Source organism: Streptomyces sp. ISL-100, from assembly GCF_018614615.1.
Taxonomy (GTDB): domain Bacteria; phylum Actinomycetota; class Actinomycetes; order Streptomycetales; family Streptomycetaceae; genus Streptomyces.
This window is the reverse complement of the sequence record NZ_JAGGOK010000036.1, coordinates 112,569-170,049: the sequence shown is the minus strand read 5'-3', so window position 1 is coordinate 170,049 and position 57,481 is coordinate 112,569. Positions and strand designations below refer to the sequence as shown.

48 protein-coding genes, 1 pseudogene and 1 riboswitch are annotated in these 57,481 nt (G+C 69.8%); of the genes and pseudogenes, 23 read left to right on the top strand and 26 right to left on the bottom strand.

Features of this window, described 5'->3' with window-relative positions; genetic code table 11:
• Positions 1-189: 189 nt before the first annotated feature.
• On the bottom strand, positions 190-1,338 hold the full coding sequence (locus J7E89_RS16570) for a cystathionine gamma-lyase (protein ID WP_214974241.1): 1,149 nt from the start codon (positions 1,336-1,338) through the stop codon (positions 190-192).
• Positions 1,339-1,341: 3 nt separating this feature from the next.
• On the bottom strand, positions 1,342-1,719 hold the full coding sequence (locus J7E89_RS16565) for a phage holin family protein (RefSeq protein WP_214974240.1): 378 nt from the start codon (positions 1,717-1,719) through the stop codon (positions 1,342-1,344).
• A gap of 69 nt (positions 1,720-1,788) precedes the next feature.
• Between J7E89_RS16565 and J7E89_RS16560 the strand changes: the two genes are divergently transcribed.
• The 4 genes and pseudogenes from J7E89_RS16560 to J7E89_RS16545 all read left to right on the top strand — a co-directional run bounded on the left by J7E89_RS16560 (position 1,789) and on the right by J7E89_RS16545 (position 3,647).
• Positions 1,789-2,106 carry a cupin domain-containing protein gene (locus J7E89_RS16560; protein WP_214974238.1) on the top strand — a complete coding sequence of 106 codons (318 nt, stop codon included), beginning with the start codon at positions 1,789-1,791 and terminating at the stop codon, positions 2,104-2,106.
• Between the two features lie 164 nt (positions 2,107-2,270).
• A complete protein-coding gene (locus J7E89_RS16555) occupies positions 2,271-2,492 on the top strand; it encodes a DUF5326 family protein (RefSeq protein WP_214974310.1) in 222 nt (73 codons plus the stop codon).
• A gap of 132 nt (positions 2,493-2,624) precedes the next feature.
• Positions 2,625-3,156, top strand: a pseudogene (locus J7E89_RS16550) (helix-turn-helix domain-containing protein).
• Between the two features lie 47 nt (positions 3,157-3,203).
• Positions 3,204-3,647, top strand: coding sequence for an SsgA family sporulation/cell division regulator (locus tag J7E89_RS16545; protein ID WP_214974236.1), 444 nt, complete (start codon positions 3,204-3,206; stop codon positions 3,645-3,647).
• A gap of 17 nt (positions 3,648-3,664) precedes the next feature.
• Here the strand turns inward: J7E89_RS16545 and J7E89_RS16540 are convergent, their stop codons facing one another.
• The gene (locus J7E89_RS16540) at positions 3,665-4,993 is read right to left on the bottom strand and encodes a YibE/F family protein (protein ID WP_214974234.1); all 1,329 of its coding nucleotides are present in this window, start codon (positions 4,991-4,993) and stop codon (positions 3,665-3,667) included.
• A gap of 71 nt (positions 4,994-5,064) precedes the next feature.
• Positions 5,065-5,202: riboswitch (TPP riboswitch) on the top strand.
• On the opposite strand from J7E89_RS16540, the gene thiC reads away from it, so the two are divergent.
• Together thiC and J7E89_RS16530 are read left to right on the top strand one after the other, a co-directional pair.
• Entirely contained in the window at positions 5,195-6,970 is a 1,776-nt protein-coding gene (thiC, locus tag J7E89_RS16535; protein ID WP_214974233.1) for a phosphomethylpyrimidine synthase ThiC, read from the top strand. It overlaps the preceding riboswitch by 8 nt.
• 109 nt (positions 6,971-7,079) lie before the next feature.
• Complete coding sequence (locus tag J7E89_RS16530; RefSeq protein WP_214974232.1) at positions 7,080-8,183, top strand: hypothetical protein; 1,104 nt, start codon at positions 7,080-7,082, stop codon at positions 8,181-8,183.
• Positions 8,184-8,186: 3 nt separating this feature from the next.
• Here J7E89_RS16530 and J7E89_RS16525 read toward each other — a convergent pair whose 3' ends face one another.
• The 3 genes from J7E89_RS16525 to J7E89_RS16515 all read right to left on the bottom strand — a co-directional run bounded on the left by J7E89_RS16525 (position 8,187) and on the right by J7E89_RS16515 (position 11,596).
• A complete protein-coding gene (locus J7E89_RS16525) occupies positions 8,187-9,017 on the bottom strand; it encodes a hypothetical protein (protein WP_214974231.1) in 831 nt (276 codons plus the stop codon).
• A gap of 183 nt (positions 9,018-9,200) precedes the next feature.
• Complete coding sequence (locus J7E89_RS16520; RefSeq protein ID WP_374196829.1) at positions 9,201-10,322, bottom strand: metallophosphoesterase; 1,122 nt, start codon at positions 10,320-10,322, stop codon at positions 9,201-9,203.
• A gap of 161 nt (positions 10,323-10,483) precedes the next feature.
• Complete coding sequence (locus tag J7E89_RS16515) at positions 10,484-11,596, bottom strand: LacI family DNA-binding transcriptional regulator (RefSeq protein WP_214974229.1); 1,113 nt, start codon at positions 11,594-11,596, stop codon at positions 10,484-10,486.
• A gap of 349 nt (positions 11,597-11,945) precedes the next feature.
• Between J7E89_RS16515 and hisC the strand changes: the two genes are divergently transcribed.
• From hisC to J7E89_RS16485, 6 genes are all read left to right on the top strand, one after another.
• Positions 11,946-13,025 carry a histidinol-phosphate transaminase gene (hisC, locus tag J7E89_RS16510; protein WP_214974228.1) on the top strand — a complete coding sequence of 360 codons (1,080 nt, stop codon included), beginning with the start codon at positions 11,946-11,948 and terminating at the stop codon, positions 13,023-13,025.
• 219 nt (positions 13,026-13,244) lie between these two features.
• Positions 13,245-14,753, top strand: coding sequence for a cytochrome ubiquinol oxidase subunit I (locus J7E89_RS16505; RefSeq protein WP_214974226.1), 1,509 nt, complete (start codon positions 13,245-13,247; stop codon positions 14,751-14,753).
• Between the two features lie 18 nt (positions 14,754-14,771).
• A complete protein-coding gene (gene cydB / locus J7E89_RS16500; RefSeq protein WP_214974224.1) occupies positions 14,772-15,773 on the top strand; it encodes a cytochrome d ubiquinol oxidase subunit II in 1,002 nt (333 codons plus the stop codon).
• A gap of 35 nt (positions 15,774-15,808) precedes the next feature.
• A complete protein-coding gene (gene cydD, locus J7E89_RS16495; protein ID WP_214974222.1) occupies positions 15,809-19,441 on the top strand; it encodes a thiol reductant ABC exporter subunit CydD in 3,633 nt (1,210 codons plus the stop codon).
• Between the two features lie 25 nt (positions 19,442-19,466).
• Entirely contained in the window at positions 19,467-21,098 is a 1,632-nt protein-coding gene (locus J7E89_RS16490) for a GAF domain-containing sensor histidine kinase (protein ID WP_214974220.1), read from the top strand.
• A 139-nt stretch (positions 21,099-21,237) separates the two neighbouring features.
• A complete protein-coding gene (locus J7E89_RS16485; protein WP_214974218.1) occupies positions 21,238-22,329 on the top strand; it encodes a M23 family metallopeptidase in 1,092 nt (363 codons plus the stop codon).
• Between the two features lie 55 nt (positions 22,330-22,384).
• Here J7E89_RS16485 and J7E89_RS16480 read toward each other — a convergent pair whose 3' ends face one another.
• Positions 22,385-23,260, bottom strand: coding sequence for a Cof-type HAD-IIB family hydrolase (locus J7E89_RS16480; RefSeq protein ID WP_374196826.1), 876 nt, complete (start codon positions 23,258-23,260; stop codon positions 22,385-22,387).
• A gap of 334 nt (positions 23,261-23,594) precedes the next feature.
• Between J7E89_RS16480 and J7E89_RS16475 the strand changes: the two genes are divergently transcribed.
• The 4 genes from J7E89_RS16475 (at position 23,595) to J7E89_RS16460 (ending at position 30,255) form a co-directional block, all read left to right on the top strand.
• The gene (locus tag J7E89_RS16475) at positions 23,595-25,511 is read left to right on the top strand and encodes an HSP90 family protein (RefSeq protein WP_214974214.1); all 1,917 of its coding nucleotides are present in this window, start codon (positions 23,595-23,597) and stop codon (positions 25,509-25,511) included.
• Positions 25,508-28,510, top strand: a complete 3,003-nt coding sequence (locus tag J7E89_RS16470) for a tetratricopeptide repeat protein (protein WP_214974213.1) — start codon at positions 25,508-25,510, stop codon at positions 28,508-28,510. The genes J7E89_RS16475 and J7E89_RS16470 overlap by 4 nt, the downstream gene beginning before the upstream one ends.
• Before the next feature lie 79 nt (positions 28,511-28,589).
• The gene (locus J7E89_RS16465; RefSeq protein ID WP_214974212.1) at positions 28,590-29,489 is read left to right on the top strand and encodes an LLM class flavin-dependent oxidoreductase; all 900 of its coding nucleotides are present in this window, start codon (positions 28,590-28,592) and stop codon (positions 29,487-29,489) included.
• A gap of 67 nt (positions 29,490-29,556) precedes the next feature.
• Entirely contained in the window at positions 29,557-30,255 is a 699-nt protein-coding gene (locus J7E89_RS16460) for a maleylpyruvate isomerase N-terminal domain-containing protein (protein WP_214974211.1), read from the top strand.
• An 18-nt stretch (positions 30,256-30,273) separates the two neighbouring features.
• On the opposite strand, the gene J7E89_RS16455 is transcribed toward J7E89_RS16460, so the two are convergent.
• The 5 genes from J7E89_RS16455 to J7E89_RS16435 form a co-directional block, all read right to left on the bottom strand.
• A complete protein-coding gene (locus J7E89_RS16455; RefSeq protein ID WP_214974210.1) occupies positions 30,274-30,816 on the bottom strand; it encodes an RNA 2'-phosphotransferase in 543 nt (180 codons plus the stop codon).
• Between the two features lie 111 nt (positions 30,817-30,927).
• Complete coding sequence (locus J7E89_RS16450) at positions 30,928-31,887, bottom strand: MerR family transcriptional regulator (RefSeq protein ID WP_214974209.1); 960 nt, start codon at positions 31,885-31,887, stop codon at positions 30,928-30,930.
• Between the two features lie 25 nt (positions 31,888-31,912).
• Complete coding sequence (locus J7E89_RS16445; RefSeq protein WP_214974208.1) at positions 31,913-32,821, bottom strand: metal-dependent hydrolase; 909 nt, start codon at positions 32,819-32,821, stop codon at positions 31,913-31,915.
• Positions 32,818-34,587, bottom strand: coding sequence for an SDR family oxidoreductase (locus tag J7E89_RS16440; protein WP_214974206.1), 1,770 nt, complete (start codon positions 34,585-34,587; stop codon positions 32,818-32,820). Before J7E89_RS16440 ends, J7E89_RS16445 begins: the two co-directional genes overlap by 4 nt.
• Complete coding sequence (locus J7E89_RS16435) at positions 34,584-35,453, bottom strand: M24 family metallopeptidase (RefSeq protein WP_214974204.1); 870 nt, start codon at positions 35,451-35,453, stop codon at positions 34,584-34,586. Before J7E89_RS16435 ends, J7E89_RS16440 begins: the two co-directional genes overlap by 4 nt.
• A 212-nt stretch (positions 35,454-35,665) precedes the next feature.
• Here J7E89_RS16435 and J7E89_RS16430 point away from each other — a divergent pair, with 212 nt between their 5' ends.
• From J7E89_RS16430 to J7E89_RS16410, 5 genes are all read left to right on the top strand, one after another.
• On the top strand, positions 35,666-36,697 hold the full coding sequence (locus tag J7E89_RS16430) for an ABC transporter ATP-binding protein (protein WP_308315503.1): 1,032 nt from the start codon (positions 35,666-35,668) through the stop codon (positions 36,695-36,697).
• Complete coding sequence (locus J7E89_RS16425) at positions 36,687-37,604, top strand: ABC transporter permease (RefSeq protein ID WP_214974202.1); 918 nt, start codon at positions 36,687-36,689, stop codon at positions 37,602-37,604. Before J7E89_RS16430 ends, J7E89_RS16425 begins: the two co-directional genes overlap by 11 nt.
• Positions 37,601-38,512, top strand: a complete 912-nt coding sequence (locus J7E89_RS16420) for an ABC transporter ATP-binding protein (protein WP_214974200.1) — start codon at positions 37,601-37,603, stop codon at positions 38,510-38,512. The genes J7E89_RS16425 and J7E89_RS16420 overlap by 4 nt, the downstream gene beginning before the upstream one ends.
• Before the next feature lie 18 nt (positions 38,513-38,530).
• Positions 38,531-39,250: an ABC transporter permease gene (locus tag J7E89_RS16415; RefSeq protein WP_214974199.1), complete on the top strand. Its 720-nt coding sequence runs from the start codon at positions 38,531-38,533 to the stop codon at positions 39,248-39,250.
• 268 nt (positions 39,251-39,518) lie between these two features.
• Positions 39,519-40,238 carry a hypothetical protein gene (locus tag J7E89_RS16410; protein WP_214974198.1) on the top strand — a complete coding sequence of 240 codons (720 nt, stop codon included), beginning with the start codon at positions 39,519-39,521 and terminating at the stop codon, positions 40,236-40,238.
• 38 nt (positions 40,239-40,276) lie between these two features.
• Here the strand turns inward: J7E89_RS16410 and J7E89_RS16405 are convergent, their stop codons facing one another.
• From J7E89_RS16405 to J7E89_RS16350, 12 genes are all read right to left on the bottom strand, one after another.
• A complete protein-coding gene (locus J7E89_RS16405) occupies positions 40,277-40,636 on the bottom strand; it encodes a DUF488 family protein (protein ID WP_308315502.1) in 360 nt (119 codons plus the stop codon).
• A gap of 13 nt (positions 40,637-40,649) precedes the next feature.
• The gene (locus J7E89_RS16400; RefSeq protein ID WP_214974197.1) at positions 40,650-41,942 is read right to left on the bottom strand and encodes an MFS transporter; all 1,293 of its coding nucleotides are present in this window, start codon (positions 41,940-41,942) and stop codon (positions 40,650-40,652) included.
• Positions 41,943-41,977: 35 nt separating this feature from the next.
• On the bottom strand, positions 41,978-42,658 hold the full coding sequence (locus J7E89_RS16395) for a FadR/GntR family transcriptional regulator (RefSeq protein WP_214974196.1): 681 nt from the start codon (positions 42,656-42,658) through the stop codon (positions 41,978-41,980).
• Between the two features lie 195 nt (positions 42,659-42,853).
• Positions 42,854-43,687, bottom strand: a complete 834-nt coding sequence (locus J7E89_RS16390) for an HAD family hydrolase (RefSeq protein WP_214974195.1) — start codon at positions 43,685-43,687, stop codon at positions 42,854-42,856.
• On the bottom strand, positions 43,684-44,961 hold the full coding sequence (serS, locus tag J7E89_RS16385) for a serine--tRNA ligase (RefSeq protein ID WP_214974194.1): 1,278 nt from the start codon (positions 44,959-44,961) through the stop codon (positions 43,684-43,686). The genes J7E89_RS16390 and serS overlap by 4 nt, the downstream gene beginning before the upstream one ends.
• Positions 44,962-45,491: 530 nt before the next feature.
• Positions 45,492-46,427: a prephenate dehydratase gene (gene pheA / locus J7E89_RS16380; RefSeq protein ID WP_214974192.1), complete on the bottom strand. Its 936-nt coding sequence runs from the start codon at positions 46,425-46,427 to the stop codon at positions 45,492-45,494.
• Between the two features lie 75 nt (positions 46,428-46,502).
• Entirely contained in the window at positions 46,503-47,771 is a 1,269-nt protein-coding gene (efeB, locus tag J7E89_RS16375) for an iron uptake transporter deferrochelatase/peroxidase subunit (RefSeq protein ID WP_214974190.1), read from the bottom strand.
• 3 nt (positions 47,772-47,774) lie between these two features.
• A complete protein-coding gene (locus J7E89_RS16370) occupies positions 47,775-49,688 on the bottom strand; it encodes a copper resistance protein CopC (RefSeq protein ID WP_214974188.1) in 1,914 nt (637 codons plus the stop codon).
• A gap of 14 nt (positions 49,689-49,702) precedes the next feature.
• The gene (locus J7E89_RS16365; protein ID WP_308315501.1) at positions 49,703-50,164 is read right to left on the bottom strand and encodes a copper chaperone PCu(A)C; all 462 of its coding nucleotides are present in this window, start codon (positions 50,162-50,164) and stop codon (positions 49,703-49,705) included.
• A complete protein-coding gene (locus J7E89_RS16360; RefSeq protein ID WP_214974186.1) occupies positions 50,161-50,820 on the bottom strand; it encodes an SCO family protein in 660 nt (219 codons plus the stop codon). The genes J7E89_RS16365 and J7E89_RS16360 overlap by 4 nt, the downstream gene beginning before the upstream one ends.
• 38 nt (positions 50,821-50,858) lie before the next feature.
• Entirely contained in the window at positions 50,859-51,590 is a 732-nt protein-coding gene (locus J7E89_RS16355; protein WP_214974184.1) for a YcnI family protein, read from the bottom strand.
• Between the two features lie 115 nt (positions 51,591-51,705).
• The gene (locus tag J7E89_RS16350; RefSeq protein ID WP_214974182.1) at positions 51,706-52,509 is read right to left on the bottom strand and encodes a hypothetical protein; all 804 of its coding nucleotides are present in this window, start codon (positions 52,507-52,509) and stop codon (positions 51,706-51,708) included.
• Between the two features lie 180 nt (positions 52,510-52,689).
• Here J7E89_RS16350 and J7E89_RS16345 point away from each other — a divergent pair, with 180 nt between their 5' ends.
• Positions 52,690-53,148: an ATP-binding protein gene (locus tag J7E89_RS16345; protein ID WP_214974180.1), complete on the top strand. Its 459-nt coding sequence runs from the start codon at positions 52,690-52,692 to the stop codon at positions 53,146-53,148.
• A 42-nt stretch (positions 53,149-53,190) separates the two neighbouring features.
• Here J7E89_RS16345 and J7E89_RS16340 read toward each other — a convergent pair whose 3' ends face one another.
• A complete protein-coding gene (locus J7E89_RS16340; protein WP_214974307.1) occupies positions 53,191-54,645 on the bottom strand; it encodes an aminopeptidase P family protein in 1,455 nt (484 codons plus the stop codon).
• Between the two features lie 103 nt (positions 54,646-54,748).
• Positions 54,749-56,251, bottom strand: a complete 1,503-nt coding sequence (locus J7E89_RS16335; RefSeq protein WP_214974305.1) for a PP2C family protein-serine/threonine phosphatase — start codon at positions 56,249-56,251, stop codon at positions 54,749-54,751.
• Positions 56,252-56,718: 467 nt separating this feature from the next.
• Here J7E89_RS16335 and J7E89_RS16330 point away from each other — a divergent pair, with 467 nt between their 5' ends.
• A complete protein-coding gene (locus tag J7E89_RS16330; protein WP_214974179.1) occupies positions 56,719-57,429 on the top strand; it encodes a bifunctional DNA primase/polymerase in 711 nt (236 codons plus the stop codon).
• Positions 57,430-57,481 lie beyond the last annotated feature (52 nt).

Sequence of the window (57,481 nt, the reverse complement as noted above, 5' to 3'; positions counted from 1 at the left end):
CCCGGCGGGGTCGCCGACGGTCACAACTATAAATATGTCGATAGGTCTCTGTCGCTACTGTGATTGGACACTGACGCAGAGTCAACTAGCCTTTGTTTCGCGGTTCTTCGCGCGTGGAACCGGGACGGTCCGAGCCATGAGGGGGGAGGCTCGGACCGTCCGTTGTACTTGCGGGACGTAGCGGCCGCGCTACGGAGCCGCCTCGTCGAGCGCGCGCAGTACGTCTGCCACCAGGTCCTCGGGGTCCTCGGCCCCGACGGAGAAGCGGACGAAGCCTTCCGGTACGGCGTCGCCGCCCCATCGCCCGCGCCGCTCGGCCGTCGAGCGTACGCCGCCGAAACTGGTCGCGTCGTCGGCCAGCCGCAGCCCGTCGAGGAACCGCTCGGCGTAAGCGCGGTCGGGCAGCGTGAAGGAGACGACGCAGCCGAAGCGGCGCATCTGGCGCGAGGCGACGGCGTACGACGGGTCGCCGGGCAGTCCGGGATGTCGCAAGCCGCTGACAGCCGTGTGCTCGCGCAGGGCTTCGGCGAGGGCCAGCGCGTTCGCGCCCTGCTTGTCGGCGCGCAGCTGGAGGGTGGCCAGGGAGCGGTGCGCCAGCCAGGCCTCCATGGGGCCGGGGATGGCCCCGACGACCTTGCGCCAGCGCCGTACGCGCGCCGCGAGGCGGGCGTCGCGGCAGGTCACGTAGCCGAGCAGGACGTCGCCGTGGCCGGTGAGGCCCTTGGTGCCGCTCGCGACGGAGAAGTCCGCCCCCAGCTCCAGGGGCCGCTGCCCGAGTGGTGTGGCGAGGGTGTTGTCGACGGCGACCAGCGCTCCGGCGTCGTGCGCGGCGTCCGCGAGCCTGCGGATGTCGCAGACGTCGAGCCCCGGGTTGGAGGGCGTCTCGATCCACAGCAGCCGCGCTCCGTCGAGTATGCCGAGCTGGGCGTCGCCGCCGGTGGGTGCGGTGCGCACGGTCACGTCGTACGCCGCCAGCTGTTCGCGTACGAGCGCGAGCGCCTGGTAGCCGTCGTCGGGCAGTACGACCGTGTCGCCGGCCCGCGTCTGGGAGAGGAGGACGGCGGAGACGGCGGCCATGCCGGAGGCGAAGACGACCGTCTCGACGCCGGTCTCCGCCGGCGCCTCCAGTTCGCCGATGGCCCGCTCAAGGTGCGTCCAGGTGGGGTTCTCGTCGCGCCCGTAGGTGTACGGACCGGTCGGCTCGCCGGGCAGGTGGTAGTGCGCGGCGAAGACCGGTCCCGGGAGCGTCGGTTCGTACGCGACAGGCTCGGGAAGGCCTGCGCGTACGGCCCGGGTGCCGTCTCCCACGGCGTTGTCGGGCTTGGTCCGGGGGCTCATGCGTCAGTCCTTGTCGGGCAGGATGACGTTCAGCGCCCACGAGACGATGCTGATGATCAGGCCGCCGAGCACGGCCGTCCAGAAGCCCTCGACGTGGAAGCTGAGGTCGACCTTGTCGGCCAGCCAGGAGGTCAGCAGCAGCATCAGCGCGTTGATCACCAGGGTGATCAGGCCGAGAGTGAGGATGAAGAGAGGCAGCGTCAGCAGCTTCACGACCGGCTTGACGACGAAGTTCACCAAGCCGAACAGGAGCGCGACGATGATCAGCGTCAGCGCCTTATTGCCGGTGCTCTCGCCGGTCAGGGTGATGTCGTGCACGAGCCAGATGGCTACCAGCAGGGCCCCGGCGTTGGCGATCGTCTTGACTAGAAAATTCATCATGTGTCTGATCGTGGCAGACATGATCTGCGCCGGACAGCGGTGCACGGCAGGGCGAGGGGCGGACGGACGATGAAGGCATTCCGACTGGACGAACTGGAGGCGGAGCGCGCCGCCAATGACGGTGCGTATCTGCAGTTCCTGCGGGAGAGGAACATGTCGGTCGGTCTGTACGCGCTGAACGCGGGCGAGAGCGACCCGCAGCAGCCGCACCGCGAGGACGAGGTGTACTTCGTTGTCAGCGGGCGCGCGTCGATCACTGTTGGCATGGAGACGACGCAGGTGGGGCGGGGCAGCGTGGTGTACGTACCGGCCGGTGTGCCGCACAAGTTCCATCACATCAGCGAGGATCTGCGGGTGATAGTCGTCTTCTCGCCGCCGGAAAGCTGACTCCGGAGGGCTGACGCCCGAGGGGCTGACGCGGAACTCGGGGTTCCCTAGGGGGCCGATCAGGGGTCTTCAAGGGCTCCGGGTGCCCCGCGAGCCACCCCTTCGCCCCTAGCATCGAGGTCAACGAAGCAGAACTCCGAGGGAGAAGAGGCAGGGCGATGGCTGTGCGGGAGATATTCGCGGGGATGCCGTGGTGGGTGAAGTGGGTCGCGGTGCCCGTCATCGCTCTGGTCGTGTTCGGCGGCGCCATCCTGAGCGCGATCGGCCTGCTGATCGGCCTGCTGTTCAAGGTGCTGCTCTTCGTGGCCCTGGTCGGCGGACTGATCTACGTCGTACGGAAGTTCATGGCGTCGTCCTCGTCCTCGTCGTCGGGCGGCGACTGGTAGCCGGCCTCGGTTAGCCCACCCGGGGGACAGGGGCGCGACAACCACTCTGCGCGCATGGGTTGGGCGGTTAGAGTGACGGCCGTGGCTACGTCACACACCGCCGCTGCTCCGACTCCCACTCCGACTCCGACCCTGATCGGTTCGGTTCAGCGAGCTCTGCGGCTTCTGGAGGCGGTGGCCGCCCATGCCGACGGTGCCCCGGCCAAGCAGCTCGCGCGGGAGGCCGGCCTTCCGCTCCCCACCGCCTATCACCTGCTGCGCACGCTGGCGTACGAGGGCTATCTGCGGCGTGAGGGCGGCGTGTTCGTGCTCGGCGAGGCGGCCGTGCGGCTGGCGGCCACGGGGGCGCGGCACCAATGTCGCGGCCTGATCACGTCTGGCCCGTCATCCGGTCGAGCCGCTCACGCCGTATTCGGTACGGGACCGAGGGGCGCTGCTGGAGCGGCTGCGGTCGATGGAGCGGATGCGGCCGGTCGTGGAACGCCAGGAGTACGCGGTCGGCTCGGTCTGTGCGGCCATTCCGATCACGGTCGGATCGACGGCCGGGGCGATGGCCATTTCTCTGCCTGCCGAACAGGAGCGGCGGCTGCTGCCCGCGGTTGACCAACTGCGCGGTGCGGTGGGCGGGCTGATCAGCTCGTTCGCATTCTCTATCAGTATCTGAAATATCACTCCTTGTGCCTCGGTCGGCGGTTCAAGCACGATGGGCGAATGCGCGAGTCGGTTCAGGCACAGGTCATGATGAACTTCCTTGTCTCGGAAGAGCTTTCCTTCCGGATCCCGGTGGAGCTTCAGTACGCGATCAGGGATCCGTACGCGGTCCGGATGACGTTCCACCTGCCCGGGGACGACCCCGTGACGTGGGCGTTCGGCCGGGAGCTGCTGCTCGACGGTCTCGGCAGGCCGTGCGGCGAGGGTGATGTGCACATCGAGCCGGCCGGCACCGGTTCCGATGACCCCCTGGAGGTTCACATCCGGCTTCAGGTCGCCGGGGAGCGCGCGTCGTTCAGTGCGAGCGCCGCCCCGCTGGCGGCCTTCCTCGACCGTACGGACAGGCTCGTGCCGCTGGGGCAGGAGGGCGCTCTCGCGGGCTTCGGCGGGGACGTTGAGGAAGCCCTCGACCGGATCCTCGCCGAGGAACAGAACGCCGGCTGAACGCCCTTGGGGGAAGGTCAGCGCTTGCGCCGCCGCCCCCCACCGCCGCTGCCACGTGCGGGGGACGCGTCCGCGCCGGACGCCGGACGGTCGGCCGAAACGACCAGCGCCGCGAGCGCGGTCGTCACCGGCACCGAGGCGACCAGGCCGATCGAGCCGACCAGTGTCCGTACGATCTCCTCCGCGACCAGCTCGCTGTTGGCGACCGTACCGACACTGCTCTGCGCGATCGAGAAGAGAAGCAGCAGCGGCAGCGCTGCGCCCGCGTACGCCAGCACGAGTGTGTTGACGACGGACGCGATGTGGTCGCGGCCGATGCGGATACCGGCCCGGTAGAGGGCGCGGGGGCCCATGGACGGGTCGGCCTGGTGGAGTTCCCAGACCGCCGACGTCTGGGTGACGGTCACGTCGTCGAGCACGCCGAGGGAGCCGATGATCACGCCCGCGAGCAGCAGGCCGCTCATGTCGATGTCCGGGTAGAGACCGTGGATGAGCCCGGTGTTGTCGTCCGTGTTGCCGCTGAGGTACGCCCAGCCGATGAAGAGCGAGCCGAGCAGCCCGATCAGCAGCAGCGAGATGAGCGTGCCGACGACGGCGACGGACGTACGGGCGGTCAGGCCGTGGCAGGCGTACAGCGCGATGAGCATGATGGCGCTGGCTCCGACGACCGCGACGATCAGCGGGTTCGAGCCCTGGAGGATGGCGGGGAGGATGAACAGCGTCAGGATCGCGAAGGACACGGCGAGCGCGATCAGCGCCATCAGGCCCTTCATGCGCCCGACGACGATCACCGCGAGGGCGAAGATCCCGGCGAGCAGCGACATGGGGATCGCGCGGTCGACATCGGTCACCGAGTACTGGAGGTCGCGGGGCGCGTCGGGGGCGTAGGCCACCACCACGCCCTGGCCCTCGTTCAGCTGCCTGGGCGCGTCGGGCTGGACGATCTCGGTGAAGGTACGGCCCTTGTCCTTGCCGGACGTGACCTCGATCGTCGCCCTCTCGCAGGTGCCCTGCTGGGCCTGCTGGGCCTCGCGGCCGGACGGGGTGGACGTGTCGCCGGTCGGGGGCACCTGAGCGGCGTTCACGTCCTTGCAGTCGACCTGCTGTACGGCCGTCACCTTGCCCGACACGGTCTGGCGGTCGAAACCGACACCGGTGCGCTCGTGTCCGGGCGCGCCGCCCGGCCAGAGCACGACAAGGCCGATGAAAACGGCCGTGGCGAACGGGATCAGCACGGCCGCGATGACCTTGCGCAGGTGCTTGGAGACGGGCGCGGCGGGCCCGTGGCTGTGGGTGTGGCCGTGGATTTCGGGCGTGGGCTGAGGGGCCGGCTGTGGGGACGTCACCGACCGATCATCCCAAGAACGGAGGGGGCCCTCTGTTCAGCGCGCCAGAAGGGACGCTAGCGTGGGGGCACCTTTGCACACGCGGGAGCTCGGAGCACCGGGCTGAGAGGGCGCTGACCTTCGTACGCAAAACCGTACGAAAGCCGCTGCGTCGACCGCCGAACCTGTTACCGGGTAATGCCGGCGTAGGGAGTAGGTCTCATGACCACAGCGGATGCACACACGCCTGCCACCAGTCAGGACGGGCGCAAGCCGGGCTGGCACAAGGGATACGTCTCAGGGCCCGAGGGCTCGCGGTCGGATCTTCGCGTGCCGGTCCGGCAGGTGCACCTCACCAACGGGAAGGACGTGACGCTGTACGACACGTCCGGCCCGTACACCGACCCGACGATCGAGACGGACGTACGCCGCGGACTCGCGCCGCTGCGCGAGAACTGGATCATCGGCCGCGGCGACACCGAGGAGTACGCGGGCCGTCCGGTCCGTCCCGAGGACGACGGGATCAAGCACACCTCGCCGCGCGGGGGCCTTCGGAACCTCGACGCGGTCTTCCCCGGGCGGCCGCGCCTGCCCCGCCGGGGCCGCGACGGTCAGGCCGTCACGCAGCTCGCGTACGCGCGCCGCGGGGACATCACGCCCGAGATGGAGTACGTGGCGATCCGCGAGAACGTGGCGCCCGAGGTCGTACGGGAAGAGATCGCGGCGGGCCGGGCGGTCCTGCCGGCGAACGTCAATCACCCGGAGATCGAGCCGATGATCATCGGCAAGCGGTTCCTGGTGAAGGTCAACGCCAACATCGGCAACTCGGCGGTCACTTCCTCCATCGAGGAGGAGGTGGACAAGATGACGTGGGCCACCAAGTGGGGCGCCGACACGGTCATGGACCTGTCGACCGGCCGCAACATCCACACCACCCGCGAGTGGATCCTGCGCAACGCTCCGGTGCCGATCGGCACCGTGCCGCTGTACCAGGCCCTGGAGAAGGTCGACGGCCGGGCGGAGGAGCTGACCTGGGAGGTCTACAAGGACACGGTCATCGAGCAGGCCGAGCAGGGCGTCGACTACATGACGGTCCACGCCGGTGTGCGGCTGGCGTACGTCCCGCTGACCGCCCGGCGCAAGACCGGCATCGTCTCGCGCGGCGGTTCGATCATGGCCGCGTGGTGCCTGGCGCACCACAAGGAGTCGTTCCTGTACGAGAACTTCGAGGAGCTGTGCGAGATCCTCGCGGCGTACGACGTGACGTACTCGCTCGGCGACGGCCTGCGGCCCGGCTCGATCGCGGACGCCAACGACGAGGCGCAGTTCGCCGAGTTGAAGACCCTCGGGGAACTCAACACGATCGCCAAGCGTCATAACGTGCAGACGATGATCGAGGGTCCGGGTCACGTCCCGATGCACAAGATCAAGGAGAACATCGACCTCCAGCAGGAAATCTGCGAGGAGGCCCCCTTCTATACGCTCGGCCCGCTCACTACGGACGTGGCCCCGGCGTATGACCACATCACCTCCGGCATCGGGGCGGCGATGATCGCGTGGTGGGGCACGGCCATGCTCTGCTACGTGACACCCAAGGAGCACCTGGGTCTGCCCAACCGTGACGACGTGAAGACGGGCGTCATCACCTACAAGATCGCGGCCCATGCGGCGGATCTCGCCAAGGGGCACCCGGGGGCGCAGGAGTGGGACGACGCGCTGTCGGACGCCCGCTTCGAGTTCCGCTGGGAGGACCAGTTCAACCTGGCCCTGGACCCGGACACGGCGCGGGCGTTCCACGACGAGACGCTGCCCGCCGAGCCGGCGAAGACCGCGCACTTCTGCTCCATGTGCGGGCCGAAGTTCTGCTCGATGAAGATCAGCCAGGACATCCGGCGTGAGCACGGCGGCACGCAGGACGAGATCGAGGCGGGCATGGCGGAGAAGTCCAAGGAGTTCGCCGCCGCCGGCAACCGGGTGTACCTCCCGATCGCGGACTGAGTCGCTGACGGGCCCCTGCCTGCCGTAAGGCGGGGGCCCATCGGCCGTGCGGTAACGGAACAGGCAAGAGCCACCCGCCTCTTGATCGTTTCTGCCTACGCTCGACGGCATGGGTGGAATCGACGTGGCCAATGGAGTGGTGGGCGCCCTGCTGGGCATGGTGTTCGCCACGCTGTTTCAGCAGCCTTTGCAGGACGCCTGGTTCAGGATCCGGCGGCGCTCGTCGAGTGCGGTCCGCAGCCTGCGCTCGCGCGGGGAGCCCAGCCGTGCGTGGACCACCTTCGCCCTGGGGCCGCTCCACACGTCTGCCCTGATCGTGGAGGGCGACGGTGAGTCCACGGTCACGGCCGATGCCATACACATCCAGGTTCTCGATGACGAAGTGGCCCTTCCTCCGGAAATGGCCGGGTGGCGTGACGAGATCGAAGCCCAGAGCGCTCAGCTCCAGGCCGGGGGCCGCACGCCCGTATGGAACGGTCCTCGTTACGCCGTCGAGGCGTTCGACATCTCGCGGAGCGCCCTCGACGAGCACCCCGAGGTCCACCTGAGACTGCGGCCCACGGACTACTACACGTTCCTGGCCGCTCAGCAGCTCGACCGCCGGCTGCCCAACGGCGGCACTCCGCGGTCCCAGTACCTCGACCCGGACCGTCCGTTGGACGCCCCGGCCTTCCTGCAGTGCAGCTTCGCCGTCAACGTCGCCGTGGTGACCGCCGACGACATGCTGGTGGTCAGTCAGCGAAGCGAACGGGTACGCATGGCGCCCGGGGTGTGGAACTCCTCCGTGAACGAGGGCCTGTCCCGGCACATCGACTCCTCCGGCCGCAACGCGCCGGACCTGTACGCCGTCGCCCGGCGCGGCATGCGCGAGGAACTCTCCCTGGAGCCGAACGAGTACACCCTCGCTCTGCTGGCCTTCGTGCTGGACGTCGACAAGCGCCACTGGAGCGCCCACTTCTACGCGCGCCTGAAGACCTTGACCCGCGAGGGCGTGCAGGCGCGCATGAGCAGAGGCGTCGCCGACCGGTGGGAACACCAGACGACGGAGTTCGTCCCCTTCCGCCCCGTGGACGTGTCCAGGTATCTGCTGCGTACGGATCGGATCCACCGGTGGGCGCCCCTGGCTCCCGCGCTGTTCCACCTGGCGCTGGTGCACGTCCACGGGCGTGCTTCGGTGGAGCGCGCGGAGGCGCAGGTGGTCCGCCGGCTGTAGGAATTACTCCGGTTTGTGGTCGGGTCCCCCGAAGTCGGGGCTGGAGAAGTCCGGGCTGGAGAAGCTCGGGCGCGGCCCCGGTGTGGTGCCGCCGTCCGGGCCGGGGCTGCTGTAGTCCGGCCGTGAGTACCCCAGGTCGGGGATGCGGCCGGCGGGCCGGCGCGGCGCCGGGGCGGCCGGGGGCGTACCCGGGTCGGCCAGGGCGTCTCGCAAAAACGGTACGACGCCCCGCTCCAGCAGGGCGTGGCGCCAGGCTTCCCTGGCCCGGTCGACCTCCTGCGTACGCTCGCTTCCGCGTCCTTCGGAGAACGCCGTAGAACCGTTGCGCAGAGCTGTCAGCAGCAGTCCGACGGCGGCGACCAGGATGCCCGCCGCCGTGAGCGCCCCGAAGATCCAGCCTGCTGTCAGGAGCGTCTGGGCGAAGGCGACCTCGGGCGTGAGCATCTTGAGGAGGTACCCGACGAGCAGGAAGATCGCCGCCGCGGTGCCGGCGAGTACGGGTGTCAGGACGGCGACGACGGCGACGGCGCCCGCCCCCGTGGTCTCGGTGGCGTCGCCCATGGCGAGGACGGAGCCGGTGTGGGCGGCCGCCGCGGAGGGCGTGCGCCCTTCTTCGCGGACCTTTACGTAGTGGTCGTATTCGACGGCGGCGGCCGCGGCGACGATCGCACTGGCGTTCATTGCCATGGTGCGCAGTTGTTCCGTGTTGAGCCGCTGCCCGACGGCGGCCAGTTCCGGGCGATGGTGAGCGGTGCGCAGTGCCTCGTCGAGGACGCGTTCGTATTCCGGTCGGTCCTCGGCCAGCAGGTGCGGAGCGCTGCTGTTCATGTGCATCCCCCGATGCTCCGTAGGGCCGGACAACCCGCTTAGGGCGGGTAATTGGGCGGAAACGGAGGAGAGCCTGCTACGGATAAGCCGATGGTAGAGCGCCTACGGCACGGGGTGACAGGGGGTTTCCGGAAATAGGGCCCAGTGGTAAGTGCGGCATGTATATGGCCGCGCCTTCCCCGGCGAAGTTCAGTTATGCAGGGGCAGTTGGACGACCAGCAGCTTTCCGGCCATGGTCACGCCGCCGTCCATGGCGATGGCGAGCCCGTCGGCGTACACGTGGGGGCCTTCCACGACCGGCCCGGAATTCTCGTCGCCGCCGTCCGAGCTCTCGTTGCCCACCTCGCCGAGGAGGTAGGGAATGGGGCTGTGACCATGGACGATGCGTTCGCCGCCGTACGCGTCGAGGAGCTCGCGCACGGCCTGGGCGCCGCCCTCGTCACGGAAGGCGAAGCGCTTGGTGAACTTGCGGAAGACGTCCCAGCACTCGTCGGCGTCGTTGCGGGTGAGGATGGCGTGGACTGTGTCGTTCACGTCTTCGATGGTGCTGCCGTAATCGAGGTAGGCGGTTGTGTCGGAGTGGGTCAGCAGATGCGCGTCTTCCAGCGCGACGGCGTCGAGGCGCGACATCCACTGAAGGTGTACGTCCTGGAGCCGGTCCATGTCGGCCTTCTGGCCGCCGTTGAGGAGCCAGGCGGCCTGGAAAGTAGCGGTGCCCGCCCCGGAGTTGACGGGCGTGTCGCCGAACCGTTTGGCGCCGATGAGCAGCAGCTCGTGGTTGCCCATGAGGGCTTTGCAGTAGCCGCCGGCGGCCGCGGCCTCGGCGGACAGGCGCATCACGAGGTCGATGACGCCGATGCCGTCGGGTCCGCGGTCGGTGAAGTCGCCGAGGAACCAGAGCCGGGCGTTGCCTGCCGCCCAGTGGCCCTCGGCGTCGATCAGGCCCTGCTCGGCGAGGGCGGCGTACAGCTCGTCGAGATAGCCGTGCACATCGCCGACGACGAAGAGCGGGCCGAGGCCCTCACCGGCAGCGGGCCGCGGGTCGGGCTCGGTCTGCACGCTCACCTGCACCGTGTCTCCGGGACCGCTGCGGCTGATCACCGGGAGGTCGCGCTGCGTGGGTGTGTAGCCCTCCGGCTCCTCGTCGGGGGCGTAGGCGCTCTCGTACGGGCTCGCGTAGGCGTTCCCGAAAGCGTTCGTGTGCGCGGGATCGGGGGCCTGTGCGTACGGCGGTACGCGGAAGTCCCGCAATGTAGCCGTCCGCACTGCGGGTCCCTGACCGGCCCCCTGAGTCATCGACCCCTCCACCACCGTCGCGCGCCGCCGTACACCTTTGGGTCCCACCTGGTCGTGGTTGGTCCGCGGTGTCGTGCGCCCATCATAGGAATGAGGCTCGTGGTCTGTGACGCACCAGGGGTGGTGAATCCGGATGCGCGCGCGGTTCGATGGTTGTTTCGTACCGATTGGGGGGTTCAGTCCCCGGCAGGTGAGCGCGGCGGACTCACCGTGGTGCGGGGCGGCCGGCGCTGTGAAGACGTCCGGACGATGAGTTCGGTCGGTATCACCTGTTCGACGGGACTGTCGGTATTGATGCCTTCGATGGCGTCGATGAGGAGCTGGACCACGGCGGTGCCGATGCGGCGTGGCTTGAGCGAGAGCGTGGTGATGGGCGGTTCGGTGGCGGCGTACACGGTCGATTCGCTGCAGCAGACGAGCAGCAGGTCCTCGGGTACGCGCAGCCCGTAGCGGCGGGCGGCGGCGAGCAGGTCGGTGCCGTTGGGGTCGAAGAGTCCGTACACGGCGTCGGGCCGGTCCGGTCGGGCGAGCAGCCGGTCGGCGGCAACGGCGCCGGCGCACGGGTCGTGTGCCGGGTAGGACTCGTAGACGGGGTCCTGTCCGACGCGCTCGCACCAGCGCAGGTACGCGTCGGTGGACAGGCGGGTGTAGGTGTCGGTGGTGTTGCCGGTGAGCAGCCCGATGCGGCGGGCTCCGGCGTCGGCGAGGTGGTCGAGCAGGTCGAGGACGGCGGCTTCGTGGTCGTTGTCGACCCAGGCGGTCACGGGCAGGGTGCCGGCAGGCCGGCCGTCGGAGACGACGGGAAGGCCCTGGCGGACGAGCTCGGTGACGACCGCGTCCTGGTCGGACGGGTCGATGACGACGGTGCCGTCGAGGGCGACGTTCGACCAGACGTCGTGGCGGGAGGTGGCGGGGAGGATGACTAGGGCGTATCCGCGGGCGAGTGCGGCGGAGGTCGCCGCTCTCGCCATCTCGGCGAAGTACGCGAATTCGGTGAAGGTGAAAGGTTCATCCCCGTAGGTGGTCACGGTCAGGCCGATGAGGCCCGACTTGCCGGTACGGAGGGTTCTGGCCGCCGCGGAGGGGCGGTAGCCCAGTCTCTCGGCGACCTCGCGAACATGGCTGCGGGTGGCGTCCGGGAGCCGGCCCTTGCCGTTGAGCGCGTCGGAGACCGTCGTAATCGAGACACCGGCTGCGGCGGCTACGTCTCGAATGCCCGCTCGTCCTGGCCGGGTGCTCCGCCGGGGGGTTTCCGTCCGGCTCACCTGATGCTTCCCTGCTGCTGTCATGGCGAGCCGATAGTAGGGCTCGGGCGGGCGGTTAGGGCGGATGCATATGCAGTCGTTGACAGGAACGTTTCTGCAAGGTGATATCTGCCCAATTGCCTTTGATTTAAAGGTAGTTGACGAGAAAGGCCGGTCAGTCGGGGCTGTCGACCGGCATGCTCCTGCCCACTGGCCGAGGTCTCGACGAGGTCTCAACTCACCTTCACGGGGGATGCGCGCCACGGAGTGAGCCACCGGCGCGCGCCGGAACGGGGAGCGCTCCCCCCATTCCGTGCGCCTGCCATTCGCAGCGCGGCGCAATCCTCATAAGGTGAGCAGCATTGGTGGTACGTACGGTCGAGGAGGACCCGAAGTGAGCGAGACGAGCCCCAAGCTGCGTGCGGTGCTGGACGGCATTCCCACCTATAAGCCGGGGAAGCCCGCCGCCGCCGGCGGACCGGTGGCGTACAAGCTGTCCTCCAACGAGAATCCGTATCCGCCGCTGCCCGGTGTGCTGGAGAGCGTGATCGGCGCGGCCGGGAACTTCAACCGTTACCCGGACATGGCCTGCACCGGCCTGATGAACGAGCTCGCCAACCGGTTCGGGGTGCCCGTGTCGCACATCGCGACCGGCACCGGCTCCGTCGGGGTGGCGCAGTCGCTGCTCCAGGCGACCTCGGGGCCCGGCGACGAGGTGATCTACGCCTGGCGGTCGTTCGAGGCGTACCCGATCATCACGCGGATCAGCGGCGCCACGGCGGTGGAGGTGCCGCTGACCGACGGTGACGTGCACGACCTGGACGCGATGGCCGAGGCGATCACCGAGCGGACGCGGCTGATCTTCGTCTGCAACCCGAACAACCCGACCGGTACGGCGGTGCGCAGGGCGGAGCTGGAGCGCTTCCTGGACCGGGTGCCGTCGGACGTGCTGGTGGTGCTGGACGAGGCGTACCGTGAGTTCGTACGGGATGACGACGTGCCGGACGGCATCGAGCTCTACCGCAGCCGCCCCAATGTGGCGGTGCTGCGTACGTTCTCCAAGGCGTACGGGCTGGCCGGGCTGCGGGTCGGCTTCGCTGTGGCGCACGAGCCGGTGGCGGCCGCGCTGCGCAAGACGGCGGTGCCGTTCGGCGTGAGCCAGCTGGCGCAGGACGCGGCGGTCGCCTCGCTGCGGGCCGAGGACGAGCTGCTGGGCCGGGTCGGTTCGCTGGTCTGCGAGCGCAAGCGGGTGTGCGAGGCGCTGGTCAAGCAGGGCTGGACCGTGCCGGACACGCAGGCCAACTTCGTCTGGATGCGGCTGGGGGAGCGTACGGCCGACTTCGCGGCGGCCTGCGAAAAGGCCGGCGTCATGGTCAGGCCCTTCGCGGGTGAGGGGCTGCGGGTGACGATCGGCGAGGACGAGGCCAACGACATCTTCCTGCACACCGCGGAGGCGTTCTTCAAGGAGCTGTAAGTCACATGCTCCGCCCCGCCGGGGCGCTCTGCCTTGGTTGTGGTGGCCGTATCGCCGCTTCTCCCTTCCTTTCCTGTGCCCTCGTGCGCCTTTTCGTAGGCGTTCGAGGGCACAGTTGTACCCCCCGGCTGGATGTTGGGAAACGCATGTGCGACATACTGTTGCTTGTGAATGTGAACGCGTTCACAAGCTCCGATGCGATACGAAGGAGAAGGCGACGTGGACCTAGCTCTGGCGCCGGAGACTCTCGCGCGATGGCAATTCGGCATCACCACCGTCTACCACTTCCTTTTTGTGCCCCTGACGATCTCGCTGGCCGCGCTCACCGCGGGGCTGGAGACCGCCTGGGTGCGTACGCAGAAGGAGAAGTACCTCAGGGCCACGAAGTTCTGGGGCAAGCTCTTCCTGATCAACATCGCGATGGGTGTCGTCACCGGCATCGTCCAGGAGTTCCAGTTCGGCATGAACTGGTCCGACTACTCGCGCTTCGTGGGTGACGTCTTCGGTGCGCCGCTGGCCTTCGAGGCGCTGATCGCCTTCTTCTTCGAGTCCACCTTCATCGGGCTGTGGATCTTCGGCTGGGACAAACTGCCCAAGAAGATCCACCTGGCCTGCATCTGGATGGTCTCGATCGGCACGGTCCTGTCCGCGTACTTCATCCTGGCGGCCAACTCCTGGATGCAGCACCCGGTCGGCTACCGCATCAACGAGGAGCGCGGCCGCGCCGAGCTCACCGACTTCTGGCGCGTCCTCACCCAGGACACCGCGCTCACCCAGTTCTTCCACACCATCACGGCCGCGTTCCTGGTCGGCGGCGCCTTCATGGTCGGCATCGCCGCCTTCCACCTGGCGCGCAAGAAGCACATACCGGTGATGCGCACCTCGCTGCGGCTCGGGCTGATCACCGTCGTGATCGCCGGAATGCTCACCGCCGTCAGCGGTGACCTGCTCGGCAAGGTCATGTTCAAGCAGCAGCCGATGAAGATGGCCGCCGCCGAGGCGCTGTGGGACGGCGAGGCGCCGGCGCCGTTCTCGATCTTCGCGTACGGAGACGTCGACAAGGGCCACAACTCGGTCGCCGTCGAGATTCCCGGACTGCTGTCCTTCCTCGCAAACGGCGACTTCACGTCGCACGTCCCCGGCATCAACGACGTCAACAAGGCCGAGCAGGAGAAGTTCGGACCCGGCGACTACAGGCCCAACATCCCCGTCGCCTACTGGGGCTTCCGCTGGATGATCGGCTTCGGCATGGCGTCCTTCTCGCTGGGCCTGCTCGGGCTGTGGCTGACGCGCAAGAAGTTCATGCTGCCGGCGGCGCTGCGGACCGGCGAGGACGAAGTGCCGAATCTGGTGCTCTTCAAGAACAAGGCGCTCAGCGAGAAGTTCGCCAAGTGGTACTGGATCGTCGCGCTGTGGACGATGGGCTTCCCGCTGATCGCCAGCTCGTGGGGCTGGATCTTCACCGAGATGGGCCGCCAGCCCTGGGTCGTGTACGGCGTGCTGCGCACCAGCGACGCGGTCTCCCCCAGCGTCTCGCAGGGCGAGGTCATCGCCTCGATGACCGTCTTCACGCTCCTCTACGCCATCCTCGCCGTCATCGAGGTCAGGCTCCTCCTGAAGTACGTCAAGGCCGGACCGCCCGAACTCACGGAGGCCGACCTCAACCCGCCCACCAAGATCGGCGGCGACCACGCGGACGCCGACCGGCCGATGGCCTTCTCGTACTGAGGACTGAGGAGCTGAGTGATGGAACTCCACGACGTCTGGTTCGTGCTCATCGCCGTTCTGTGGATCGGCTACTTCTTCCTGGAAGGCTTCGACTTCGGGATCGGCGTACTGACGAAGCTGCTGGCCCGCGACCGCAAGGAGAAGCGGGTCCTCATCAACACCATCGGACCCGTCTGGGACGGCAACGAGGTGTGGCTGCTGAGCGCCGGCGGTGCGACCTTCGCCGCCTTCCCCGACTGGTACGCCACCCTCTTCTCCGGGTTCTACCTGCCGCTGCTGCTGATCCTTGTGTGCTTGATCGTGCGCGGCGTGGCCTTTGAGTACCGGGTCAAGCGCAGTGAGGAGCGCTGGCAGACCAACTGGGAGCACGCGATCTTCTGGACCTCACTGCTGCCCGCGTTCCTGTGGGGCGTCGCCTTCGGCAACATCGTGCGCGGCGTGAAGATCGACTCGGAGATGGAGTACGTCGGTACCCTCGCCGACCTGCTCAACCCGTACGCGCTGCTGGGCGGCCTCGTCACCCTCACTCTCTTCACCTTCCACGGTGCTGTCTTCGCCGGGCTGAAGACGGTCGGGGACATCCGGGAGCGGGCGCGGAAGCTGGCGCTCAAGCTCGGGGTCGTCGGTGGGGTGCTGGCCGTTGCCTTCCTGGGCTGGACGCAGCTGGACAACGGCGACTCGGCGAGCCTCGCCGCGATGCTCGTGGCGGCGCTGGCACTGGTCGCGGCGCTCGGATTCACGGCGGCAGGGCGCGAAGGATGGGCGTTCGCGCTGTCGGGGGTGACCATCGTGGCCGCGGTTGCGATGCTCTTCCTCACGCTGTTCCCGAACGTCATGCCGTCCTCGCTGGACGACGCGTGGAGCCTCACGGTCACCAACGCTTCTTCCACGCCGTACACCTTGAAGATCATGACCTGGTGCGCGGGGATCGCCATGCCGGTGGTGCTGCTGTACCAGGGCTGGACGTACTGGGTGTTCCGCAAGCGGATCGGCACGCAGCACATCGCCGATGCGCACTGAAGCGCAGTGATGCGCACTAGTGGGAGATGTTTCACGTGAAACCGATCGACCCGCGTCTGCTCCGCTACGCCCGTGCCACCCGCCTCTTCCTGGGGGCCGTGGTGCTCCTTGGGCTGGCCGGGGCGGGCCTGGTCGTCGCCCAGGCGATGATCGTCGCCGAGGTGGTGGTGGGAGCGTTCCAGCGGGGGCTGGACGGCTCCGAGCTGCGTACGCCGCTGATGCTGCTGGCGGCGGTCGCGGTGGGGCGGGCTGTGGTGGCGTGGCTGACGGAGCTCGCCGCTCACCGGGCGAGCGCGGCGGTCAAGTCGGAGCTGCGGGGGCGGCTGCTGGCACGGGCCGTTGAGCTGGGTCCCGGGTGGCTGACAGGCGATGGGATATCCCCTGCTCGAGCGGAGTCGAGAGCTTGGGGAGGGGTCGGTTCGCTGGTGGCGCTGGCGACGCGGGGCGTCGACGCGCTGGACGACTATTTCTCGCGGTACTTGCCGCAACTTGGTCTCGCGGTTGTGGTGCCGGTGGCGGTGCTCGCGCGGATCGTCACCGAGGACTGGATTTCGGCGGCGGTGATCGTGGGGACGCTGCCACTCATCCCGCTCTTCATGATTTTGATCGGGTGGGCCACCCAGGCGCGAATGGACCGGCAGTGGCGACTGCTCTCGCGGCTGTCCGGGCACTTCCTGGATGTCGTCGCCGGGCTGCCTACGCTCAAGGCCTTCGGGCGGGCGAAGGCGCAGGCCGAGTCGATCCGGACGATCACGGCCGAGTACCGGCAGGCCACCATGCGCACGCTGCGCATCGCCTTCCTGTCGTCGTTCGCGCTGGAGCTGCTGGCGACCCTGTCGGTGGCACTGGTCGCGGTGGGCATTGGCATGCGGCTCGTGCACGGGGACCTGGACCTGTATACGGGCCTGGTGATTCTGGTGCTGGCGCCCGAGGCATATCTGCCGCTGCGGCAGGTCGGGGCGCAGTACCACGCGGCCGCGGAGGGGCTGTCCGCCGCCGAGGAGATCTTCGAGATTCTGGAGACGAAGCCGCAGGGGCCGGTGGGTGGCGCGGATGCGCCCGCCGGGCCGCTGCGGGTCGAGGGCGTGACGGTCCGCCACGCGGGGCGGACCGAGGCGTCGCTGGACTCGGCGTCGCTGGTTGTGGGTGAAGGCGAGACGGTCGCGGTTGTCGGGCCGAGCGGGGTCGGCAAGAGCACGCTGCTCAATGTGCTGCTCGGGTTCGCCCCGGTCGACGCGGGGCGTGTGGTCGTCGGCGACGGGCCGCAGGCGGTCGACCTGTCCACCGTGTCGATGGAGCGGTGGCGGGAGCGGATCGCGTGGGTGCCGCAACGGCCGTACCTGTTCGCGGGAACGGTCGCGGAGAACGTACGGCTGGCGCGCCCGGACGCGGATGACGCGGCGGTGGCCGCGGCGTTGCGGGACGCGGGGGCGTACGACTTTGTGGCCGCGCTCCCCCAGGGCGCCGGGACGCCTCTCGGGGAGGACGGCGCGGGGCTCTCGGCCGGGCAGCGGCAACGGCTCGCCCTGGCGCGGGCGTTCCTCGCGGACCGGCCGCTGCTGCTGCTGGACGAGCCGACGGCGAATCTGGACGGGGAGACGGAAGAGGGAATCGTCGACGCGGTACGCAGGCTTGCGGCGGGGCGGACCGTGGTGCTGGTGGTGCACCGGCCCGCGCTGCTGGCTGTGGCGGACCGGGTGGTGGAGCTGGGCCGGCCGAGCGTGGCGGCGGGTGCGGATGGTGGTGCGGGTGCGGGGGCGCGTGCGGGTGCGGTGCGCCCCTTCGGGGCGGGAGGGGCTCCCACCCGCCCGCCCGTTGAGGAAGGGGGGATCGTTGGCACCCCGGTGAGCCCGGTGAGCCCGGTGGCCGCTGTGGCTCCGGCTCGGGGGCGTGGGGTCCTCGGGCGGGTTCGGGAAGCCGCTGGGGAGTTGCGGGGGAGGTTGGGGCTCGCGTTGGGGCTCGGGAGTCTCGCGCTCGGGTCGGCCGTGGGGCTCATGGCCGTGTCCGGGTGGTTGATCTCGCGAGCCTCCGAACAGCCCCCGGTGCTCTACCTGATGGTGGCCGTGACCGCCACCCGTGCCTTCGGCATCGGGCGGGCCGTCTTCCGTTACGCCGAGCGGCTCGTGTCGCACGACGCCGTGCTGCGGATGCTCGCCGAGATGCGCGTCGCCGTGTACCGCCGGCTGGAGCGCATCGCGCCCGCCGGGCTCCGCGACACAAGGCGCGGGGATCTGCTCTCCCGGCTCGTTGCCGATGTGGACGCGCTGCAGGACTACTGGCTGCGTTGGCTGCTGCCCGTCGGGACCGCCGTGCTCGTGGGTGCGGGCTCCGTCGGGTTCACCGCGTGGCTGCTGCCCGAGGCCGGAGCCGTGCTGGCCGTAGGGCTGCTCGTCGCCGGGGTCGGCGTGCCGTGGCTGAGCGGGGCCTGTGCCCGGCGGGCCGAACGGCAGCTGGCGCCCGCGCGGGGCGTGCTCGCGACCCGGGTCGCCGATCTGCTCGGCGGTACGGCCGAGCTGACCGTCGCCGGTGCGCTGAAGCGACGTACGGACAGCGTCAAGGAAGCGGACGGGGTGCTCACCCGGATCGCCTCCCGGAGTGCCACCGCCACCGCCCTCGGTGGCGGTCTCTCCTCGCTGGCCTGCGGGCTGACCGTCGTGTTCGCCGCGCTCGCCGGGGTGCAGGCCGTGCACGACGGGCGGCTGTCGGGAGTGACGCTGGCCGTGGTCGTGCTGACGCCGCTGGCCGCCTTCGAGGCCGTCACCGGCCTTCCGCTCGCCGTGCAGTACCGCCAGCGCGTCAAGCGCAGTGCGGAGCGAGTGTACGAGGTGCTGGACGCGCCGGTGCCCGTGCATGAGCCGCTGACGCCTGCCGCCGCGCCCGCGTCGCCGTTCCCGCTGGAGGTACGCGGGCTGAGCGCCCGGTACGCCGGGCAGGAGCGGGACGCGCTGGCCGGCTTCGACCTGACGCTGGAGGCGGGCCGGCGCATCGCCGTGGTCGGCCAGTCCGGCGCCGGCAAGACGACGCTCGCCCAGGTGCTGCTGCGCTTCCTGGATGCGCGGGAGGGGACGTACACGCTCGGCGGAACGGAAGCCGCCGAGCTCGACGGCGACGACGTACGGCGGCTCGTGGGCCTGTGCGCCCAGGACGCGCACATCTTCGACAGCTCGGTACGGGAGAACCTCCGGCTGGCCAGGACCGGCGCGAGCGAGGAGGAGCTGAGGGACGCTCTGGCCGCCGCGCGGCTGCTGACCTGGGTGGACGCGCTGCCCGACGGGCTCGACACGATGGTCGGCGAACACGGCGCCCGCCTCTCCGGCGGCCAGCGCCAGCGCCTCGCGCTGGCCCGCGCCCTCCTCGCCGACTTCCCCGTGCTCGTGCTCGACGAGCCCGCCGAGCACCTCGACCTGGCGACGGCGGACGCGCTGACGGCCGACCTGCTCAGGGCTACCCAGGGGCGTACGACGCTGATCATCACGCACCGGCTCCACGGCCTGGAGGCCGTGGACGAGGTGATCGTGCTGGATGAGGGCCGTGTCGTACAGCGCGGCGCGTACGCGGACCTGGTGGACGCCGAGGGGCCGCTGCGGCGGATGCTGGAGCGTGAGCTGGAGGCCGAAGTGAGGGGGCCGGGAACGGTCGCTTCGCTTGGGGCCCGACTTTCCCGTTGAAATAGGACTTATTAGGCTCAAGGGCATGCCAGTGCAGGATGTGCCGGACCCGAATGACCACCTTGAAGCCGCCTCCCGGGCGGCCCGCAGCCTGCAGGGCCTGTCCACCGAGCTCACCGCGCGCGTGCCCCAGCTGCTGGAAGCCATGCGATCCGTCGGCACGGGACTTGATCTGCACTCCACGCTCGACCGGATCTGCGAGACCGCCGCAGAGCTCGCAGACGCCCGGTACGCGGCGATCGGCGTCGTCGACGAGGAGCGTGGCGGCCTCCGCGACTTCGTGACGTACGGGATGACCGAGGAGCAGGCCGCGTGGATCGGGCGGCTGCCCGACGGTCTCCCCGCGCACCACCCGGCGATGGGGCCTTTCCTGGGCGTCCCCATCCGCGTACGGGGCGAGGTCTTCGGCAATCTCTACCTCGCCGAGAAGCACGGCGGGGCCGACTTCAACGACTACGACCTGCACATGGTCCGGGTGCTCGCCACGGAGGCCGGGATCGCCATCGGCAATGCCCGGCTGTACGAGGCGGCGCGGCAGCGCGAACGCTGGATCGACGGGTCCGTCGCCGTCACCACGGCGCTTTTGTCGGGCGGCGACGCCGACGACGCGCTGAGCGTGGTCGCGGAACAGGCCCGCCGCCTTGCCGACTCGGCAGCCGGAATAGTGCTGCTGCCGGCGCGGGACGGCGGCCTGGAGATCGTCGCGGTCTCGGCCGACGACCCGTCCGAGTCGCTCGGTGTGGTCATCCCGCCGGAGAACCCGGTCGCCGCGCGGCTCCTCGCAGGTGAGGCGGTGTTCATCGGCGACTCGGCGAGCGAGCCGCGCATGATGAGCAGGGCGGCGCGGCGGTACGGGCCGAGCATGCTGCTGCCGCTGCGCAGCGGCGGCCGGGTGCTGGGCGCGCTCGCCACCCCCCGGGCGCGCGGTGGCAGGCTGTTCACGGAAGCCGAGCGGACACTGGCCACGCAGTTCGCCTCGCAGGCCGCGCTGGCGCTGATGATGGCGCAGGCGCAGCGGGACCGGGAGCGGCTCGCCGTGTACGAGGACCGCGACCGGATCGCCCGCGATCTGCACGACTTGGTCATCCAGCGGCTGTTCGCCACCGGGCTGATGCTGGAGAGCGCGCAGCGCAGGTCCGTCGTCCCCGAGGTGCGCAACGGGGTCGGCAGGGCGGTCGACGAGCTGGACGTGACGATCCAGGAGATCCGTACGGCCATCTTCGCGCTCCAACAGGGCCCGGCCGAGGCGCCTTCGGGGCTGCGTACGCGCGTACTGCGGGAGATCAACATGGCGGCCGTGCCGCTGGGCTTCAAGCCCGGGCACCATTTCGTCGGCCCGGTCGACTCGCTGGTGGACGAGCTGACCGGCAAGAACCTCATCGCGGCGCTGAGGGAGGCACTGTCCAACGCCTTCCGGCACGCACAGGCCTCCCGTATCGAAGTCGTCGTCGACGCCACCGCCGAAATGACGGACGGGAGGCGCGGGGTGCGTCTTTCGGTCGCGGACGACGGGGTCGGCATCCCGGAGGGCGGCCGGCGCAGCGGACTGCGCAACCTCAAGCGGCGGGCCGAGTCGCTGGGCGGTACGAGCCGGTGCGGGCCGGGGCTCGGGGAGGGCGGCGGGGGGACGACGGTGGTGTGGGAGGCGCCGCTGTAGGGCTTTTGTGTGGGGACTGGCCGCAAGGGCCGCTCCGGGACCCTCCGCGGGCGCCCGGGTAGGCCGGATGGCGGGACGACACCCCGGTGACGTGACCTTGGTGCACGAGATCGGGCGGTGCGCGGGACACGATCCGTGGATGCACCTCGGACCCTGCCAACGGCTGCTCGTGCCGGTGTTGTGCGTGCTTCTGTGCCTTCCCGCGCCCGCCGCCGCTGCCGCCCCGGCCGCTTCGGGTCCGCCCGCGCCGGGTGTCCGCGCCGGTGTCCCCTCCTCCGACGGGCCCGCCATCGCCGCTGAGGTGGCGCGGCTGTACGAACAGGCCGCCCGGGCCGCCGAGACGTACGAGCAGGGCAGGCGGGCGGCGCGCGAGCAGCGGGCGAAGGCCGTGCGCCTGGAGCGGCTGCTCGCGGACGAGCGGCGCGAGATCCAGCGGCTGCGCGGGGACGTGGGCCGGGTCGCCCGCGCCCAGTACCGCGCCGGCGGCGGCGGAATCGCGTACACCGCCAAGCTCCTGCTCGCCGACGACCCGCAGGAGCTGATGGACGGTCACCGGCTCGCCTGGCAGGCCGAGCTCGCCGTGTCCCGGATGCTGGACCGGGCCGAGCGGGCCGAGCGCAGGCTGGCGAAGGACGAGCAGCTGGCGAAAGCCGCCTGGCACGACCTCGACGCCCGTACGGAGCGGCTCGCGTCGATCAAGCGGGCCATCACGGCGAAGCTCGAGAACGCCCGGTGGAAGCTCCAGGGAGAGGCGGAGCGCAGCGTCGCGGCGGGGCGCTGCGCCGGCGCCGTACGCCTGGATGAGAAGGGACGATCCTCCACTACGCGCGCGTGGGTGACGCCCGTCGAGGAGTACGAGCTGTCCGCCGGATTCGGCGGTAAGGGTGCGCGCTGGAAGAGCCGGCACACCGGGCAGGACTTCGCCGTGGACATCGGCACACCGGTACGGGCCATCGGTAAGGGCCGCGTCGTCTCCGTTTCCTGCGGCGGTGCTTTCGGGATCGAGGTGGTGATCGAGCACCCGGACGGCTACTTCTCGCAGTACGCGCACCTGGCAGGGGTCATGGTCGACCAGGGCGAGCTGGTGCGGACCGGCCAGTGGATCGCGCAGGCCGGCACCACCGGAAACTCCTCGGGACCGCACCTGCACTTCGAGGTACGGCTCACTCCCCACCTGGGATCGGGGATCGATCCGGCGCCTTGGATGCGGGAGCGCGGGGCGGGTTTCTGAGGGCGGATGAGGCGGATGACGGCGCTGTGGGCGCTGAGGCGGGCGCCCTGCGCGGCTACAGGGCTGCCAGGATCCGCTCGATGACCACCGCGACGCCGTCGTCGTTGTTCGCGACCGTACGGCCGGACGCCGCGGCCACCACGTCCGGGTGCGCGTTGCCCATCGCGTACGACGTGCCCGCCCAGGCCAGCATCTCGACATCGTTCGGCATGTCCCCGAAGGCCACGACCTCGGCGGGCGAGATGCCGCGCTCGGCGCAGCACTGCGCCAGGGTGCTGGCCTTGGAGACGCCGTAACCGCTGATCTCCAGCAGCGTGGACGGGCTGGAGCGGGTGACGGACGCGCGGTGGTCCGTGGTCGCGCGGGCCAGGGTGAGGAAGTCGTCGGGGGACAGCTCGGTGTGGTGGGCGAGCAGTTTGACGACCGGCGCGCCGGAGCCGGGGGTGGGCTCCTGGAGGAGCTTCTCGGCGGTGGCCACGGTGGCGCCCGGGTCGAGGAAGAAGGGCGGGTACTCCGGCTCGTAGTGGATGCCGGTGGAGAGCTCGACCGCGAAGGAGGTGCCGGGGGCGGCGGCGCGCAGCGCGACGACGACGGCGAGGGCGTCCTCGCGGGCCAGCGGTCGGACCTGGATCAGCTTGCCGCCCGCGTGCAGGTCGACGACGGCGGCGCCGTTCGCGCAGATGGCCAGGCCGTGGCCGTGGACGTGGTCGCTGACGACGTCCATCCAGCGGGCCGGACGGCCGGTGACGAAGAAGACCTCGATGCCGGCCCGTTCGGCGGCGGCGAGCGCGGCGATCGTACGGTCCGACACGGACTTGTCGTCACGCAGCAGCGTGCCGTCCAGGTCGGTCGCGATCAGCCGCGGGGTGGTTGTGGCGGCGGGGGCCGGCCGGGCCGGCTGGGCCTGCTGAGGGTCGGTAGCTGAGGTCACAGATCCATCTTCCCGTACGCGATGCACGGGCGTGCGAAGAGGCGCACATCTGAGACCTGCCGGAAGACCTGCGGCAAGCCCTGCCGGAAGCGGCCTGCCGCCTGCCTGCTACTTGCTTGCAGCTGCCCTGCCACCGGCCGGGATCAATCTCCTTGGGCATTGTCAGTGCCCGCCTCTACGATTGCCATCAACTCCGAGCCCTGTGCTTGCGTGTACACCTCGTGTTCCGTGCGTGCGTGTGCGTGCCACTCAGTGCGGGCCGGGCATCCATCGCGATTCGTGAGGGGGGGGACCCCGCGATCGCCCGACCCCGCGCCGCGCGCGAGGTGACCCAATGAACCTGCCTGCTGCCCATTCCGATGCCAACGCCGCCGCCAATGCCAACGGCACGGCCCATGACAGCGCCTCCGTCAACACCTTCCAGGTGGACCTCAGAGGCCTCGTCGACCTGCTCTCCCACCACCTCTACTCCAGCCCGCGTGTCTACGTCCGCGAGCTCCTGCAGAACGCGGTGGACGCGGCGACCGCGCGCCTCGCGCACGACCCGGCCGCCCCGGTCCGTATCCGGCTGACCGCCACCGGGTCCGCCGTGAGCATCGAGGACACCGGCATCGGCCTGACCGCCGACGAGGTGCACACCCTCCTCGCCACCATCGGCCGCAGCTCCAAGCGCGACGGACTCGAAAGCGCCCGCCAGGAGTTCCTCGGCCAGTTCGGCATCGGGCTGCTCGCTTGCTTCGTCGTGGCCCGGCAGATCCGCGTCGTCTCACGCTCCGCGCGTACGCCCGACCAGCCGCCCGTCGAGTGGCTGGCCACCGACGACGGCTCGTACACCGTCCGTACGCTCCCCCACGAGGCCCGCCCCGAGCCCGGCACCACCGTTCATCTGGAGCCCAGGCCCGGCGCCGAGGAATGGGCGGCTCCCAAGCGCGTCGAGGAACTCGCTCGGGACTTCGGCTCGTTGCTTCCGTACGAGGTGACCTTCGCGGGGCCAGACGGCGTCGTCCGTGAGATCACCGACCGGCCCGCCGTCTGGGACCGCCCGTACCCGACGCCGACCGCCCGCAGGGTCGCCCTGGCCGGCCACTGCGCCAAGGTCTTCGGTTTCACACCGCTCGACTCGATCGACCTGGACATCCCCGTAGCGGGCGTGCGCGGCGTCGCGTACGTCCTGCCGGCCGCGACCAGCCCGGCCCACCGCGCCTCCCACCGCGTGTACTTGAAAGGCATGCTGCTCACCGACGGGGCGGACAACCTGCTGCCCGATTGGGCCTTCTTCGTACGTGTCGTCCTCGACACGGACACGCTCCGGCCGACCGCGTCCCGCGAGAACCTGTACGACGACGAGACCCTCGCCGCCGTACGCGAGGCCCTGGGCGTTCGCATCAGGCAGTGGCTGACCGAGCTGGCCGCGGGCGACCCGGCCCGGCTCGCCGCCTTCCTCACCGTGCACCACCTCGGCGTGAAGTCCCTCGCCCGGCACGACGCCGAGCTGCTGGAACTGATGCTGCCGTGGCTCCCGTTCGAGACCAGCGACGGCCGCGTCACGCTCGACGAGTTCGTACGCGCCCACCCCGAGGTCCACTTCACGCGTACGGTCGAGGAGTTCCGCCAGGTCGCCCCGATCGCCGCCGCTCACGGCCTGGGTGTGGTCAACTGCGGTTACACGTACGACGCCGACCTCATCGCTCTCCTTCCGCAGATCAGGGCCGGCGTCAAGGTCACCGAGCTCGACGCGGGCGCCGTCACCGCGCATCTCGACCCGGTCGGGCCGCAGCAGGAGCTGGCGCTGGCCGGCTTCCTCGCCACCGCCCGCACCCGCCTCGACCCGCTCGGCTGCGACGTGGCGCTGCGCGCCTTCCAGCCGGTCACCGTGCCCGCGCTGCACCTCGACGACCGCGAGGCACGCCACGAGCGGGACCGGGCCGAGGCCGAGGCCGACGCCGACACGCTGTGGAGCGACATCCTCGGAGCGCTGCGCGGCTCCGCACCCCGCGCACGCCTCGTCCTCAACCACAACAACCCGCTCGTCCGGCGCATCGCCGCGATCCCCGACGCCGAACTGGCCGGGACCGCCGTCGAGTCGCTGTACGGGCAGGCCCTGCTGATGGCACAGCGGCCACTGCGTCCTACCGACACGTCCCTGCTCAACCGGGCCTTCCTCGGACTCCTGGAATGGGCCACCCACCCGACGGTCACCACCCCGACTGCCACCACCCCGCCCGCCGCGTCCTCGGAGGACCAGCAGTGACCAGCCCCGTGCCCCCGTCCCCCGACGCCGTCCGCAAGGCGCTCTGGGAGAACCGCAGCGCCCCGAACGGCCCGCTGCGCAACGCACGCGGCGAGGAGATCGTCGCGGCGGCCGAGCAGACCGGCGACCGGGAACTGCTGCGCCAGGCGCTGTTCGGCCTGATCAACGCGTACGAATACAGCACCGAGCGCGGCAAGATGCTGGTGCCGTTCGCCAGGCTGCTCCAGGAATGGGACCGCGACCCGTCCGGCTTCGACAGGTCCGACACCCACAGCCTGCACTGGTTCTTCAAATGGGCCAGTTCGGGGATGCTGAGCCTGCCTGAGGTGCCGATGGCCTCCATCGAGAAGTGGCTCGGTGAGATGGAACGCCGCTACCGGATCGCCGGGTACTCCGAGGGCCCGGTGCGCAAGGTGGAGCTGCACGTCGCGGAGAACAGGGGTGACACCGAGCGGGCCGCGCGCGCCTTCGAGGCATGGACCGCCGCCGAGCGCACCCGCATGAGCGACTGCCACGCGTGCGAGCTCAACGACCAGGGCCGCTACTGGGCCGCCCAGGACGAGTACGAGAAGGCGCTCCAGGTCTGGGAGCCGGTCCTCGCCGGGCGGCTGACCTGCGCGGAAGAGCCGCACCGGGTGCTCGCCAAGTCTCTGCTGCCCCTGGTCGCACTGGGACGCCTCGACCAGGCGCGCACAAATCATCTGCGCGGCTACCGGATGGCGAAGGGCAACGAAAGCCTGCTCTCCTCCATCGGCCTGCACATCGAGTTCTGCGCGCTCACCGGCAACGAGGCGCGCGGTCTGGAACTGCTGGCCGAGCACGGTCCGCATCTGGGCAACAGCGAGAAGCTCGAAGGGCGGCTGGGTTTCGTCACGGGCGTCCTGGTGCTGCTGGGCCGACTGATCACTCTTGGGCACGGGGACAGGCCCACCGTCGCGTACGAGGGAGAGCAGCGCACCGTAGGCGAACTCCACGGGCTGCTGGCCCCCTTGGGCGCGGCGCGGGCGAAGCTCTTCGACGAGCGCAACGGCAGCACGGTCGTGTCCGACGCGCGGACCAAGCGGCTGGAGCGGCAGCCACTGCTGGACGCACTGCCGCTGGGGGTACGCAGTCCGGTGCTGGCCGGACCCGGCGTGGCAGCGGTGGGCGTGGTCTCCGCTCCCGCCCCGGCGGTGAGCGGCGACGTACAGGAACTGGTCGCCGAGGCACGCAGGTTGCGTGCGCTGGGGCATCCGGGGACCACCGCGGCTTGGGAACGGGTCGCTGAGGCGGTTGCGGAGGGGGGCGACGAGCCGGACGCGCTGCTCGCCGCCGACCTGCTGTCGTACCGTGCGGTGCGCGCCGGGCGGGAGTCTCAGCAGTCGCCGCGCAAGCTCTTCGCGGAAGCGGTCCTGGCGTACCGTGCGGTGGGGGAGCCCGGCCGGGCCGCCTTCGGCGAGATCGGCCTCGCCCTCGCCGCGCTCCAGGAGGGCGCCGAGGCGGCGGAGGTACGGCAACTGCTCGACGCGGCGGTCGCTTCCGCCGAGGCCCTGGATCCGGCGGAGCCCGCGCGGCTGCGGCGGATGGCGAGCGCGGAGCTGATTCGGATCAAGGCCGGCTCTTTCCTGGACCACCGGGAACACGGCCATCGGGAACACGGCGATGGGGAGGACGGTCACGCGGAAGACGGCGCCCTGACCTCGGCTGCGCTCTCGGACTTCTTCGAGCGGTACGCGGCCCACGGCGGTACGGGCGCGGTGGACGGCGTGGACGACATGCTGGCCGACGTCGAGATCATGCTCGCCGAGGACGCGTGGGAGGACGGGGACTGGATACGTGTCGAGGCTCTCCTCTCGTCCGCCGCCGACCGCAGCGTCAGCACCGGGCGCCTGTGGGACAGCGCGCGGCCGCTGAGACGGCTGGCCAGGCTGCGGATGATGCACGGCCGCTTCGAGAAGGCCGAGGAGCCGGCGCGCGCTGCCGTCACCCACAGCGCGGAGCTGACCGACCCCGCTGAGCTGGGCGCCGTACGCCTGGCGCTGGCGGAGGCGCTCTACCACCAGGACGGCAAGGAGGAGGAGGCGGCGACGTACGCCCTGGAGGCCGCGCACTGGTTCGACGCCGCGGGCGACACGGCGGGCGCGGGAGCGTACGCACGGTTGATCCTGGCCCAGGCCTACGGAGAGAGCGGGCGGCGGGCGGAGGCCGCGGAGGTGCTGGAGTCCGCGCTGCCCGACCTGCTGGAGCACGGCGAGGAACGGGCGGTGCGGGCACGCGAGACGCTCGCCGAAAATCTGCGCGGCCTGGGCGACTGGCGCGGAGCGGCCGAGCAGTACCTCCAGGCCGCCGAGGTGACCAAGGGCTGGGACGACCAGGGGCCACAGGCGAAGCTGGCGTCCCACGCCGCGGAATGCCTCGCGGGCGGCGGGATGGTGGATGAGGCGAAGCGGGCGTACGCGCGAGCGCTGGAGCTGTGGCGCCCGACCGGTCAGACCGTCCCGTACGTCAGGGCGCTGCGCTCGCTCGCCTGGCTGGAGGTGGGCGGCGAGGAACCGGACGCGGAAGCCGTCGTACGGGCGCGGGCCCTGATGGAGCAGGCGCTCGAGGCGCTGGAGGGCGGCCCCGAGGAACTGCTGGTGGAGCGGGCGCGGACGTGGGCGCAGCTGGCGGAACTGCTGGAAGCACAGCTCTACAAATATGACGAGGACGAGTACGACGACGAGGCCGAGGAGGACGAGGAGGCCGAGGGGGACGAGGACGAGAAGGTCGACGCCGTGCGCCGGGAGACGGCGGTCCTCTGGGAGAAGGCGATCGACGCGTTCACGGCCTCCGGTGCGGAGGCGCTGCGGGAGCGAGTGGACTGTGCGCTGCGTTGTGCTTGGAACGAGAACAGACTCGGGCGGTCGGAGAACGCCCTTCGCCGCCTGCGCGAGCTGGCGGCCGAGCTGGGCGCGAGCGACAGCGACGAGGCACGCCGGCTGCTGCGGGCGGTGGAAGGCAACCTCAAGAACCTGAGCTGAGGAACTGAGCTGACCCATGCGCAGCCCCCGGCCCTTGGGGCCCGCCCAGCACGGGCCGGGTCCCGCGTAGGGTCGGGGGATGCGTCTGAGTACCGTGATACTTCCCATCCACCGTTGGTCGCAGGGCGGCCGTGACGCCTGGCAGCGGGCCGAGCAGCTCGGCTTCCATGCCGCGTACACGTACGACCACCTGTCCTGGCGGACCTTCCGCGACGGCCCGTGGTTCGGCGCCGTGCCGACCCTTACCGCCGCCGCCGGGGCGACCACGCGCATGCGCCTGGGCACCCTCGTCACCTCGCCGAACTTCCGGCACCCCGTGACCCTCGCCAAGGACCTGATCACGCTGGACGACGTGTCCGGTGGACGCGTCACGCTCGGCATCGGAGCCGGCGGCAACGGATTCGACGCCACCGCCCTCGGCCAGGAGCCCTGGACGCCGCGCGAGCGCGCCGACCGCTTCGGCGAATTCCTGCCCCTCCTGGACCGGCTGCTCACCGAGCCCGCCGTCACCCACGCGGGCACGCACTACTCCGCCGTCGAGGCCCGCAACATCCCCGGCTGCGTTCAGCGGCCCAGGCTTCCCTTCGCCGTCGCCGCGACCGGCCCGCGCGGGCTGAAGCTCGCCGCCCAATACGGCCAGGCCTGGGTGACCACGGGCGACCCGAAGCTCTTCGAGTCCGGTACGCCCGCCGAGTCGCTGGAGGCCATCCGCGGCCAGATCACCAAGCTGGGCACGGCCTGCGCCGAAATCGGCCGGGACGCCGGCGAGCTCGACAAGATCCTGCTCACCGGTTTCACCCCGGAGCGGAGCGGTCCGCTGGAGTCTCTCGAAGCCTTCGTCGACTTCGCGGGCAGGCACTTCGCCCTCGGCTTCACCGAGATCGTCCTGCACGCCCCCATCCCCGACTCGGATTTCGCGGCCGACGAGAAGGTCTTCGAGCAGATAGCGACGGAGGGACTGGCTCAGCTCAGTTCCTGACGTTTGTGACCAGGAAAGTGCGGGCGTTCCATGCCGAAGATCATCCGGACTGCCTAGGGTGTTCCGTATGAACGGGGAAACGGTTTTGGCGGCCTTCAGGGCCGAATCGCAGCGCTTGTACGAGAAGGTCTGCGGAATCCCAGAAGCGGAGTGGGACCGGCCGAGCCCGTGCGATCCCTGGACCGTGCGTGAGGTGTTCGCCCACCTGACGGCCGCCGTCGGCCGGGTCGGCGTGATGCTGGCGGAGCCCGAGCCCGAGCCGTCGGGTGCGCTGGTGACGGCTGCCGGTTACTACGCGCCGGACGAGCGCTTCTCGCCGGGCGTCAACGAAGTACGGATCGGGGCGGCTCAGGAGTCCGCCGGCTCGTATGACGACGGCCGGGCGCTGGCGGAGCACTTCGACGCCGTCTGGCGCACCGTCGCCGCCGCCTGCGCCAAGGAGCCGCCGGAGCGGCAGGTCCGTACCCGGCACGGTGACGCGATGCTGCTGTCCGACTTCCTCGTCACCCGCGTCGTCGAGGTGTGCGTGCACGGTTTCGACGTGGCGGCGGGGCTGGGCCACCCGCCGTGGCCGACCGGTGAGGCGGCGGACGTGGTGGCACGGCTGCTGCTCGACGGGCGCCCGTACGACAGGCCGGTGACCGTGGCGGGGGCTGGCTGGGACCGTACGACGTTCCTGCGCAAGGCGACCGGGCGGCTGCCGATGTCCGCGAGCGAAGGCACAGCGGCGGAGCGCCACGGCCTGCACTGGCTGACGCTGGGCTGAGGGCCGACAGGAGGGGCCTCAGCTCGGGAAGCGCAGGTACTCCGGCGGTACGGACGCGGTGAGCCATACGCCGTTGGCGCTCACCCGGAACACATGGCCGGCGCGGTACATGGCTCCGGCGTGCACGCTGATGACGACGGGGCGGCCGCGCCGGGCGCCGACGCGGGTGGCGGTTTCGCGGTCGGGTGAGAGGTGGACGTCGTGCCGGGCCATGGGGCGCAGGCCCTCGGTCCGGATCGCATCGAGGCTGCGGGCGACGGTGCCGTGGTAGAGGTACGCCGGCGGCTCGGCCTCCGGGAGCCCCAGGTCGACTTCCACCGTGTGTCCCTGGCTGGCGCGGATCAGGGGGCCGTTGATCGCGAAGCGTTGTTTGTCGTTGACGGCGACGACGTGGTCGAGTTCCGCGCGGGTGATGGGGAAGCCGTGCGCGGCCGCGGCCCGGAGGAGGGTGTCGATCGCCACCCAGCCGTTTTCGTCGAGCGTGATCCCGATCCGTTCGGGCTGATGCCGCAGGTGCTTCGAGAGGTACTTCGAGACCTTCGTGGTGCGTCTTTCGTCCATCGCGTCAGAGTGCCCGGCGAGACGATCGTCACGCCACTGATTTGGTCGTCCGGGTTTGATCCACAGTCAAGTTGACTTTTCCACAAGGGATTTGACGACCCTGTGGACAAGTCACATGCGATTTGAGGTGCTTTGGTCAACTTCTCCCGCTGTTCGGTGATTTGCGGCAAACGCATCCAATGCCCGGGCTTGTACCTCGCGTTCAGTCGCCGCAGCGATGAAGGCAGCAGCATTGCCGGGCCCAACCAGCCGTCGTACAGCGCGCATTGTTTCCTCGGGGAGTGTCACCGTGGCGGGCTCCGAGTCGGTTACGGGCGGCGCTTCCGCGCCGAGGTGCTGCTGGAGGTGGCGGGTGGCGAACAGCCGCATCGCGCGGGCAAGTTCCGCGTCGACCGTCTGCTGGGCGAGCGGCCTCAGCCGCCGCACCAGCGTCGCCGCCTCCGCCGCGTCCGCGTCCGTGGGCGGCCGGTGACCGAGGTACCGGGCGAAGACATGCTCGGTAGTGAACTCCAGGAAACGAGCGGCGATGTGCTCCACCTGCCCGCGAAGTTCCCGCAGATGACCCGAGATCGCGGGCAGCGGAACGCCGGCCGCGTGCAACTCCACCGCCACAGCGAGCTCTTGAGGTGAGGGCACCAGGAACTCGTCCTCCCGCCCAGGAATGCGCTCCAGGACCCCGAGTTCGACCGCCTCGTCGACCGCAGCGTCGTCGGGCTTTCCGCCGAACCGCTCGTCGAGCTCGGCACGCGAAATCCGGTCCGCCTCCTCGTCCGTCCACGGACCGTCGACCTCGGTGACGAGTCCGAGCACCCCGCCGAGCCCCTTCCCCGCGTCCCACGCCTCCAGCAGCTCCTTGATGCTGGCCAGGGTGTAGCCGCGGTCGAGGAGGCCGGCGATCTGGTGGAGCCGGGCCAGATGCGTGTCCCCGTACACATTGGACCGCCCGCGCCGCTCCGGCTTGGGCAGCAGCCCGCGGTCCTGGTAGGCGCGGATCGTACGGACCGTGGCACCGCTGAGGTGCGCGAGGTCCTCGATCCGGTACTCGGCTGCCCGCTGCCCGGACCCGCTCACGCCTTCACTCCCTTGTCCTTCTCACCTATGACATCGCCGCCCGTCCCACCGCCCCCGCCGCGGCACGGGCCGCGGGCGAGGTCGCGAGGTATTCGACGGCCTTGCGCAGCGAGCCTTCCTGCGAGGGATGGTACGACCGCCGGAAGTAGCGCGGTATCGCGGCGCCCAGCTCGCGCCAGGTCGGCAGCAGGCCCTTGGCGACCGCCCTGTTGTGCTCGCGCAGCGAGTACCGCAGCCGGCCCGCCAGCTGCGGATCGTGGCGTATCAGATACGCCGCTCCCCACGCCCACAGCCACAGCAGCACCGGGGCGACCACCACCATCCCCTCGGCGCGGCGGACGTACCGGGGCAGCCCCGTGCCCCCGCAGTGCTGGTACATGTCGAAGGCCACGGCCCGGTGCTCGACCTCCTCCGCGCCGTGCCAGCGCAGCAGGTCGAGCATCACGGCGTCCGGGTCGGCGTGGTCCAGGCCCTCGGCGTGCAGCACCCAGTTCCCCAGGACCGCCGTGAACTGCTCGATCGCGGCGACCAGCGACAGCCGGAAGCGCAGCCACTCCTGCGCCGGTATCGGCACCCCGAAGGGAGGCGCCTCGCCGAGGAGCTTCTCGAAGAGGAAGTCCACGTGCTTCGTGTACGCGCCGGTGTCCAGGTTCTGCTCGGCCAGGTGGTTCAGCACATAGGCGTGCTGCACGCTGTGCGTCGCTTCCTGCCCCATGAACCCCTTGACGTCCTTCAGTAGTCGCGGGTCACGGACGAGCGGCAGCGCTTCCTTGAAGACCCTGACGAACCACCGCTCCCCTGCCGGCAGCAGCAGATGCAGCACATTGATCACGTGCGTGGCCGTGGGCTCGTCCGGTATCCAGTGCAGGGGCGTCTCGCGCCAGTCGAAGGAGACCCGGCGCGGGGTGATGGCGTACTGCTCGTCGGTGCTCACAGTGGCGGCTCCAGCCTGGCGATCGCGCGCAGCGTCTTCGGTGCGAAGCGCGACAGGAAGTGGGCGCCGCGCGCTTCGGGCGTCACCGGCACGACCGCCTGGTTGCGTACGACGGCCTTCAGGACCGCGTCGGCGACCTTCTCCGGCGGGTAGTTGCGCAGCCCGTACAGGCGCGCCGACTTCTGCTGCCTGCGCTTCTCCTCGGCCACCGTGACCCCGGCGAACCGTGCGGTCGATGTGATGTTGGTGTTCACGAGCCCGGGACAGATCGCGCTGACCCCGATGCCCTGGCCGGCCAATTCCGCCCGCAGGCATTCGCTCAGCATCAGCACCGCAGCCTTCGAGGTGCTGTAGGCGGGCAGGACCTTTGACGGCTGGTACGCCGCCGCCGACGCGGTGTTGACGATGTGGCCGCCCTGGCCCCGGTCGGCCATCTGCTTGCCGAAGAGGCGGCAGCCGTGGATGACGCCCCACAGGTTCACATCGAGGACCTTTTTCCAGTCCTCCGAGGTGGTGTTCAGGAAGGAGCCGGAAATGCCGACCCCGGCGTTGTTCACCAGGACGTCCACGACGCCGTACTCGGTGGCGACCTTCTCGGCGAGCTTCTCCATCGCCTGCTCGTCACTGACGTCGACCGTCTCTGCCCAGGCCTTCGGCGCCCCGATCAGCCGGGCCATCTCCGCCGTGCGGGCCGCGCCCTCCGCGTCCCGGTCGACGGCCACGATCCGCGCCCCGGCCTCGGCGAACGCGTAGGCGGTGGCGCGTCCGATGCCGCTGGCCGCGCCCGTCACCAGGACGAGCTGGCCACCGAACCGGTCGGCGTACGGGCCGCTCGCCGCCGTCTCCCTGGGCGCCACCCCTGCCGCTGTGTCCTCGTTGGCCGTGACGAACTCGCTGATCCACGCCGCCAGCTGATCGGGGCGGGTGCGCGGCACCCAGTGCTTGGCGGGCAGCGAGCGCCGCACCAGCTGCGGCGCCCACTGCTCCAGGTCGTCGTACAGCCGCTCCGAGAGGAAGATGTCGCCGGTCGGCGTGATCAGCTGGACGGGGGCGTGGGCGTACGCGTCGGTGCGCGGCCGGCGCAGCCGGGCGCGGATGTTGTCGCGGTAGAGCCAGGCGCCGTGCGCCGCGTCCTGGGGCAGGGACGCCGTCGGGTAGTCACCGGCCGGCACCTTCTCGACCCGCTGGAGGATCTTGGGCCACTGCTTGCCGAGCGGGCCCCGCCAGGCCAGCTCCGGCAGCACGGGCGTATGCAGCATGTACACGTACCAGGACTTGGCGCCCTGCCCGAGCAGCTGGGCGGCCCTGCGCGGGGTCGGCCGTGCCATCCGCTTCTTGATCCAGTGCCCGAAGTGGTCCAGGCAAGGACCGGACATCGACGTGAATGAGGCGATCCTTCCCTCAGTCCGCTTGACCGTGACGAACTCCCAGGCCTGCACGGATCCCCAGTCGTGCCCGACCAGGTGCACCGGCTTGCCCGGGCTCACCGCGTCCGCGACCGCCAGGAAGTCGTCCGTCAGCTTCTCCAGCGTGAAACCGCCGCGCAGCGGCTGGGGTGCGGTCGATCTGCCGTGGCCCCGTACGTCGTACAGCACCACATGAAAGTGCTCGGCGAGCCGCCCAGCGACCTCCGTCCACACCTCCTTGCTGTCCGGATAGCCGTGCACCAGCAGTACGGTCGGCCGCGCCGCATCGCCCAGCTCGGCGACGCACAGCTCGACTCCGCCCGTCCGCACCCACCGCTCGGTGGCTCCCTGGATACTCACGCCGACTTCTCCTCTGCCCAGCGCCGCACGTGCGGCAGATCGTCGTCGAGCCAGAACGCGCTCTGCTCCGGATCCTTGGAGTCCGTCACCACCAGGATCTCTTCGAACTTGGCGCCCGTACCCCGGAATCCGAGGTGCGGTTCGACCGCCCACAGGCCCGGCCGGGGCGGGTGGTCGGAGAATTTGTACGGGCTCCACAGCGGCGACCAGCCGTCGCGGTGCCCGTGCAGGGCGTCGCTCGCCAGCCCCTTCAGCGACTGTGTGCCGAACCCGAAGAGATGCGGCGACCAGCGGCGCTCCTTGACCCGGTCGACCTTGTGGGCGATGACGCCGAAGGGGTACGCGCGATGCCGGTTGGCGTACCCCTGGCGGGCCATGAGCCGCTCGACGTCCTCATAGATTTCGCGCAGCGGCCGCCGTTCGCGCACCTCGCGCAGGATCAGCTCGCGGTGCGGTTCGAGATCGGCGAGGAGTTTGTCGTGCACAGGGTTGAGGCCGAGGCATCCCGAGTAGCCGATGTCCGAGGTGAAGCCCTGGTAGACCGGGGCCATGTCGAGGATGAACGGCATCCCCGGCTCCAGCCGCCGGTTCGTCGGGAAGAACTGCAACGGCACCCGGAAATTCACGAAGGCCGTACGGTCCCCGAACCAGGCGAAAGGCAAGTGGAACCAGTCCTTCACGCCCCGCTCGCGCAGCCAGTCGCGCTGCATCCGCGCCGCCTCGCGCTCCGTCACCCCCGGCTTGAGCTGGGCCGCGACGGCTTCCGCGCAGGCGTAGGCGAGGCGCTGCACCTCCCGGAACCCCCGCAGCTGCGCCGTGGGTTCGCTCTGCGACGCAGAGACTGCTGAGACTGCTGCTGAAGCCATGCCACCTGTCCGTCCCGTGTTGCGGTACGCGTACGTAACTTGACACTGATGAATGTGACAATGCCCGGCGGCGACGTCAAGGGGTCGGGTGTTACCTGTGGAAACTTCACGCCGGACCGCCGCCCCCTACGGGCCCGTACGCCTTGAGTCGGACACCGATCCAGCCGCCTGGTCTGACGCGTGATGTGGTCCGCGCCACTACCTTCAAAAACGTGACTGTGATCGCGACCGAAAGCCTGAGCAAGCGGTTCCCGAGGGTGACCGCTCTTGACCGGCTCTCCTTGGACATCGGACCCGGTGTTACCGGCCTGGTGGGCGCCAACGGAGCCGGCAAGTCCACCTTGATCAAGATCCTGCTGGGTCTGTCCCCCGCCACGGAGGGCACCGCTGCCGTGCTGGGCCTGGACGTCGCCACCAGCGGCGGCGCCATCCGCGAGCAGGTCGGCTACATGCCCGAACACGACGCGCTGCCACCCGACGTCTCGGCCACCGAGTTCGTCGTCCACATGGCACGCATGTCGGGGCTCCCGCCGACCGCCGCCCGCGAGCGCACCGCCGACACACTGCGCCACGTCGGCCTGTACGAGGAGCGCTACCGTCCCATCGGCGGTTACTCGACCGGCATGAAGCAGCGCGTGAAACTGGCCCAGGCCCTGGTCCACGACCCGAAACTCGTCCTCCTCGACGAGCCGACCAACGGCCTTGACCCGGTCGGCCGCGACGAGATGCTCGGCCTCATCCGCCGCGTCTACACCGACTTCGGCATCTCGGTCCTGGTCACCTCGCACCTCCTCGGCGAGCTCGAGCGCACCTGCGACCACGTCGTCGTCATCGACGGCGGCAAGCTGCTCCGCTCCAGCTCCACCAGCGACTTCACGCAGACCACGGCCACGCTCGCCGTCGAAGTGACGGACAGCGACACCCATCCGGACGGTACGGGCGCCCTGCGCGAAGCCCTGACCGCCGCGGGAGTGACGCTCCACGCGAGCGCGGAGGAAGGCCTGCCGGGCGCGGGCCACATCCTGCTCATCGAAGCGACCGGTGAGCAGACGTACGACCTGGTGCGGGACGCCGTCGCCGACCTCGGAATCGGGCTCGTACGGATGGAACAGCGCAGGCACCACATCGCGGAGGTCTTCCGCACCAACGAGCACGCGGAAGCAGGCACAGAGGCAGCCGTCGAGGCCCGCGAGCCCGTCGCAGCCGCCATGCCGCAGAAGGGAGACAGCCGCGATGGCAGCTGACCTCACGACACCGAACGGTGCACCGGGCACCGACCCGGCCCGTATCCACAACATCGGCTACCGGTCGTACGACGGACCCCGCCTGGGCCGGGCGTACGCACGCCGCTCGCTCTTCTCGCAGTCCCTGCGCGGCGCGTACGGACTGGGCCGCAGCGCCAAGTCCAAAGTGCTGCCGATGATCCTCTTCGCGGTGATGTGCCTGGTCGCGGCGATCATAGTCGCGGTCGCCGTCTCCGTCCCCACCATGACCGACCTGCCGCTGGAGTACACGCGCTACGCGATCGTCATGCAGGCCGTCATCGGGCTCTACCTGGCCTCCCAGGCCCCGCAGTCCGTATCGCGCGACCTGCGCTTCAAAAGCGTCTCGCTGTACTTCTCCCGCCCCATCGAGCGCGCCGACTACGTCCTCGCCAAGTTCGCGGCGATGGCGTCGGCCCTCTTCATCCTCACGGCGACCCCTCTGGTGATCCTGTACGCCGGTGCGCTGCTCGCCGAATTCGACTTCGCGGACCAGACGAAGGCGTTCGCACAGGGGCTGGTCTCCGTGGCACTGCTGTCCGTCCTCTTCGCCGGCCTCGGCCTGGTGATGGCCGCCCTCACCCCGCGACGCGGCTTCGGAGTGGCCGCCGTCATCGCCGTACTGACGATCTCGTACGGCGCGGTGTCCACCGTCCAGGCGATCGCCTGGGACCAGGGCTCCACCGGGGCCGTCGAGTGGCTCGGGCTCTTCTCGCCCGTCACACTCATCGACGGCGTACAGACCGCTTTCCTCGGCGCCACTTCAGCCTTCCCCGGAGGGGAAGGCCCCTCGGCCGGCAGTGGCGTGGTCTACCTGCTCGCCGTCCTCGCGCTCGTCTGCGGCTCGTACGCCGTGCTGATGCGCCGCTACCGAAAGGTCGGGCTGTGACCACTATCGACATCGACCACGCCTCCCGCTGGTTCGGCAACGTGGTGGCCGTCAACGACATCACACTGCGCGTCGCACCGGGCGTGACCGGACTCCTCGGCCCCAACGGCGCCGGAAAGTCCACCCTGATCAACATGATGGGTGGCTTCCTCGCCCCCTCGACCGGCACCGTCACCCTCGACGGCAAGCCGATCTGGCGCAACGAGTCCGTCTACAAGGAGATCGGAATCGTGCCCGAGAGGGAAGCGATGTACGACTTCCTCACGGGACGCGAATTCGTCGTCGCCAACGCCGAGTTGCACGGCCTGACTGCGGAAGCGGCACAGAAGGCGCTCGCGACCGTCGAGATGGAGTACGCGCAGGACCGCAAGATCGCGACGTACAGCAAGGGCATGCGCCAGCGCGTGAAGATGGCCTCCGCCCTGGTCCACAACCCGTCGGTACTGCTCCTGGACGAGCCGTTCAACGGCATGGACCCGCGCCAGCGCATGCAGCTGATGGACCTGCTGCGGCGGATGGGCGCGGAGGGCCGTACGGTCCTCTTCTCCTCCCACATCCTGGAGGAGGTCGAGCAGCTCGCCTCGCACATCGAGGTGATCGTGGCCGGACGGCACGCCGCTTCCGGCGACTTCCGCAAGATCCGCCGCCTGATGACGGACCGCCCGCACCGCTATCTCGTACGCTCCAGCGACGACCGCGCACTCGCCGCCGCGCTGATCGCGGACCCGTCGACGGCAGGCATCGAAGTGAACCTGGCCGAGGGGGCGCTGCGCATTCAGGCCGTCGACTTCGGCCGGTTCACCGCACTGCTCCCGCAGGTCGCCCGCGCGCACGGCATCCGGCTGCTGACGGTCTCGCCCTCCGACGAGTCCCTCGAATCGGTCTTCTCCTACCTCGTAGCGGCCTGAAAGGAGCTTGAAGCGATCATGTACGAACCCACAGTCGCCCGGCTCACCTACCGGGCCCTCCTCGGCCGCCGCAGGGCCGCCATCCTCTTCGTCCTCCCCGCGCTGCTGATCGTCATCGCGAGCGCGGTACGGCTGCTCACGGGAGCGGACGACCAGATCGCCTCCGACGTCCTGGGCGGCTTCGCGATCGCCACGATGGTCCCGCTGATCGGCGTGATCGCGGGCACCGGGGCGATCGGTCCGGAGATCGACGACGGCTCGATCGTCTACCTGCTCGCCAAGCCGGTGAAGCGGCCCACGATCATCTTCACCAAGCTCATCGTCGCGATCGCCGTGACGATGGCCTTCTCCGCGATCCCGACCTTCATCGCCGGCCTGATCCTCAACGGCAACGGCGGACAGATCGCGATCGCCTACACAGTCGCGGCGCTGGTCGCCTCCATCGCGTACAGCGCGATGTTCCTGCTGCTCGGTACGGTCACCCGGCACGCGGTGGTCTTCGGCCTCGTCTACGCGCTGGTCTGGGAGACGCTCTTCGGCAGTCTCGTGCCGGGCGCGCGCACGCTCAGCGTCCAGCAGTGGGCGCTGTCCCTGGCCGAACGCATCGGCGCGAACGGCACGATCACCTCGGACGTCGCCCTGCCGACGGCGGCAGTGCTGCTGGCGGCGGTCACGGTGGCGGCGACGTGGTACGCGGGCCAGAAGCTCCGCACGCTCACGCTGGCCGGCGAGGAGTAAGCGGAAGCGTCACCTCCATCAACCCCCGCTTCATTGGCGGGGGTTGATGCGTTTTCCGCGTAACTGTACGTTTATCGGCTCGTTGTTCACCACGCGTGGAGGCAACAGGAATCTGAGACGTCGAGCGTTCGTGAATTTGGGGATTGCCGGTACTGGAGCGGATCCGGGCCGGTCACCAGAGTGAGTAGCCACCTTGAGCGTCCTCCACCCCTAAAAGCCCGGGGACAGGGCTGTCCATCGTCGGCTTTCACGAACAGAAGGCATGCTCATGCCGTCAGAAGTCACCCTGCTCGAATCGCGCACGATGCGCGACGAGCATCAGGGGCGCGTAGACGTCCTCGACAAGGTCAAGGCGCTTGTCATGCTCCCGGACGGAATTTACGTCCGCACAGAGGACGTGGCCCGGTACTTCGAAGTATCCACAGAGGTCCTGAAGAAGGTCGTCCAGCGCCATCGGGAGGAACTCAACGAGAACGGGTTGCAAGTACTGCGAGGCGATGACCTGCGCATCTTCCAGAGGGACATCCTGTCCCTCTGGAGCGACAATCTGGGGACAAGTTATCCACAGGCGGCCACGAATCTCACGCTCTACACCCGCCGGGCCGTCCTCAACGTCGCGATGCTTCTTCGCGACAGCGACATCGCCCGGTGCGTCCGTACGTACCTCCTCGACGCCGAGGAAAGCGGCTGGCGCGCGGGCGATGCCTCGCTCGACCGGCGCGTCACCAAGGTCGAGTCCCACCTCGACACCGTGGGGCGCGCGCTTCAGGAGCTGGGCCCCGTCATCAACGGGATCTCGGTACGGCTCGACCGCCTCGACCGGCGGCTCGAAACCACCAACCAGGTGGTCGGCGCCATCAGCAACCGGCTCTGCGATCTCTCCGACGACATGCGGCGCATGGAGCACCGCATGGACCGCAGGCTGGACGACGTCTCCCACCGGCTGAGCGCCCTGGAGCGCAGCCAGCGGCGGCGTAAGCGCAGCTGATACCCGGCCGCCGTCGAGGACCCCGGGCCACTCTCAAGTCAGCGCAGCAGCAGCCGCCGCAGTACGGCGGTGTGGCTGCGGTCCGGGTCCTTGGCGGCGGTCAGCAGCGTGATCCCGCCCGCCTTCGCGAGCGTACGCAGGTCATCCAGGGCCGCGGCCGCTTCGGGGCCGGCGAGCTCGGACTCGTAGCGCCGGCAGAATTCCTCGTACTCTCCGGAAGGCCCGTGGTACCAGCGGCGCAGTTCCGTCGACGGGGTGAGGGCCTTCGGCCACTCGTCGACCTCCGCCGTCTCCTTGCTCAGGCCGCGCGGCCACAGCCGGTCGACCAGGACGCGCGTACCGTCGCCGGCGGACGGCGGCTCGTACACCCTGCGCACTCGCACATCAGGTTTGGTCACGAGGACCAGCCTGCTACACCTTGCGGTCGCGCGCCGCGAAGAGGCCGACCATCAGAGCTGCCGCGCACACCCCCAGCATCAGGGCTATCGGTAGCGTCCAGCCTCCAGTCGCCTCGTACACCGCGCCCGCCGCCGGCGGACCCACCGCGGCCAGCAGGTAACCCACCGTCTGCGCCATCCCGGACAGCCGGGCCGCCGTCACCGCGTCACCCGAGCGCAGCACGATCAGCGTCAGGGCCAGGCCCACCGCACCGCCCTGCCCGACGCCGAGCACCGCGGCCCAGAGCCAGGCGCCCGACACCGGGGTGGTCATCAGGCCGGCGTAACCGGCCGCGACCAGGGTCGTGACCAGCACGATCAGAGGCCGCTGGCTGCGCATACGTCCGGCCAGCAGCGGCACCACGAACGCGCCCGCGACCTGGATGAGGTTGTTGAAGGCGAAGACCACACCGGCTGTGGAGCGGCTCATTCCGTGGTCCGTGAAGATCGTCGGCAGCCAGGCGATCAGGACGTACGTCCAGAGTGACTGCAGCCCCATGAAGAGCGTGATCTGCCATGCCAGCGCCGACCGCCACACACTGCGGGCGCGGATGTGGGTGCGGACGCGGCTACGGTCACTGCCCGCCGGTACGACGCCCCGTACCTCATGTCCCGTACGGCCACGGGCGATCAGCACCTGCGGCAGCCACGCCACCGCGGCGACCACGGCCAGCAACGACCAGAACGCCAGCGACGCCTCCCAACTGCCGCCGAACGCCCTCTCCAGCGGCACCGACGCTGCTGCCGCGACCGTCGCGCCCGCGATCATCGAACCGGTGTAGACCGACGTCATCGAGGCGGCCCTGCCCGGGAAGTCCCGCTTGATCAGGCCGGGCATCAGGACATTGAGCAACGCGATCGCCAGCCCGATCAGCAGGCTGCCCCCGTACAGCGCCGCCACGGTGGGAACGACCCGCACCACAATCCCCGCGCCCAGCAGCAACAGCGCGCAGAACAGCACCACTTCGGTGCCGAACCGTCGCCCCAGCCACGGCGCCACCATCGCGCCCACGCCGAGGAAGAGCACCGGCACCGACGTCACCAGGCTGGTCGCCGTCGACGACAGCCCGAACGCCTCGCCGATCTCACTCACCAGCGGCGACGCACTCGCGAGCGCCGCCCGCATGTTGACCGAAGCCAGCACGATCCCGATCAGCAGCACCACCGGACGGGCGAGCAACGCCCCTCTCGTGGCCGCCCCTTGAGCCGAGGGCCGTACGTCGGCCCCGGCGTCCAGGAGGAGTTGATCGGAATTCGGGCGCGACAAGGCACACACCTTTCAGGGAGGGAGAAACGAAGGAATCAGGGGGTGGCGGCGGTCAGAGCAGTCACCACATCGATCGGCACCTGGAGCACAGCCCGCGCGGCCCCTTCCGCCGCCACCGGATCTCCGCTCTCGATCGCGTCGAGCAGCGTCCCGTGCGCGGCGAGGTCGATCGGCGGCATCTCGTGGTCGCCGAGCGCGGTGACCAGCGTCTCGTGCACCTGGGTGGAGAAGAAGCGGTAGACCTCGGTGAACGCCGCGTTGTGCGTCGCCTCGACGACGCCGAGGTGGAAGGCGAGGTCGGCATCCGCAGCCCGGTCACCCTGTTCATGCAGCTCGGCGAGGGCGTGGCGCAGCGCACGCAGGTCCGCCTCGTCGCGTCGTACGGCCGCCAGCCGCGCCGCCTCGGCCTCCAGCGCGACCCGCAGTTCCAGTACGTCGAGTACGCCCGCGTGCCGCATGCCGCGCAGCACAGCCGCCGGGTCGGCGGCCGATCGGACGAAGATGCCGTTGCCCTGCCGCGATTCCAGGAGACCGGCGTGCACCAGCACGCGCACCGCCTCGCGCACGGTGTTGCGGCCTACGCCGAGCTGTTCGGCGAGCTCGTGCTCGGTCGGGATGCGGTCGCCGACCGCCCACTCGCCCTCGGCGAGCTGGGCCCGCAACTCGTCCACGACGGTGTCCACCAGGGACTGCCGTCCCGCCGCCCGCAGCGCCATGCCGGCCTCCCAATGTCATCCGGTTGCCCAGTCATCCTACAACTCGCAAAATACGATGGCGTCACCCGGCAAACACAGGCACACTGGGTGACGCACCACTCACGGGGGAGGAGTGTTGGCCGGTGACGTGCCGACCCGGCCAACACTCGCCACCGGTAGACCAACCGGCAGAACCACCGGTGGTGAACGGAAAGCTCAGCCGCCCAGCAGCTGTTCCAGGACGACCGCGATGCCGTCCCCGTCGTTCGACGCCGTGCTCTCGTGCGCCACGGCCTTGAGCTCGTCATGTGCGTTGGCCATCGCCACGCCGTGCGCCGCCCACCCGAACATCGGTATGTCGTTCGGCATGTCGCCGAAGGCGATCGTGTCCGCGGCCTTGAGCCCCAGCCGCCGCGCCGCCAGCGACAGACCCGTCGCCTTGCTCAGGCCCAGCGGCAGGAGCTCCACCACTCCGGCGCCCGCCATGACCACGTCGACCAGGCTGCCGACCGTCTGGCGCGCGATCCGCGCCAGCTCGTCGTCGTCCAGGTCCGGGTGCTGGATGTAGACCTTGTTCAGCGGCGCCGACCACAGCTGCGAAGGGTCCTCGAAGGCGACGTACGGCAGCGGGCCTTCCTGCACCCGGTAACCCGCCCCGACCAGCACCTCCCCGTCCAGGCCGTCGCGGCTCGCGGCGAGCGCCAGCGGGCCCGTCTCCGCCTCGATCTTGGACAGCGCCAGCCCGGCCAGTTGCCGGTCGAGCGTCACCGAGGTCAGCAGCCGGTGCTCACCGGCGTGGTAGACCTGCGCGCCCTGGCCGCACACCGCGAGGCCCTCGTAGCCCAGATCGTCCAGGATGTGCCGGGTCCAGGGGACCGAGCGCCCGGTGACGACGATGTGGGCCGCGCCCGCCGCCGTGACGGCGGCGAGCGCTTCGCGCGTACGGGCCGAGACCGTGTCGTCGGAGCGCAGCAGCGTCCCGTCGAGGTCGGTCGCGACGAGTTTGTACGGGAACGGCTTGGGCGGGAACGGGCGGGAGGCGGTGCTCACTTGGAGATGGGCTCCACGATCTCTCGTCCCCCGAGGTACGGCCGCAGGATCTCAGGCACCCGCACCGAACCGTCTGCCTGCTGGTGGTTCTCCAGGATCGCCACGATCGTGCGCGGTACGGCGCACAGCGTGCCGTTCAGCGTCGCGAGCGGCTGCACCTTCTTGCCGTCGCGCATGCGGATCGACAGCCGGCGCGACTGGAACTCCAGGCAGTTCGAAGCGGACGTCAGCTCGCGGTACTTGCCCTGCGTCGGAATCCACGCCTCGCAGTCGTACTTGCGCGAGGCCGACGAGCCCAGATCACCACTGGCCACGTCGATCACCTGGAACGGCAGCTCCAGCGACGACAGCCACTGCTTCTCCCACGCCAGCAGCCGGTCCAGCTCCGCCTCGGCGTCGGCAGGGGCGACGTACGAGAACATCTCGACCTTGTCGAACTGGTGCACCCGGAAGATGCCCCGGGTGTCCTTCCCGTACGTCCCGGCCTCGCGCCGGAAGCAGGGCGAGAATCCGGCGTACCGCAGCGGCAGCTTGTCCGCGTCGATGATCTCGTCCATGTGGTACGCCGCGAGGGGGACCTCGGAGGTGCCGACCAGGTAGTAGTCGTCCTTCTCCAGGTGGTACACGTTCTCGGCGGCCTGGCCGAGGAAGCCCGTGCCCTCCATGGCGCGCGGCCGGACCAGCGCCGGCGTCAGCATGGGGATCAGGCCGGCCTCGGTGGCCTGCGCGATCGCCGCGTTGACGAGGGCGAGTTCGAGGAGCGCGCCGATGCCGGTCAGGTAGTAGAAGCGCGAGCCGGACACCTTGGCGCCGCGCTCGACGTCGATCGCGCCGAGCGCCTCGCCGAGCTCCAGGTGGTCCTTCGGCTCGAAGCCCTCGGCCGCGAAGTCGCGCCGCGTGCCGATGGTTTCCCGTACGACGAAGTCTTCCTCGCCGCCAATGGGGACGTCGGGGTGCACGATGTTGCCGAGCTGGAGCAGCAGGCGCTTGGACTCCTCGGCGGCCTCGTCCTGTTCGGCGTCGGCGGCCTTGACGGCGGCGGAGAGTTCGCCGGCCTTCTTCAGCAGCTCGGCCTTTTCGTCACCGGAGGCCTTGGGAATGAGTTTGCCGAGCGACTTCTGCTCGGAGCGGAGTTCGTCGAAGCGGACGCTGGACGACCTGCGCCGCTCGTCGGCGGAGAGGAGGGCGTCGACGAGGGCGACGTCCTCTCCACGGGCGCGCTGGGAGGCGCGAACACGGTCGGGGTCCTCACGGAGCAGGCGAAGGTCAATCACCCCACCAGGCTACCTGCGACCGCTTCCGCCGATCGACTTGATATTGCATTGCGTGGCACTTTGCCCGTATTGCCCTAAATCGGAATCCTGTGGAGCGGCCACCTCGGCGCCGCCGGTGCGCGTCAATAAAACAGGCGCTATTCCCTGAAACAGGGCAGTTCATACTGGCCCCGTTGACGCTTTCCCCTTGTCTCAAGCGGGAGTTGGCGACCTGGTTGTCCACAGGAATGGGCGACTCCAGTGACTTATCCACAGGCTGTGCGAAAGATCTGTGGACGCCGGAAGAGATCGTTCCGAAAGGTGCATGAGGGGCGGAGGATTCCCCGCTCAAACCCTCTTCACACACTCATTCGGGTGGGAATTGCTCGCTCTAAAGAGTTGATCAATGGAATTGAGGTGACAGGGCCCGACCTGCCGTCCTGTGGACGGAAGAGAGGTCTGTGAACAGATTTGTCGACGATGTCGGGATACGTTGTCGACTTGTCCCCAGGTCGAGAACCGGCCCTGTGGATAACTTCTGTGGGTAACGATCAGGCCCGGCCGTCCTGGCTCCGGGCCAGCCACTCCGCAGCCGCCACGAACTCGGCGTCCGAGGTCCCCGGCCGCAGAGACCGCACCTCTTGGGGCGTCACTCCGGCCCGTGGATACGACCCGAGGAAACGCACATTCGGGCAGATCCGCTTAAGACCCATCAGCGCCTCGCCCACGCGCCGCTCGGAAATATGACCCTCGGCGTCCACGGCGAAGCAGTAGTTGCCGATCCCCGCACCCGTCGGCCGCGACTGGATCAACATCAGGTTGACGCCGCGCACCGCGAATTCCTGGAGCAGTTCGAGCAGCGCACCCGGGTGGTCGTCGCCCAGCCAGATGACCACCGACGTCTTGTCCGCCCCGGTCGGCGCCGACGGCCGCGCGGGCCGCCCGACCAGCACGAAACGGGTCTGCGCGTTCACGGCGTCATGGATCTCGGTGACGAGCGGTTCGAGGCCGTACGTCGCCGCCGCGAACTCACCCGCGAAGGCCGCGTCGTACCGGCCCTCCTGGACCAGCCGCGCGCCGTCCGCGTTCGACGCCGCAGACTCCCACAGGACGTCCGGCAGGTTCGCCGCCATCCAGTTGCGCACCTGCGGCTGGGCGGCGGGGTGCGCGGTGACCGTCTTGATGTCCGCGAGCTTCGTACCGGGACGCACCAGCAGCGCGAAGGTGATTGACAGCAGCACTTCGCGGTAGATCATCAGCGGTTCGCCGGACGTCAGCTCGTCGAGGGTGGCGCTGATCCCGCCCTCGACCGAGTTCTCGATCGGTACGAGCGCTGCCGCTGCCTCCCCGTTGCGTACCGCGTCGAGAGCGGCCGGTACGGACACCATCGGGACGAGCTCCCGGGTGGCGGCTTCAGGGAGCGTACGGAGGGCGACCTCGGTGAAGGTGCCTTCGGGACCGAGATAGGCATAGCGCGTTGCCGACATACGGTCACCTTAATGCGCCGTACGAAGCAAGCCGTGCGTACTTGTGCCGCCCGCCTCCCGCACCCCCTCCCTCCCTCAGGACTCCAGCAGCCGCTGCCCCACGTACTCCCCGTCGCGCGCCCCGCCCGGCACCGCGAACAGCCCGCTCGCCTCGTGTCGGATGAACGGCGAAAGAGCGTCCCCCCGGTCGAGCTTGCGCTGCACCGGTACGAAGCCGCGCAGGGGGTCCGCCTGCCAGCAGATGAAGAGCAGTCCGGCGTCCGGCGTCCCGTCCTCACCGATCCCGTCGTGGTACGAGAACGGTCGGCGCAGCATCGCCGCGCCGCCGTTCTGCTCGGGCGCGGAGATGCGGGCGTGGGCGTTGGAGGCGATGACGAGTTTGCCGTCGGGGCCGGTCTTGTCGAGGTCGAGCTCGGTGGTCTCGCTGCCGCCCGTCAGCGGCGCTCCGTCGCTCTTGCGGCGGCCGATGACCGTTTCCTGTTCGCCGCGCGGCAGCTTCTCCCAGTCGTCGAGGAGCATGCGGATGCGGCGTACGACGGCGTACGAGCCGCCCGCCATCCACGCGGGCCCCTCGGCTCCCGCGGCGTTCGCGGGCACGAAGATCCGCCGGTCGAAGTCGGCCTCGGACGGCTTCGGGTTGCCCGTACCGTCGATCTGTCCCATGAGATTGCGGGCTGTCATGGGCTGCGCGGTTGCCCCCGGGGAACGGTTGAAACCGTTCATCTGCCACCGCACCCGGGCGGCGTCGCCGGCCTCTCTCTGGATCGCTCGCAAAGCGTGAAAGGCGACCAGGGAGTCGTCGGCGCCGATCTGTACCCACAGGTCGCCGTTGCTGCGGCGGGCGTCGAGGTGGTCGGAGGAGAAGTCGGGGAGCGGATCGAGGGCGGCTGGGCGCCGCGCGTTCAGTCCCGTACGGCCGAAGAAGGTGCGTCCGAAGCCGAAGGTGATGGTCAGCGAGGAGGGGCCCGCGTCCAGCGCCACACCGGTGTCGGCGTCCCCGAATGGGTCACCCGCCATCATCGTGCGCGCGGCTGCCGACCATCGCCGCAGCAGCGCCGCTGCCTCCTTGCGTCCGGCGCCGGGGGCGAGGTCGAAGGCGACGAGGTGGCCGCGGGCCTGGAGGGGCGTGGTGATGCCGGCCTGGTGCTTGCCGTGGAAGGGGACGGCGGTGGAGCCGACGGACGTCAGGGCCTGGGCGCCCGAGGAGGCGGACGTACCGGCGTCAGAAGCTGTTGCGTACACACCCGTGGCGCCGAGTGCGAGGCCGGCGGCTCCGGCCGCGCCCGCGGTGCCGAGCAGCCGCCTCCTGGAGATGCCGTTGTCGCTCACGTCGTTGTTGCTCACGGGTCAGCCGATCTTCACGTTCTTCTTGACGGTCACTTGGTCGATGTCGGAGGTGCGTACGGTCACTTCGATCTCCCACGTCCCGGGCATGGGGATCTGCACCGCGGTGGCACTCCAGTGTCCGGTGGCGATGCGGTCGGGGGCGGCGGGCAGCGGTCCGATTTCCTTGGCGTTGTGCGTGAACGCGACCTTCACTTCCGGTGCGTCCATGGCACGTCCGTTGGGCCGCTCCAGCCAAACGTGCAGGGTGTTGCCGCCCGAGCGGGCCGGGTCGAGTTCGATCCTCGCGGTGCCCTTGCCGTCCTCGCCGCCCGTGTCGAAGGGGAGGCGGACCTTGACCAGGCCGGTGGGGGCGGCGGTGGAGGTCTCGCTCTTCCCCGCCTCCTTCTCCTCGGTGCGTCCGGGTTCGGTGCTCGTCAGTACGGTCGTCACGGCCAGCAGCACCACGGCGACCGCGGCCTCCGTCAGCACGGAGCGGCGCAGCCCGAGCCGCCCGGGGTCGGCGTCCCGTACCCGCTTCACGCGCGCGGTGGCCACCGCGGCTTTCTGGCGGGCGAGCTGGGCGGCCCGCGCGGGGTCTTCGGGGACGGTGACCGGCTCGGGCTCCTCGGCCGTCTCCTCGCCGACCGCGGTGGCCTCCGCCGCCTCCTCCCCCTCCTCCTCGGCGATAGCCCTCTCGGCCAGCCGCCCCGTCCAGCGCCGTGAGATCCAGGCGATGCCGACGAGGACGGCGACCAGTGCGATCTTGACGAGCAGGAGCTGCCCGTACGCCGTCCCGGTCAGTGCCGACCAGGAGCCGACCTGCCGCCAGGACTGGTAGATCCCGGTCGCGGCCAGTACGGCGACGCTGGCGAAGGCGACGCGGGAGAAGTTGCGTACGGCGGTACGTTCGATGGTCGGCACCCGGTAGAGCGCGACCAGGAGCGCGGCGAGGCCGCCGAGCCAGGTCGCGACGGCCAGCAGGTGAATTACGTCGACGGGCATCGCGACGGCGGGCTGGAGGCCGGTCGACGCGTGCTCGGAGAGCGCCCAGGTGGCCGCGATCCCGGCGGCCATGACTCCGCCGCCGAGGGCGAGCCCGAAGGTGAGGTCCTTCTTTTCTGCCGGGTCGTCCCTCTTGGCGTACGCGCCGAACAGCACGGCGACGAAGAGCGCGGCCGCGCCGAGCAGCAGCAGCCGTGAGACGAGTGAGGCGCCGGTCTTTGTGTCCAGTACGGCCTTGAGCCCGCTCAGGTCGAAGGCGTCGGCGAGCTTTCCCGAGCCGGTGTAGGGGGCGCGCAGCAGCAGCATGGCCAGGGTGGAGGCGGTGAGGGTGATCCAGCCCTGGACGACGAGGCGTTGCAGTGGCCGTTCGCCGGCGCCGCGTTGCCAGCAGGCGAGCACGAAGGCGCCGCCGCCGACGAGCAGGATGAAGCCGGCGTACGAGGTGTAGCGGGCGATGCCGTAGAGCGTGCCGACGAGGCCGCCGCCCGCGGGCTCTTCGGGCAGGGCGACGGTGGTCTTGGAGGGGGCGCCGATGGAGAAGGTGAAGGCGCCGGAGATGGGGTGGCTGTCGGCGGAGACGGCCTGCCAGGCGACGGTGTACGTGCCGTCGGGCAGCCCTGTGTGCAGGGGAACGCCGTATTGGACGACGCTTCCGCTGCTCATGTCGCGTACTTCACCGGTGTCGGAGCGTTTCCCGCTCGGTTCCAGTACGCGGATCGAGTCGTTCCCGAGAGCGATCTTTTCGGAGAACGTGAGGGTGATGTGCTTGGGCGCGGTGGCGACAACCGCCCCGTCCTTCGGGTCGCTTCCCGTGAGCGCTGCGTGCGCGGACGCGGGTGCGGCTCCTGCGAGCAGGGTGCCGAGGAGTGTCGTGGTGATGAGCAGCAGTCTGATCACTGCGGCTGCTCCGAAGCGCGGGGCGGTTACCGGCATGGTGTGTCAGTCCCTCACTGCTTCTTGGGGTTGTGGGTGGACTCCTTCACGGGAAGCTCGGCCTTGATCGGGCCGGCCTTCTCGAAGTGCAGCTCCACGGACACCTTCTCGCCCTGCTTGGGCTTCTTCTTGAGGTTCAGGAACATCATGTGGTTCCCGCCGCGCTCCAGATCGAGCTCGCCGTTCGCGGGGATGTCGAAGGACGTGACCTCCTGCATCTTCTGGTTCTTGGTCTCGTGGATCTGGACCTGGCCCGCGATGTCGCTGGTGACGGCGGTGAGCTTGTCCGCGGTGTCGCTGCCGTTCCTGACGGTGAGGAAGCCGGCGGCCATGTCGTCCATGACGGGCTCCGGCATGAAGGCCCCGCTGATGTTCAGCCGGGGCTTGTCGTCGTTCCCGGAGGAGCAGCCGGTCAGTACGAGGCCTGTGGCCAGGACTGCGGCTGTCGCGAGGGTGGTGGTGCGGCGGCGCTTCACGGCTTCTCGCCCTTGAGGAGCTTGGGGAGGTCCTTGATGTAGTCGTCGGCGGAGGTGTCCTCGCTGTAGAGGACGTATCCGGCGTCGGTCTTCGGGGAGAACGCGATGACCTGTGCGCCGTGCATGGAGACGACCGTGCCGTTCTTTTCCTTCTTGGGCGGGTCGATGCCGATTCCCATCTGGCGGGCCCCGGCCTGGATGGTCGGGAAGTCACCGGTGAGTCCGGTGAAGGCGGGGTCGCCCGCGCCCTTGAGCCACTTGCCGAGCGCTTCGGGGGTGTCGCGTTCGGGGTCGGTGGTGACGAAGACGACCTGGAGCTTGTCCCGGTCGGCCTGGGGGAGCTTCTTGTAGGCGATGGCGATGTTGCTCATCGTCAGTGGGCAGACGTCGGGGCATTTGGTGTAGCCGTAGTAGATGAGTGTCGGCTTGCCCTTGGTCTGCTCGCGCAGGTCGTACTTCTTGCCGTGGGTGTCCGTGAGGACGAGGTCCGGCTTCTTGAAGGGCCGGTCGAGTACGGTCGCGGCTTTGTCGTTGGTGGCGGCGGAGACGTCGGTGACGGGCTTGGAGCCGCCGTCGGTCTTGCCGCCGCACGCGGACAGGGTGAGCGCGGCCGTGGCGGCGAGCGCCGCCACGGTCAGCGCGGTCTTCTTGCGCATGTGGATATGTCCTGGTGGTTCGGTGAGGGGAGTTGGCGTCAGGCGGCGCGGCGGCGGCCGGCGAGTACGCCGAAGGCCACACCCGCGACGCCCACGATGATGCCGACGATGCCGAGGATGCGGGCGGTCGTGTCGCTGCTGGTGGTGTCGCTGTCGGCCGCCATTTCGCCCTTGTGGCCGGTGTCGTCGGCCTTGGCGGCTTCCTTGCCGGAGGCGCCATGGTGGTCGTCTCCTGCGGGCTCGGTCAGCTTGAGGACGGGCGCGGGCGACTGCGGCTCTTCCTCGCCGTCCTTGGGCTCCTCGATCCAGCGGACGACTTCCTCGTTGTCGTACGTCTGGACGGCCTTGAGGACCAGCTGGTCGGCGTCTTCGGGCAGCTGTCCGAGGGAGAGCGGGAACTGCTGGAACTGGCCGGGTCCGACCTTGCCGCCGCTCCAGGTGACCTTGGAGACGGCCTCGTTGATCTCCTTGCCGTGGACCTTGAGCGGCTTGTCGAGCTTGGTCTTGGTGACGTCGACCTTCCAGCCGGGCACGGGCTGCGGCATGACGGACGACAGCGGGTGCTCGGTGGGGAAGGAAACTTCGAGCTTGACGGTCGAGGCGTTGTCCCGCTCGTTGGGCACCTTGACGTTGACGGTGGCGTAGCCGCCCTTTTCGGCGGTGCCGACGGGCTGTACGCCGACGTGCGCGAAGGCCGTTCCCGCGAACAGCAGGACGGTGGAGGCGGCGGCACCGGCGACGGAGACGGCAGCGATACGAGAAACGTTCATGTCTGGGAGCACTCCACGGAGCAGAGGTGAATGACGCTCCGGTGCGCGGGTGCGCACCGGCACCGCGGCGCCGCTCCCGTGGTCGTGTGTGTGTTACGCCGGAGAGTGCGCCGCGTCAGGCTGCGAGAACGAGCGCCGCAGTGGGCGGTCCGCGCCTGATCACCGTGTGCTGGAGGGCTTCCCCGGCCGGTCGCAATGTGACGAAGGGCGTACGGGGCGTGCGTGGCCCGCGTACGGGCGTTCCCGGGAGCGGGCCGACGTTCAGCGCCCGTACGAGGGCCAGGGCGGCGCGCAGCGACCGTACGAGCGCGCCTTCGGCGACACCGCGGGCCGACAGCAGGACCAGCCGGGACAGTGCGATTTCCCCGCGCCGCAGGAGCCATCCGGTGGCGACGGCCGCCAGGAGGTGGCCGAGCAGCATCGGGAGGGTGGGCAGCAGCCCGGCGGCCGGTTCGGTGGCTCCTGTGTGGTGCGCTGCGGTGTGCGCGAGGTGCTGCTGTGCCTGGTGTACGGAGGCGGGGTCGAGGCCGGCTTCGGTGATGATCCGGCGTGCTTCGGCGGTGCTGAGCGGCAGTGCGCCTGCGCTGCACACGAGCTTGGCGGCGAAGGCGCGCAGCGAGGTGTCGGTGGCCGCGCTTTCGAGGGCCGGGTTGTGCTGGCCGAGTCCGAAGAGGGTGTGCAGTGCGAGCTGTCCGCAGGCCAGTGCGCCGGCGATGGCGGGCATTGAGCGGGCGCGCCCGGCGAACGGTGTGACGAGGCCGAACACGGCGGTGCAGCCGAGTGCCAGCGTCCACCAGGGGACGGTGGCGCAGGACGCTATGACATGTCCGGTCGCGGACAGCACAACGCAGACCGCGGTGAACACCGCGGTCCTGAGCAGCCGCAGACGGGCTCCGGCGCGTGCGTCGGACGTAGACATGGCCCCGACATCATCGCACTGCGTTCACGGCATTCGTACGGCAGGTCCAGGAGCGTATACACCGGCGTAAGGAGTGCGCGCGTCGGCCGAATGAGGGCAATCACGTTCACTCCACGCTTATGAAGCGCTGCTTGCGGCAATACGTATCCGTATGTCGAGCCGCAGCCAGGAGGCTGGAGCATGAGCATCTGGTGGTCTCTCCACTTGCGGCGCGAAGCCGCGAGCGTCCCGCTCGCCCGCCGCCTTCTGCTCGGCACCATGGAGACGGCGGGGGTGGATCCGGACATCTCCTACGACCTGTCGGTCGCGCTCAGCGAAGCCTGTGCGAACGCGGTCGAGCACGGTGGGGACGAGCGACCCGGAGCACCTTCCGCGGAATATCGCGTGACCGCTTATCTGGACGGCGAGAAATGCCGTATTGAGGTCGCCGACTCCGGGCCGGGCTTTCCTTCTTCACGGCGGGGGCATCGCGCTGATCTGCTTCCGGCGCACACTTCGGCGGAGAACGGCAGAGGTCTGTGCCTGATCGAGCAGCTGGCCGACCATGTCCATTTCAGAAACAGGCCGGGGAGCGGCGCCGTGGTCAGTTTCGACAAGATCCTGAAATGGCGCGAGGGCGCACTGCTCAAGGTGTCCTGAGGTCCTCAGCGGTACGCCCTCGCGCGGGTGGTCGCTGTTACGTCAGCCCTGCTTGACCTGCGCCATCCAGGCTTCGACTTCGTCGGAGCGGCGCGGCAGCCCGGCCGACAGGTTCCGGTTGCCGTCCTCGGTGACGAGGATGTCGTCCTCGATGCGGACGCCGATGCCGCGGTACTCGGCGGGCACGGTCAGGTCGTCGGCCTGGAAGTACAGGCCGGGCTCGACGGTCAGGCACATGCCCGGCTCCAGTGTTCCGTCGGCGTACGCCTCACGGCGGGCGGCGGCGCAGTCGTGGACGTCCATGCCGAGCATGTGGCCGGTGCCGTGGAGGGTCCAGCGGCGCTGGAGGCCCAGCTCCAGGACGCGTTCGACCGGGCCTTCGACGAGGCCCCATTCGACGAGCTTCTCGGCGAGTACGTGCTGCGAGGCGTCGTGGAAGTCGCGGTACTTGGCGCCGGGCTTCACGGCCGCGATTCCGGCCTCCTGGGCTTCGTACACCGCGTCGTAGATCTTGCGCTGGAGGTCGGTGAAGGTGCCGTTGATCGGCAGGGTGCGCGTGATGTCGGCGGTATAGAGAGTGTGGGTCTCTACTCCGGCGTCGAGGAGCAGCAGGTCGCCGGAGCGTACGTCGCCGTCGTTGCGTACCCAGTGCAGGGTGGTGGCGTGGGGTCCGGCGGCGCAGATGGAGCCGTAGCCGATGTCGTTGCCCTCGACGCGGGCGCGCAGGAAGAAGGTGCCTTCGATGTAGCGCTCGCTGGTGGCTTCGGCCTTGTCGAGGATCTTGACGACGTCCTCGAAGCCGCGGACGGTCGAGTCGACGGCCTTCTGGAGCTCGCCGATTTCGAAGGCATCCTTCACGGCGCGGGCTTCGGAGAGGTAGACGCGCAGTTCCTCGTCGCGCTCGGCGGTGACCTTGTCGGTCAGTGCGGCTTCGATGCCGGCGTCGTGTCCGCGGACGTTGCGGACCGGTCCGGTGGCTTCCTTCAGCGCGGCGGTCAGTTCGCGGACGTCCTTCGCCGGGATTCCGAGCAGTTGCTCGGCCTCGGTGAGGGAGTGGCGGCGGCCGACCCACAGCTCGCCCTGGCCGTCGAGCCAGAATTCGCCGTTCTCGCGGTCGGAGCGGGGCAGGAGGTAGATCGTCGCGTCGTGGCCGCCGTCGCCTTCCGGACGGGGTTCCAGGACGAGGACGCCGTCCTGAGTCTGGTCGCCGGTGAGGTAGGCGTATTCGGTGGAGGCGCGGAAGGCGTACTCGGTGTCGTTCGAGCGGGTCTTGAGGTTGCCCGCGGGGATCACCAGGCGCTCGCCGGGGAAGCGTGCGGAGAGTGCGGCGCGGCGGTCGGCGGTGTGGCCGGCCTGCGCGATCGGCTCCAGGCCGTGCAGTTCGGTGTCGGCCCAGCCGGACTTCATGTTCTCGGCGAGCTCGTCGGACACGCCCGGGTACAGGCCGTTCTTCCGCTGCTTGATCGGCTCTTCGGTCTCTTCCGGGGTCTCCGGCATGAGCTCTTCGGACACGACTGTCTCCTTGATACGACACTGGACCGCCCTCCATCGTATGTGCGACGGGAAGACGGCCCAGGGAGCCGTGGGCAACTGTGACGGATCAGTCGAACCGTGCGGCGAGCAGCACGATGTCTTCCGCCGAATCGGCCGTGTCGGCGCCGTTGGGGAGCATGATGCGCAGTACGTGGTCGGCGATCGCTCCGGGGTCGTTCCTCACGGCCCTGGGCACGCTCGCGGCGGCGGCGTGCAGGCGTGCGAACGCGCGGTCCATGGGGTCGCCGGTGCGCTCCAGCAGCCCGTCGGTGTAGAGGAGCACTGTTTCGCCGGGTGCGGGCGTGAGTTCCACGCTCGGTGCCTCCCAGCAGGCGAGCATGCCCAGCGGTGCGGACAGTGAGGTCTCGACGTATTCGGTGCGGCGGTCGCCGATGATCAGTGGGGGGCTGTGTCCGGCGCCGGCCAGCACGATTTTGCGCTGGGCCGGTTCGCAGTAGGCGAAGAGCGCGGTGGCCGATCTGGCCGGTTCGGTGAGCCGCAGCAGCAGTTCGAGGTCGGACAGTACGGCGACGGGGTCCTCGCCCTCCATGACGGCGTACGCCCGGAGGCTGGCCCGCAGTCGTCCCATCGCGGCCAGGGCGCTGGGGCCCGTTCCGGAGACCGACCCGACGGCGAGCCCGAGAGCGCCTTCGGGGAGCGGCAGGGCGTCGTACCAGTCGCCGCCGCCCTGGGGGCCTGTGCGGTGGCGGGCGGCGAGCTGCATCCCGGCGACCCGGGGCAGTCTGCTGGGCAGCAGTTCCTCGGTGACGGTGGCCACCTGGGCGTGGGCGTGTTCGAGCTCCAGCAGCCGGGCCAGGTGTTCGGCGGCGTAGCGGGCGTAGAGGCTCGCGAGGTGGCGCTGGCGCTCCGAGGGTTCGGCCGGTTCGTCGTACAGCCAGACGGCGGCGCCGAGGCGCGGGGAGGTTTCGGTGGTCAGGGGCAGGGCGTAGCTGGCGGCGTATCCCAGGCGCGCGGCGACTTCGCGGTGGCGCGGGTCGAGTTCCGCCTCGCCGAGGAGGTCGGGGTGGGCGATCTCGCTCGGGCGGGGGCTTCCGGGGAGTCCGTCGAGGAGCCGCCCGTACGACGTGGAGCTGCGCGGCACGGTCTCGATGTGGCCGAGGTCGGCGTGGGCGAGGCCGAGGCCGACGGTGGTGGAGGGGCCGAGGCCGTCGGCCGGTTCGAGGACGACGAGGCCGCGGCGGGCGCCCACGAGGGCGGCGCCGGCGCGCAGCAGTTCGTGCAGTGCGCTGTCGAGCGAACGGGTGCGGACCAGGCGTTCGGTGAGTTCATGGAGGGTGGTGAGGTCGGAGACCCAGCCCGCGAGCCGGTCCTGAAGCACCGCGCCGGCGGCGGCGGGTGGGGCGGGGGTGGCCGGATGAGGCGCGACAGTGTGCGCGGGGGGCGGAACCACTGGATCGATTCCAGCCACTTTCGGCACGTGAGGGGCGCTCATGATCGCAGGCTTTCCAGCTGGTGCGTTTTGCTCAATAGCATCGCAAACCCCCATGTCATTCTGCGCCGCTATCAATGCATCCACATGTACACGCACAAGTAAGGGGATGTCCAGCATTGTCATCGTGGGACTGTTGGTGTCTGTGGGATAGGCAACTTGGCCTAAAAATGCCACACACGGCAATAATTTGCGGTCGACTGATGGTGTTCGACAGCGCGTCATATGAACCGTGATGGGTACCTAATCGGTGATGGCCAGGGGCAGTTGGGACCGCCCCGGAACCTGGCGGCGGGCCTGGGCGTCTTAATCGCCGTGGGCCGTGCCTCATCCCCGACAGCGGGACTGCACGCGGGACAGCACTACGGATCTACCGCAGATGCCAGTACGGATCAGTTAAGCGCCATGTGTGCGCCACCCTCCGCTACGTTTCACGCTTGGCCCCGAGGGGCTACCCGTGCCGCAGGCTGAAAAGTGCGGCGATGCACCACCAGTACGCAGCCAGTACGTGACGTGCACGCTCAGTGAAGATATGCACACATGGTGTGATATGGACCTCGGCGTTCAACGGAAAGGAACGAGCGCTCATGCGCGAGATCCCCGGAAAGCGACGCAGGCTCCGGTTCCGGCGAAGTGAGGGGCCTGCCCAACTCGGCGCGGCGCTGACCTGCGCCACCGCTTGGCAGTGGCCCGTGCTCCCCGGAGTGGGCCTGAAAACTGCCGCCGCCGGCGGTGGCCGCGGCGGCTCCAGCGGCCCAGGCAGCCCCGGACGGGCGTGTGCCTGCCCCGATCCAGAATGCGTGGTTCCCGGCGCGCACCCCTTCGACCCGGGCCTCCTGGCGGCCACCACGGACGAACGCATGATCCGCTGGTGGTGGACCAACCGTCCGACCGCGCCCATCATGCTGGCCACCGGGGGCGCCGCTCCGTGCGCGATCAGCCTCCCCGCGGTCGCCGGCGCCGTCGCGCTGACGGCGCTCGACGGCATGGGGATGCGCCTGGGCCCCGTAGTCGCGACTGCGACCCGCTGGTCGCTGCTGGTCGCCCCGTACTCCCTGGAGCGGCTCGGTGAGCTGTTGTACGCCAAGGACTGGGTGCCCAGTTCGCTGCGGTTCCACGGAGAGGGCGGCTATCTGGTGCTGCCGCCCTCCGAGACGGGGACCGGGCAAGTGTGCTGGGAAAGGGCCCCCCTGGCCGGTTCGGCCGCGCCCTGGCTGCCGGATGTCGAGGCGGTTGTGGACGCGCTGGTGGCGGCGAGCAATGGCGCACCGGACGGCGGCAGCAGGCTCGCGTACTGAGAGCTCACCCGTACTCACCCGTACTCACTCGTATGGGTGTGAGCGCGCCCGT

Excerpts from the sequence above, each read along its gene's own strand:
- J7E89_RS16560 (WP_214974238.1), top strand. The coding sequence starts at position 1,789 with ATGAAGGCATTCCGACTGGACGAACTGGAGGCGGAGCGCGCCGCCAAT.
- thiC (WP_214974233.1), top strand. The coding sequence starts at position 5,195 with ATGACCACAGCGGATGCACACACGCCTGCCACCAGTCAGGACGGGCGC.
- J7E89_RS16415 (WP_214974199.1), top strand. The coding sequence starts at position 38,531 with ATGTACGAACCCACAGTCGCCCGGCTCACCTACCGGGCCCTCCTCGGC.
- J7E89_RS16340 (WP_214974307.1), bottom strand. The coding sequence starts at position 54,645 with ATGCCGGAGACCCCGGAAGAGACCGAAGAGCCGATCAAGCAGCGGAAG.
- J7E89_RS16565 (WP_214974240.1), bottom strand. The coding sequence starts at position 1,719 with ATGATGAATTTTCTAGTCAAGACGATCGCCAACGCCGGGGCCCTGCTG.
- J7E89_RS16465 (WP_214974212.1), top strand. The coding sequence starts at position 28,590 with ATGCGTCTGAGTACCGTGATACTTCCCATCCACCGTTGGTCGCAGGGC.
- J7E89_RS16460 (WP_214974211.1), top strand. The coding sequence starts at position 29,557 with ATGAACGGGGAAACGGTTTTGGCGGCCTTCAGGGCCGAATCGCAGCGC.
- J7E89_RS16485 (WP_214974218.1), top strand. The coding sequence starts at position 21,238 with ATGCACCTCGGACCCTGCCAACGGCTGCTCGTGCCGGTGTTGTGCGTG.
- J7E89_RS16350 (WP_214974182.1), bottom strand. The coding sequence starts at position 52,509 with ATGTCTACGTCCGACGCACGCGCCGGAGCCCGTCTGCGGCTGCTCAGG.
- J7E89_RS16360 (WP_214974186.1), bottom strand. The coding sequence starts at position 50,820 with ATGCGCAAGAAGACCGCGCTGACCGTGGCGGCGCTCGCCGCCACGGCC.
- cydB (WP_214974224.1), top strand. The coding sequence starts at position 14,772 with ATGGAACTCCACGACGTCTGGTTCGTGCTCATCGCCGTTCTGTGGATC.
- J7E89_RS16370 (WP_214974188.1), bottom strand. The coding sequence starts at position 49,688 with ATGCCGGTAACCGCCCCGCGCTTCGGAGCAGCCGCAGTGATCAGACTG.
- J7E89_RS16490 (WP_214974220.1), top strand. The coding sequence starts at position 19,467 with ATGCCAGTGCAGGATGTGCCGGACCCGAATGACCACCTTGAAGCCGCC.
- J7E89_RS16570 (WP_214974241.1), bottom strand. The coding sequence starts at position 1,338 with ATGAGCCCCCGGACCAAGCCCGACAACGCCGTGGGAGACGGCACCCGG.
- J7E89_RS16530 (WP_214974232.1), top strand. The coding sequence starts at position 7,080 with ATGGGTGGAATCGACGTGGCCAATGGAGTGGTGGGCGCCCTGCTGGGC.
- J7E89_RS16435 (WP_214974204.1), bottom strand. The coding sequence starts at position 35,453 with ATGGCTTCAGCAGCAGTCTCAGCAGTCTCTGCGTCGCAGAGCGAACCC.
- J7E89_RS16455 (WP_214974210.1), bottom strand. The coding sequence starts at position 30,816 with ATGGACGAAAGACGCACCACGAAGGTCTCGAAGTACCTCTCGAAGCAC.
- J7E89_RS16425 (WP_214974202.1), top strand. The coding sequence starts at position 36,687 with ATGGCAGCTGACCTCACGACACCGAACGGTGCACCGGGCACCGACCCG.
- pheA (WP_214974192.1), bottom strand. The coding sequence starts at position 46,427 with ATGTCGGCAACGCGCTATGCCTATCTCGGTCCCGAAGGCACCTTCACC.
- J7E89_RS16545 (WP_214974236.1), top strand. The coding sequence starts at position 3,204 with ATGCGCGAGTCGGTTCAGGCACAGGTCATGATGAACTTCCTTGTCTCG.
- J7E89_RS16525 (WP_214974231.1), bottom strand. The coding sequence starts at position 9,017 with ATGCACATGAACAGCAGCGCTCCGCACCTGCTGGCCGAGGACCGACCG.
- J7E89_RS16395 (WP_214974196.1), bottom strand. The coding sequence starts at position 42,658 with ATGGCGCTGCGGGCGGCGGGACGGCAGTCCCTGGTGGACACCGTCGTG.
- J7E89_RS16355 (WP_214974184.1), bottom strand. The coding sequence starts at position 51,590 with ATGAACGTTTCTCGTATCGCTGCCGTCTCCGTCGCCGGTGCCGCCGCC.
- J7E89_RS16515 (WP_214974229.1), bottom strand. The coding sequence starts at position 11,596 with ATGACAGCAGCAGGGAAGCATCAGGTGAGCCGGACGGAAACCCCCCGG.
- J7E89_RS16335 (WP_214974305.1), bottom strand. The coding sequence starts at position 56,251 with ATGCTGGACATCCCCTTACTTGTGCGTGTACATGTGGATGCATTGATA.
- J7E89_RS16410 (WP_214974198.1), top strand. The coding sequence starts at position 39,519 with ATGCCGTCAGAAGTCACCCTGCTCGAATCGCGCACGATGCGCGACGAG.
- J7E89_RS16475 (WP_214974214.1), top strand. The coding sequence starts at position 23,595 with ATGAACCTGCCTGCTGCCCATTCCGATGCCAACGCCGCCGCCAATGCC.
- J7E89_RS16330 (WP_214974179.1), top strand. The coding sequence starts at position 56,719 with ATGCGCGAGATCCCCGGAAAGCGACGCAGGCTCCGGTTCCGGCGAAGT.
- J7E89_RS16345 (WP_214974180.1), top strand. The coding sequence starts at position 52,690 with ATGAGCATCTGGTGGTCTCTCCACTTGCGGCGCGAAGCCGCGAGCGTC.